The organism is Clostridium celatum, assembly GCF_021412605.1.
GTDB classification, from domain to species: Bacteria; Bacillota; Clostridia; order Clostridiales; family Clostridiaceae; genus Clostridium; species Clostridium celatum.
In genome coordinates, this window is record NZ_JAJKGM010000023.1 from 1 (window position 1) to 52,982 (window position 52,982).

General features: G+C 26.9%; 39 protein-coding genes. 15 read left to right on the forward strand and 24 right to left on the reverse strand.

Annotated features, from left to right (window positions below; all coding sequences use genetic code 11):
• Positions 1-127 precede the first annotated feature (127 nt).
• Positions 128-1,489, reverse strand: a complete 1,362-nt coding sequence (locus tag LPC13_RS10485) for a sulfatase-like hydrolase/transferase (RefSeq protein WP_005209879.1) — start codon at positions 1,487-1,489, stop codon at positions 128-130.
• Between the two features lie 275 nt (positions 1,490-1,764).
• Here LPC13_RS10485 and LPC13_RS10490 point away from each other — a divergent pair, with 275 nt between their 5' ends.
• From LPC13_RS10490 to LPC13_RS10500, 3 genes are all read left to right on the forward strand, one after another.
• Complete coding sequence (locus LPC13_RS10490) at positions 1,765-4,374, forward strand: calcium-translocating P-type ATPase, PMCA-type (protein WP_005209881.1); 2,610 nt, start codon at positions 1,765-1,767, stop codon at positions 4,372-4,374.
• Positions 4,375-4,578: 204 nt separating this feature from the next.
• On the forward strand, positions 4,579-4,917 hold the full coding sequence (locus LPC13_RS10495) for a hypothetical protein (protein ID WP_005209887.1): 339 nt from the start codon (positions 4,579-4,581) through the stop codon (positions 4,915-4,917).
• 30 nt (positions 4,918-4,947) lie between these two features.
• Positions 4,948-5,163: a hypothetical protein gene (locus tag LPC13_RS10500; protein ID WP_040418389.1), complete on the forward strand. Its 216-nt coding sequence runs from the start codon at positions 4,948-4,950 to the stop codon at positions 5,161-5,163.
• An 88-nt stretch (positions 5,164-5,251) separates the two neighbouring features.
• On the opposite strand, the gene LPC13_RS10505 is transcribed toward LPC13_RS10500, so the two are convergent.
• Entirely contained in the window at positions 5,252-7,513 is a 2,262-nt protein-coding gene (locus LPC13_RS10505) for a glycogen/starch/alpha-glucan phosphorylase (protein WP_005209889.1), read from the reverse strand.
• A 479-nt stretch (positions 7,514-7,992) separates the two neighbouring features.
• Here LPC13_RS10505 and asnB point away from each other — a divergent pair, with 479 nt between their 5' ends.
• Both asnB and LPC13_RS10515 read left to right on the forward strand, forming a co-directional pair.
• Positions 7,993-9,579, forward strand: a complete 1,587-nt coding sequence (gene asnB, locus LPC13_RS10510; RefSeq protein WP_005209890.1) for an asparagine synthase B — start codon at positions 7,993-7,995, stop codon at positions 9,577-9,579.
• Positions 9,580-9,772: 193 nt separating this feature from the next.
• Complete coding sequence (locus LPC13_RS10515; RefSeq protein ID WP_005209892.1) at positions 9,773-10,732, forward strand: alpha/beta hydrolase; 960 nt, start codon at positions 9,773-9,775, stop codon at positions 10,730-10,732.
• A gap of 178 nt (positions 10,733-10,910) precedes the next feature.
• On the opposite strand, the gene LPC13_RS10520 is transcribed toward LPC13_RS10515, so the two are convergent.
• The 7 genes from LPC13_RS10520 to LPC13_RS10550 form a co-directional block, all read right to left on the reverse strand.
• Positions 10,911-11,117, reverse strand: coding sequence for a hypothetical protein (locus tag LPC13_RS10520; protein ID WP_005209894.1), 207 nt, complete (start codon positions 11,115-11,117; stop codon positions 10,911-10,913).
• Between the two features lie 142 nt (positions 11,118-11,259).
• Entirely contained in the window at positions 11,260-13,395 is a 2,136-nt protein-coding gene (locus LPC13_RS10525; RefSeq protein WP_005209896.1) for an ATP-binding protein, read from the reverse strand.
• A gap of 290 nt (positions 13,396-13,685) precedes the next feature.
• The gene (locus LPC13_RS10530; protein WP_234088797.1) at positions 13,686-19,004 is read right to left on the reverse strand and encodes a beta-N-acetylglucosaminidase domain-containing protein; all 5,319 of its coding nucleotides are present in this window, start codon (positions 19,002-19,004) and stop codon (positions 13,686-13,688) included.
• Positions 19,005-19,342: 338 nt separating this feature from the next.
• Positions 19,343-21,163, reverse strand: coding sequence for an ABC transporter ATP-binding protein (locus tag LPC13_RS10535; protein WP_195244882.1), 1,821 nt, complete (start codon positions 21,161-21,163; stop codon positions 19,343-19,345).
• The gene (locus LPC13_RS10540; RefSeq protein ID WP_040418391.1) at positions 21,156-22,886 is read right to left on the reverse strand and encodes an ABC transporter ATP-binding protein; all 1,731 of its coding nucleotides are present in this window, start codon (positions 22,884-22,886) and stop codon (positions 21,156-21,158) included. The genes LPC13_RS10535 and LPC13_RS10540 overlap by 8 nt, the downstream gene beginning before the upstream one ends.
• Positions 22,870-23,319 (reverse strand): MarR family winged helix-turn-helix transcriptional regulator, encoded by a 450-nt coding sequence (locus LPC13_RS10545; protein WP_005209905.1) that lies wholly within the window; start codon positions 23,317-23,319, stop codon positions 22,870-22,872. The genes LPC13_RS10540 and LPC13_RS10545 overlap by 17 nt, the downstream gene beginning before the upstream one ends.
• A 219-nt stretch (positions 23,320-23,538) precedes the next feature.
• On the reverse strand, positions 23,539-28,452 hold the full coding sequence (locus LPC13_RS10550) for a cadherin-like beta sandwich domain-containing protein (RefSeq protein ID WP_234088798.1): 4,914 nt from the start codon (positions 28,450-28,452) through the stop codon (positions 23,539-23,541).
• A 250-nt stretch (positions 28,453-28,702) separates the two neighbouring features.
• Between LPC13_RS10550 and LPC13_RS10555 the strand changes: the two genes are divergently transcribed.
• Both LPC13_RS10555 and LPC13_RS10560 read left to right on the forward strand, forming a co-directional pair.
• On the forward strand, positions 28,703-28,861 hold the full coding sequence (locus tag LPC13_RS10555; RefSeq protein WP_005209910.1) for a DUF1540 domain-containing protein: 159 nt from the start codon (positions 28,703-28,705) through the stop codon (positions 28,859-28,861).
• Between the two features lie 140 nt (positions 28,862-29,001).
• Positions 29,002-29,667, forward strand: a complete 666-nt coding sequence (locus LPC13_RS10560) for a hypothetical protein (protein ID WP_195244885.1) — start codon at positions 29,002-29,004, stop codon at positions 29,665-29,667.
• 52 nt (positions 29,668-29,719) lie between these two features.
• Here LPC13_RS10560 and LPC13_RS10565 read toward each other — a convergent pair whose 3' ends face one another.
• The 3 genes from LPC13_RS10565 to LPC13_RS10575 all read right to left on the reverse strand — a co-directional run bounded on the left by LPC13_RS10565 (position 29,720) and on the right by LPC13_RS10575 (position 33,133).
• Positions 29,720-30,961 carry a Gfo/Idh/MocA family oxidoreductase gene (locus LPC13_RS10565; protein WP_040418396.1) on the reverse strand — a complete coding sequence of 414 codons (1,242 nt, stop codon included), beginning with the start codon at positions 30,959-30,961 and terminating at the stop codon, positions 29,720-29,722.
• A 131-nt stretch (positions 30,962-31,092) separates the two neighbouring features.
• Positions 31,093-31,923 (reverse strand): phosphatase PAP2 family protein, encoded by an 831-nt coding sequence (locus tag LPC13_RS10570; protein ID WP_005209916.1) that lies wholly within the window; start codon positions 31,921-31,923, stop codon positions 31,093-31,095.
• Positions 31,924-31,942: 19 nt separating this feature from the next.
• On the reverse strand, positions 31,943-33,133 hold the full coding sequence (locus tag LPC13_RS10575) for a M20 metallopeptidase family protein (protein ID WP_040418397.1): 1,191 nt from the start codon (positions 33,131-33,133) through the stop codon (positions 31,943-31,945).
• 175 nt (positions 33,134-33,308) lie between these two features.
• Here LPC13_RS10575 and LPC13_RS10580 point away from each other — a divergent pair, with 175 nt between their 5' ends.
• Positions 33,309-34,064, forward strand: a complete 756-nt coding sequence (locus tag LPC13_RS10580; protein WP_005209925.1) for a GerMN domain-containing protein — start codon at positions 33,309-33,311, stop codon at positions 34,062-34,064.
• A gap of 76 nt (positions 34,065-34,140) precedes the next feature.
• Here the strand turns inward: LPC13_RS10580 and LPC13_RS10585 are convergent, their stop codons facing one another.
• Entirely contained in the window at positions 34,141-35,091 is a 951-nt protein-coding gene (locus LPC13_RS10585) for an aromatic acid exporter family protein (RefSeq protein WP_005209926.1), read from the reverse strand.
• 168 nt (positions 35,092-35,259) lie between these two features.
• Positions 35,260-36,297, reverse strand: a complete 1,038-nt coding sequence (locus LPC13_RS17110) for a collagen-like triple helix repeat-containing protein (protein WP_005209927.1) — start codon at positions 36,295-36,297, stop codon at positions 35,260-35,262.
• A gap of 221 nt (positions 36,298-36,518) precedes the next feature.
• Here LPC13_RS17110 and LPC13_RS10595 point away from each other — a divergent pair, with 221 nt between their 5' ends.
• A complete protein-coding gene (locus LPC13_RS10595; protein ID WP_005209928.1) occupies positions 36,519-37,037 on the forward strand; it encodes an NUDIX domain-containing protein in 519 nt (172 codons plus the stop codon).
• 243 nt (positions 37,038-37,280) lie between these two features.
• On the opposite strand, the gene LPC13_RS10600 is transcribed toward LPC13_RS10595, so the two are convergent.
• Both LPC13_RS10600 and LPC13_RS10605 read right to left on the reverse strand, forming a co-directional pair.
• Positions 37,281-38,384, reverse strand: coding sequence for a DHHW family protein (locus LPC13_RS10600; protein ID WP_005209929.1), 1,104 nt, complete (start codon positions 38,382-38,384; stop codon positions 37,281-37,283).
• Between the two features lie 12 nt (positions 38,385-38,396).
• Positions 38,397-39,773 carry an MBOAT family O-acyltransferase gene (locus LPC13_RS10605; RefSeq protein WP_005209930.1) on the reverse strand — a complete coding sequence of 459 codons (1,377 nt, stop codon included), beginning with the start codon at positions 39,771-39,773 and terminating at the stop codon, positions 38,397-38,399.
• 254 nt (positions 39,774-40,027) lie between these two features.
• Between LPC13_RS10605 and nadA the strand changes: the two genes are divergently transcribed.
• Genes nadA through nadC form a run of 3 tightly spaced genes read left to right on the forward strand, consistent with a single transcriptional unit; the run spans position 40,028 to position 43,038 of the window.
• Positions 40,028-40,933 (forward strand): quinolinate synthase NadA, encoded by a 906-nt coding sequence (nadA, locus tag LPC13_RS10610; protein WP_005209931.1) that lies wholly within the window; start codon positions 40,028-40,030, stop codon positions 40,931-40,933.
• A 4-nt stretch (positions 40,934-40,937) separates the two neighbouring features.
• Positions 40,938-42,221: an L-aspartate oxidase gene (locus LPC13_RS10615; protein WP_195244887.1), complete on the forward strand. Its 1,284-nt coding sequence runs from the start codon at positions 40,938-40,940 to the stop codon at positions 42,219-42,221.
• Positions 42,199-43,038: a carboxylating nicotinate-nucleotide diphosphorylase gene (gene nadC, locus LPC13_RS10620; RefSeq protein WP_005209936.1), complete on the forward strand. Its 840-nt coding sequence runs from the start codon at positions 42,199-42,201 to the stop codon at positions 43,036-43,038. Before LPC13_RS10615 ends, nadC begins: the two co-directional genes overlap by 23 nt.
• Positions 43,039-43,126: 88 nt before the next feature.
• On the opposite strand, the gene nagZ is transcribed toward nadC, so the two are convergent.
• Positions 43,127-44,371 (reverse strand): beta-N-acetylhexosaminidase, encoded by a 1,245-nt coding sequence (gene nagZ, locus LPC13_RS10625; protein ID WP_195244888.1) that lies wholly within the window; start codon positions 44,369-44,371, stop codon positions 43,127-43,129.
• A 243-nt stretch (positions 44,372-44,614) separates the two neighbouring features.
• Here nagZ and LPC13_RS10630 point away from each other — a divergent pair, with 243 nt between their 5' ends.
• Entirely contained in the window at positions 44,615-45,403 is a 789-nt protein-coding gene (locus tag LPC13_RS10630; RefSeq protein WP_040418400.1) for an N-acetylmuramoyl-L-alanine amidase, read from the forward strand.
• Positions 45,404-45,452: 49 nt separating this feature from the next.
• Here the strand turns inward: LPC13_RS10630 and LPC13_RS10635 are convergent, their stop codons facing one another.
• From LPC13_RS10635 to LPC13_RS10645, 3 genes are all read right to left on the reverse strand, one after another.
• Positions 45,453-46,136 (reverse strand): TIGR01906 family membrane protein, encoded by a 684-nt coding sequence (locus LPC13_RS10635; protein ID WP_005209942.1) that lies wholly within the window; start codon positions 46,134-46,136, stop codon positions 45,453-45,455.
• 115 nt (positions 46,137-46,251) lie between these two features.
• Entirely contained in the window at positions 46,252-47,016 is a 765-nt protein-coding gene (locus LPC13_RS10640) for a hypothetical protein (RefSeq protein WP_005209943.1), read from the reverse strand.
• A gap of 163 nt (positions 47,017-47,179) precedes the next feature.
• The gene (locus tag LPC13_RS10645) at positions 47,180-47,329 is read right to left on the reverse strand and encodes a hypothetical protein (RefSeq protein ID WP_005209945.1); all 150 of its coding nucleotides are present in this window, start codon (positions 47,327-47,329) and stop codon (positions 47,180-47,182) included.
• A 414-nt stretch (positions 47,330-47,743) separates the two neighbouring features.
• Here LPC13_RS10645 and LPC13_RS10650 point away from each other — a divergent pair, with 414 nt between their 5' ends.
• Complete coding sequence (locus tag LPC13_RS10650; RefSeq protein WP_005209947.1) at positions 47,744-48,919, forward strand: AI-2E family transporter; 1,176 nt, start codon at positions 47,744-47,746, stop codon at positions 48,917-48,919.
• Between the two features lie 167 nt (positions 48,920-49,086).
• Here LPC13_RS10650 and LPC13_RS10655 read toward each other — a convergent pair whose 3' ends face one another.
• From LPC13_RS10655 to LPC13_RS10665, 3 genes are all read right to left on the reverse strand, one after another.
• Positions 49,087-49,455 carry a hypothetical protein gene (locus tag LPC13_RS10655; RefSeq protein WP_005209949.1) on the reverse strand — a complete coding sequence of 123 codons (369 nt, stop codon included), beginning with the start codon at positions 49,453-49,455 and terminating at the stop codon, positions 49,087-49,089.
• Between the two features lie 77 nt (positions 49,456-49,532).
• Entirely contained in the window at positions 49,533-49,700 is a 168-nt protein-coding gene (locus tag LPC13_RS10660; RefSeq protein WP_005209951.1) for a hypothetical protein, read from the reverse strand.
• Positions 49,701-49,977: 277 nt separating this feature from the next.
• On the reverse strand, positions 49,978-50,130 hold the full coding sequence (locus LPC13_RS10665; protein WP_157464278.1) for a hypothetical protein: 153 nt from the start codon (positions 50,128-50,130) through the stop codon (positions 49,978-49,980).
• A gap of 508 nt (positions 50,131-50,638) precedes the next feature.
• Between LPC13_RS10665 and LPC13_RS10670 the strand changes: the two genes are divergently transcribed.
• A complete protein-coding gene (locus tag LPC13_RS10670; protein WP_040418403.1) occupies positions 50,639-52,540 on the forward strand; it encodes a segregation/condensation protein A in 1,902 nt (633 codons plus the stop codon).
• A gap of 217 nt (positions 52,541-52,757) precedes the next feature.
• On the opposite strand, the gene LPC13_RS10675 is transcribed toward LPC13_RS10670, so the two are convergent.
• Positions 52,758-52,982 (reverse strand): transposase (locus tag LPC13_RS10675; RefSeq protein WP_234088799.1); only part of this gene is annotated, 225 nt, incomplete at its 5' end.

Sequence of the window (52,982 nt, forward strand, 5' to 3'; positions counted from 1 at the left end):
CTTATATAATTTTCAAAGAGCGAGCAATTCTATGAAAAATCAAGCTATTTTTTCATATCAGCTTAACAGATTCTATTTATTCTTTATATATTATACCTATAAATTAATATTTTAAAATAGCTTATCATTATCTTGCTTTTATTATCTCTGGAAGTTCTTCGCCAGCTTTAACTATATAATGTCTTAATTTGTTTGCAAGTTCTTCCCTTACTTCTTCATAATCTGGATCTTTAACTAAGTTATTTAATTCATAAGGATCTTTTTTTAGGTCATATAAAAAATCTTCTTCATAAATATCACTTTCTGCAAAATCATATCCATTTTTATCTGGTGCATATACACTATACAAATAATCAGCAGTACGAATACATCTACCAACTCTACTTTCACTTATTTGTGCAAATATTTCATTACTTCTATATTTAAATTTTCCATCTACTACATCTTTTAAATTTTCACCTATAATTTCATCTTCTGCCTTAATGTCTGCCATAGCTAAAAAAGTTTTTGGAAGACTTGCTATACTTACTAACTCCTTTATTCTTTTTCCACCTTTAAAGCCTGGTCCTGAAATTATTAAAGGAACATGAAGACATGCTGAATGGCAAGAGCGTTTATAATCATCTGCTCCATTTAAATTCCTATCTCTATTTCTAGTTTTAAAATGAGAACCGTAATCTGAAGAGTAAATTATAATTGTATTCTCATATAGTCCCTTATCTTTAAGTTTATCTATAACTCTACCTAAATTATCATCTAAACTTCTACAACATCCTAAATAATCTGCATATTCTTCTGTAGCATTTCCTCCACCTAAAGCAATTAAATCTATGGGTAATTTAAAATTCTTAAATCTTTCCTTTGAACCTTTTGGTCCTTCATAACATCTTCTATCATTTTGATGATGTGGTTCAATATGTGAAATTGTCATAAAAAATGGTTTTTCATAATTATAACTATTTAAATACTCTAAAGCAAAATCAGTAATACAATCTGCACGATACCCTTTAAATTCACATTTATTCATTTTTTCATCGAAAACGTATCCATCATATCCATGAGAGGTAAATTCCAAAATATCAGCAGCACGCCAAAATCCCTTATATCCACCCCTTCTTTCTAATGGTATTGCACTTATAGTATAATCTCTACAAATAGGCTTTGTCGCGACTTCACTTGCTAAACTCCATTTACCAATATATGCTGTATCATAATTATTTTCTGTAAAATAATCAGCAATAGTTTTAATGTTAAGAGGTAATGCTATATCATCTTTAAAACATCCTGTTTCCTTTTGATATTTACCAGTTTGAAGAATAGCTCTACAAGGTCCACATAATGGCTGTGGAGTGTATGCCTCTTCAAAAATAACCCCTTCTTTTGCTAAGCTATCTAAATTTGGTGTTACATCTAATTCCTGACCATAGCAACCAATTGTATCCCATCGTTGCTGGTCAGAAAAATAAAATAATATATTTGGTTTGCTCATTAAAACGTTCCCCTCTTTCCCATAAATAAACTATAAACTACCTCATAAATTTCTACTTTTTCTTGTGAGTTTATTCCAAAATATAGTGCTAAATTTTTGCTATATTTAATTTAATTATACTATATATCAATAATTCACTCTATGATATTGCCTTTTTAACGCAATATACTTATAAAAAAACGCTATTTTACATAAATAATATTTTTACAAAAAAACATAAACTTCTTTTAAAATTTATATACTAGATTGATTTATATAATTTATGAGGTGAAAAAATGTGGTTTAATAAAAGCATCGAAGAAACAATACAAGAATTAAATTCTAATACCCTAAATGGACTTACCTCTATTGAATCTAAAGCTAGATTAGAAAAGTATGGCGAAAATAAACTAATTTCAAAACCAAAACAAACTATATTTCAATTATTTGTATCTCAACTTAAAGATGTAATGATTTATATACTAATTGTAGCTGCTATTATTTCTATAATTATGGGTGAAACTAGTGACTCAATAATTATTCTTATTGTAGTTGTAATTAATGCTACAATTGGAGTTGTTCAAGAATCCAAAGCTGAGAAAGCTCTAGAATCATTAACTAAATTAAGTACTCCTAAAGCTTTAGTTAAAAGAGATGGTACTATAATAGAAATTCCATCAGAAGAGGTTGTTATTGGTGATATTGTAATTATTGATGCTGGTAGATATATTCCTGCTGATTTAAGACTTATAGAAAGTGTTAACTTAAAAATAGATGAATCTGCTTTTACAGGTGAATCAATACCAGCTGAAAAGAATGCTGATAAAATAATTTTAGATGAAAAATCACCAATTGGTGATAGAGTTAATATGGCATATATGTCTACTCTTTCTACCTATGGGCGTGGTTTAGGCATTGTAGTTTCTACTGGAATGGATACAGAAATAGGAAAAATAGCAAAACTTTTAGATACTGATGAAAAAAATATTACTCCTCTTCAAAAGAGACTTAATAAGCTTGGTAAATTTCTAGGGATTATTGCAATAACTACATGTTTGCTTATTTTTATAATTTCTATTTTTCAAGGAAGAGATTGGCTTCAAATGCTCCTAACTGCTATTTCTCTTGCTGTTGCTTCAATTCCGGAAGGACTTACTGCTATAGTTGCAATAGTTCTAGCACTTGGAGTTCAAAGAATGATAAGCCTTAATGCTATTGTAAAAAAATTACCTGCTGTTGAAACCTTAGGTTCTATAAATATAATATGCTCTGATAAAACCGGTACATTAACCCTAAATAAAATGACTGTTAAAAAATATTTTACAAATAATAAATTAAATAATATAGAAAATATTAATATTAACTGTAATGAAGAAAATTTATTGATAGAGGCTATGGTTCTTTGTAATGATGCAACTTCTACTAAAGCTTCAAAAACTGGTGATCCTACAGAAATCGCATTAATAGATGTAGGAAATAATAATAATATTTTCAAGGAACCATTAAACAAACTTCATCCTAGAGTATCAGAACTTCCATTTGATTCCGATAGAAAACTTATGACTACAATAAATTTTTATGATAATGCTTATAAAGTATTTACAAAAGGAGCACTAGACTCTATCTTTAAAATTTGCGATAAAATTTTAATAAATGGTGAAATTAAACCTCTATCTAGTGATAACAAAAACCTAATTTTAAATGCTGCAAATTCAATGAGTGATTCTGCCCTAAGAGTATTAGCTGCATCTTATAAAGATATTAATACTGATGATATTAATAAAAACACCTTAGAAAGTGGACAAATTTTTCTTGGTTTAATGGCAATGATTGATCCCCCTAGAGAAGAAGTAAAATATTCAATAGCAAAATGTAAATCTGCTGGAATTACACCAATAATGATAACTGGTGATTACAAAAACACAGCCTTTGCTATAGCTCATGAATTAAATATTTCAGAAAATATAAATGAATGTATTTCTGGTTTTGAAATTGATGATTATAATCAAGAAGATTTCAATAAAGTAGTTAATAATTATAAAGTTTTTGCAAGAGTATCACCTGAGCATAAAGTTAAAATAGTTAAGGCATTTAAATCCAATGGTAATATAGTTTCAATGACTGGTGATGGAGTAAATGACGCTCCTTCTTTAAAAGCTGCTGATATAGGTGTAGCAATGGGTATAACAGGTACAGATGTTGCTAAAGGTGCTGCCGATATAATATTAACTGATGATAATTTTTCTACCATAGTAAATGCCATTGAAGAAGGTAGAAATATTTATAATAATATACGAAAGGCTATAATATTTTTACTTTCTTGCAATTTTGGTGAAATTATAGCACTCTTTGTTGCTATTCTACTAAATTGGGATAGCCCTCTACTTCCAATTCATATACTTTGGGTAAATTTAATAACAGATAGTTTTCCTGCACTATCATTAGGGTTTGATCCTAAAGATCCTTCTGTTATGAATGATCCTCCTAAAGCTTCAAATGAAAGCTTATTTGCTGGTCATATGAAAATTTATCTTATAATAAATGGCCTTCTTATAGGAATTCTAACTTTATTTGCATTCAAACTTGGTGAAAAATTATATCCAAATTCACTAATTCATGCTCAAACTATGGCTTTTGTAGTTTTAAGTATATCTCAACTATTCTTTGCATTAAATATGAGAAATACTAAAAAATCTATATTTGAAATTGGTCTATTCACTAATAAATATTTAATACTATCTTTATTACTAGGAATAATTATTCAAGTTGTAATAATTACAGTTCCCTTCTTTTCAAATCTATTTAAGGTTTACTCATTAAGTTTCACTGATTGGATTTTAGTTTTTTTAATTTCGATAATTCCATTGGCTGTTAACGAATTATTAAAATTACATTTAAGAAGATAATATTTTAATATTTAAATAAAAAAGAGAATATATACTTGTATAAATTACAAGTATATATTCTCTTCTTTTTCTATAAAAATCTTTTAACTTCCTTTACTTATATTCCAATAAATGGTAATATATATAAATATGAGGATCTTTTAATCTTATTTATATTGCAAATAAAAATTATTATATTTTTTATATTAGAAAGGGGTTTTATTAATGAGGTATTACATTTTGAGAGCACAAGGAGAAAATGATGTCAAATCAGCAAAAGAAGCAACCCGTTACAGTTTTAATATTAACAATATTAATGCTGAAAGATTTTTAAGCGACTTAAAGGATGAGCCAATTGAATATTTATTATATTGCGTTACTAATAAGAAATTTATTGAACATGGTGTAATAAGTGATATTTCTGTAGATAGATCATCAAAAAATTTCCAAGCACATTTATCACCAAAAAAAAATTTAGACATATATTATACACCATATGCTTCTCCAAACTGCAGAATTATTCCTACAAATAAAAATAAAATGGACGAGCTTTTAAGCATATAATTATTAAATCTATTTATAAAGGAGATATTTATGAAAACATTTAACAATTATACTTATTTCGGATTACTACTAAATTTCATTTGGTTAATATCCTCTAGATTTAATTTATTGCCAGACTTTATAGAAGGTCTTTGTATTGGATTAGGACTTGTATTAATATTAGTTGGAATGTTATACAACACTCATAATATATCTCAATTAAAAGCTTTCAAAAAATCATTATATAACAAAATTTTATTAAAATAATAGTGAGGTAGTTGTTCCTCACTATTATTTATTTTACTATTTATAACTATACCAAAATTATAAATAATAACATATTAAAATTTATCTATTATTTTAACTTCCAAATTTCTTCATTATATTGAGCTATGGTTCTATCTGCTGAAAAGTATCCTGCTTTACTAATATTTATAAGTACCTTTCTATTCCAAGCTTCCCTATCTTCATAGTCCTCAAATACTTTATCTTTAATTTTTATATATTCTTCAATATCAAGCAAAGTCATAAACCAATCCTTACCTATTAAGTCATTGTGAAGTCTTTGTAAATTTATTTTATCTCCAACAGCTAACATAGTGTCGCTTACTAAAAAATCAACTAATGGTTTAATTGATTCTTTATCATAATATCTTCTTGCAATATAATCAGACCTTCTATAATGTTCAATAACTTCTTCACTTGACTTACCAAAGATATATATATTTTCATCTCCAACCAATTGATGAATTTCAACATTAGCGCCATCTTCAGTTCCTAAAGTTAATGCACCATTTAACATAAACTTCATATTACCTGTCCCTGATGCTTCCTTAGATGCTAAAGAAATTTGTTCTGAAACATCACAAGCTGGTATAAGTTTAGAAGCCTTAGTTACATTATAGTTTTCAACCATAACAACCTTCAAATATTTATTAACCTCAGGATCATTGTTTATTATTTCTTGTAAACATAAAATAGCATGAATTATATCCTGTGCTATTATATATGCTGGTGCTGCTTTGGCTCCAAATATCATAGTTATTGGTGTTTTAGGAATCTTACCCTCTTTAATTTCTAGATATTTATTAATAATGTATAAAACATTCATTTGTTGTCTCTTATATTCATGAAGTCTTTTTATTTGAATATCAAATATAGAATTTTCATCTATATCTACATTTTGAGTTTCTTTTAAATACTTCTTTAACTCAATCTTATTTTGCTTCTTTATTTCTTCAAGCTTAGCTAATACCTCTTTATTATTTACATATTTCCCCAAACGCTCTAATTCCATAGCATCAGTTTTAAAACCATCACCTATAAGTTCAGTAATATACTTAGCTAACTCATTATTACAATGAAGTAGCCATCTCCTAAAGGTTATACCATTAGTCTTATTATTAAACTTCTCTGGATATATATCATAAAATGCTTTTAATTCTTCCTTCTTTAAAATTTCAGTATGAAGTGCTGCTACACCATTTACACTAAAGCCATAATGAATATCCATATTAGCCATGTGTACTCTAGAATCTTTATCTATTATTTGAACCCTTTCATCTGAATATTTTAACTTAACTCTATTATCTAGCTCTCTAATTATTGGCATTAATTGTGGTGAAACCTTTTCTATATATGCTATTGGCCATTTTTCTAATGCTTCTGCTAATATTGTATGATTAGTATATGCACAAGTCTTAGTAACTATATCTATAGCTTCACTAGTTGCTATACCCTTTTCCCCTAATAATCTTATCAATTCAGGTATTATCATTGATGGATGTGTATCATTAATTTGAACTACCACATGCTCATTTAATTTACTTAAATCATATCCATTTTCCTCTGCTTCTAGAAGTATTAATTGAGCAGCATTACTTACCATAAAATATTGTTGGTATACTCTTAACAATTGTCCTGCTTCATCACTATCATCTGGATATAAGAATAATGTTAAATTTTTCTTTATATTTTCCTTATCAAATTCAATCCCTTTTTTAACTAAATTTTCATCAACCGTATCTATATCAAACAGTCTTAATTTATTACAAGGTTTATTATATCCTGTAACATCTATATCATATAATGTTGAAGTTACTTTAAATCCACCAAATAAAACATCAAATTTAATATTTGACTTAGTAAGCCAGCTTTCTTTTTCTATCCACGGATTCTTTTCTGCCGTTTGCTTGTTATTTTTAAATACTTGCTTAAATAATCCATAATGATAGTTTAAACCTATACCATCACCATTTAATCCCAAGGTTGCAATAGAATCTAAAAAACATGCAGCAAGTCTTCCAAGCCCACCATTTCCAAGAGAAGGTTCTAATTCAACTTCCTCGATTTCAGCTAACTCCTTACCAGCTTCATTCAAAACTTCTTTGACTTCAGAATAAAGTCCTAAGTTTATCAAATTATTAGATAATAGCTTTCCAATTAAAAATTCAGCAGAAATATAGTATAACTTTTTATCTCCCTTATTTGTCCCTTTATTTTTTATAACACTTTTAGTTAACTCTAATAATGCAAAATATACTTGTTCATTGCTTGCAGCTTCTATTGTTTTTGAAAATCTTCTGTCTAAAATTTCACTTAAAGCTTTCTTTATCATAGTAATTATCTCACCTCAAACTACGCCTTTATTTAAATCATTTGCTATATTTAATAAAGATTTTATTATTCTCTTAATTATATAATATCAATTTCAAAACTTTTCCATTGTATATTCTTTTTATTTTTTGTATATATTTTATGCTAATTTAAAAATATATATATTTTTTTAATTATGTCTCTACTAATTACAATATTAATATTTTTATATCATCACTTATATATCACAAGCTATATTTTCATATAACTTGTTGCATTTTTATTACTTTTATAATATAATTTAACAAATAGTTTTTTATATCATCAATGGCGATGATAAGATATTAACTTGAAAGTATGCTTGAAATTATAAGTATATCTTTAATTTAATGTCTTTGAGCCTTGTAGATTAAAAGCTTATTAATGGAATGCTATAAGGCTCGCTTTTAAAAAGCGAGCCTTTGTTGTTTTAATATAAAAAAATAAACAGGGGGTTATTATATGTGTAGTTTTGTTGTATTTTCATCTACAAAATTAGAAAGTGAAGAATTTGATAAAGCATTAAAAAAAGTATTTCATAGAGGACCTGATAATAAATATTCAGCTATTGAAAATGGTTTATATTGGGGCTTTAACCGTTTATCAATAATGGATTTATCATCAAATGGAAATCAACCATTTAAATATAACTCGTGTGAGCTTGTATGTAATGGAGAGATTTATAACTATCTATCATTAAAGGAATTATTATCTACTGAATATAAATTTCACTCCAATAGTGATTGTGAAGTGTTAATACCTTTATATTACAAATATGGTATTGAAATAATGTGCAAAATGCTTGATGCTGAATTTGCATTAGTTCTATATGATAGTGATACTAATTCTATAATGGCAGCTAGAGATCCTATGGGGATTAGACCTATGTTTTATGGTTATACAAAAGAGGATCATAAAATTTCCTTTGCTAGTGAAGCAAAGGCATTAATTGATTACTGTAAAGATATTATGCCATTTCCACCAGGACATTATTATAAAGATGGTGAATTTATTTGTTATAATGACTTATCAGAATCAAAATTCATAAACAATGATGATTTTAATACTATATTTACTAATATAAGAACTAAACTTATATCTGCCGTAGAAAAAAGGCTTCATGCAGATGCACCTATTGGTTATTTATTAAGTGGTGGCTTAGACTCTTCTCTTGTATGTTCTATCGCACAAAAAATTACAAACAAACCAATAAAAACCTTTTCTATAGGAATGGAAACTGATCCCATAGATTTAAAATATGCAAAACAAGCTGCTGAATTTTTAGGTACTGACCATACTGAAGTTATTATAACTAAGGACGATGTATTAAACTCCCTTGAAGAGGTTATTTATCATTTAGAAACCTTTGATATTACTACTATTAGAGCAAGCATTGGCATGTATTTATTATGTAAATACATTCATGAAAATACTGATTTAAAGGTTATTTTAACTGGCGAAGTAAGTGATGAATTATTTGGTTATAAATATACTGATTTTGCCCCTTCTGCAAATGACTTTCAAAAAGAATCTCAAAAAAGAATTAAAGAACTTTATATGTATGATGTTTTAAGAGCTGATAGATGCATTTCTGCTCATGCTTTAGAAGGACGAGTTCCCTTTGCTGATATTGATTTTGTAAATTATGTTATGAGCATTAATCCATCAAAAAAAATGAATAATTACAATAAAGGTAAATATCTTTTAAGAAAAGCATTTGATAGTGAAGATTATTTACCTAATGACTTATTATACCGTGAAAAAGCTGCTTTTAGTGATGCTGTTGGTCACTCTTTAGTTGATTACTTAAAAGAATATGCAGAAGAGAAATACACTTATACCGACCTTGAGTTAGCTAAAGAAAAATATAAATACTGTACTCCATTCACTAAGGAATCCCTTCTTTATAGAGATATTTTTGAAAGATATTATTCTGGAAATGCTAAGTGGATTAAAGGTTTCTGGATGCCAAATAAATCTTGGGAAGGTTGTAATGTTAACGACCCAAGTGCTAGGGTACTTTCAAATTATGGTGATAGTGGAAAATAAAAACTATACGGGGCTACAACTTAGCTCCGTATAGTTTTTTATATAATCCCACTGAAAGTAACTTTATTTTATTACTATTCGGCATAAAAAATAATCCTCTTTAATTACAATATAATAATGATTAATTACTCTTAATAACATTTTATTTAAGTGCTATAATTAAAATTGAATTTAGCCAAAGAGGTGAAAATTTATGAAAACAATAATACTAATTTTTTTAGTTATACTATTACTAGCTATAATTTTTATAGTGCTTTATGGTGGCAATTATCTATATAACCTTGGAATTAATCCAAACTTCCCAAAAGACTTAGTTTTTAGTAATAAGGATACTAATTCTAACTCTGTAAATCAAGATGAAACTAGTGGTGTTTCAACTATTGATAGTGAGACTTGGCTTTTTGAAAAGTCTAATTATGAAAATTTATTTATTACTTCAAAAGATAATTTAAAAATTCATAATTATCTTATAAAAAATAAAATTAAATCAAACAAATGGATAATTGCTGTACATGGTTATACTTCTGAAGCTAAGTATATGGCACCCTATGCTCAAAAATTTTATAGTATGGGGTATAATATTATCCTTCCTGATTTAAGAGGTCATGGTAAAAGTGAAGGAAACTATATTGGAATGGGTTGGCATGAACGTTTAGATATAATTGATTTAATAAATTATATTACTAAAAATTATTCTGATTCTGAAATAATTCTTTTAGGTGTATCAATGGGTGCTGCTACTGTTATGAATGTTTCCGGTGAAAATCTTCCTAGCAATGTTAAAGCTATAATTGAAGATTGTGGTTATACCTCTACTTGGGATCAATTTGCTTACCACTTAAAAAAATTATTTAAACTCCCAGCCTTTCCTATGATGCATACTGCAAGTATAATATGTAAAATTCGTGCTGGATACTTTATAAGCGAAGCTTCTTCAATAAAACAATTAAAAAAATCTACAACTCCTATGCTTTTTATACATGGAGATAAAGATAATTTTGTACCTTTTTATATGCTTAATGAAGTATATGAAGCTTGCCCTGCTCCAAAGGAAAAGCTTATAATCTCAGGTGCAGCCCATGCAAGAGCTGCTAAAGTTAATCCCAAGCTATATTGGGATACGATTCAAAGTTTTTTAAATAAATATATATAAAGTATAAATTATTTTTAATCATCTAAATAAAAAATCTAAAGCCATTAGTGTGTAAACATTTAAAAGCTTTAGATTTTTTTATAAAAATTATTATATAAATTCTCAGTAAAATTATACAGCTTCCTAAAGACAATATCATTAACCTTTTCACATAATAACTTTTAACAATACAGCTAAACTATCGTCTTAATATATTTTTTGCTTTGAATATAAATTCTTTTTCACTTTTTGCTTCAACAAAAGTTCCATCAACAAAGGCAACTATTGTATCATCCATTCTTCCCCCACACTCACCTATACATCCATATACTATCTTTTCATCTTTAAATTCTCTTTTAACTACCTCACAATCAATTCCTGAGCATCCTGGGCAAATTACTATCATATCTCTTCTCCTTAATTTTATATCTTTTGATTAATACTTTTTATAATTATACTCTAAAATAAAATTTTATAAAATAAAAACTCTTAGGTTAATAGTGTATAAATTACCTAAGAGTTTTCAATATAAAATTTTTATTTTACTTCTAATACAATTCATATATATCCGATAATTCACTAATTACTCTTTCGCTATCTATATCATATTTATATATACTTTCATTTTCATCAATATCTTTTGCTTTAATATTAGGAATAAATACTTTAAAGTCACTACCTTTTCCCTCAGTGCTTTCTAATTCAATATATCCATTATGAATATCAACAAAGGACTTAACCAAAGTTAAACCTATACCACTTCCCTCATTAGTCCTATTTAAAGATGCATCTATTTGTATAAATTTACTAAATATTTTTTCTTTCATTTCATCTGGAATTCCTATACCATTATCCTTTACTTGTATAACAACATATCTTCCTGTTTTATATATATTAACTAATATGTCTCCATTATTTTTACTAAATTTTATTGCATTAGATAATAAGTTTAATAATATTCTTTCTATCATATATGGATCACATTTAACATAAATTTCCTCTTTTTCTGTATCAAACAAAATATTATTTTTTTTAATTTCTACATATGACAAAACTGAAATGGTTATTTCTTCTATTAAACTTACTATATTGTAATTACCAAATTTAGGAGTTATACTTCCACAATCTATTTTATTTATATCTATCATATTTTGAACTATTTTCAACATACGTAGACAATTAATTCTTACACTCTTTTCATGTTTTAAATAATACTCTTTAAATTGTTTATCACTTTTATCTCTAAAAACATTCATAAGTTGTATTGATGAGTATATTATATTTATAGGAGTCTTTAATTCATGAGATAAATTGGCAAAAAAACTCTCTCTATCTTTATCTATAGCCTTTAATTTTTCATATTCTTTTTGTACATTTATATATTTTCTTACTAGGTCATTTTGTTCAACTTCAACAATCAATTTATTAAGCTTTTTCATATACTCATATGATACTTTATAATCTTCTAACATTTCATAATCTATAGCTAAACTCTTATACACTGTTGCAATATAATTATTATTAGTATTAGTAGCTATTTCTAAAGCTATATTATGATACTCTATAGCTTTTTTATAATTTTCTTTATTAAAATATACATCTCCATAAAGTTGATATATAAAATATTGTATATCAGTGAATATACAGTTTTCCTTATTTTGTTTGTAATATTCATGACTTTTATTTAATAATATTAAGCTTTCATCTAAATTGTCTTTTTTTATATTAACATAATATTCAACTATTAATAAATCTAACTGCATACTATATTGTTTAATTTTTATAAAATCTAAGTTCTCTATTTCTTTTTTACACTCTGTAAATAACTCTTCAATAATTTCTAATTTTATTTTATTTTCTAAAATTACTTTTATTAAATCAAATATTATTGATACCCTTACTGCAGTAAACTCTTTAAACTTTTTATCATTTAAAGTAGTAATAAATAGTTCTACAGCCTCTTCCTTCATATTTACTTTAACATATCCTACCCCTATATAATAAAGTATTAATATTTCTGAATGAATATCTCCATAGTATTTAGCTATATTTAAAGCTTTTCTAAGTAACTCTACTGAAGTATCAAAATCATTAAATGCTAACGCATAAGTTGAAGCAATTGCTATATACATTTGTGGTGATAATGGAGATTGGAATTTCCCAAGATTCTCTAAAGCTTTATCTAAATATACTTTAATTTCAGGTATTATTTTTCCTTTTCTAAAGATATATACTCCTACCCGTGAATTTAAATAAGCTAAATCTTCATATTCATTTAATTCCTTTAATATTTTTTCTGCTATTAAATAATTTTTTTTAAATTCTTCTCCTTGGTCTAATATTAAATATGTAGTTGCAAGTAAACTATAGGCTCTTGCTAAATAATATTCATTTTTTGTATTTTTAAAATATTCTATAGCTTTTTTACTTGCTTTTATGCTGTCCTCATATCTTTTTACTCTACTACTCGTCAAAGCTAATAAGTGATATGCTTTAGCTAAACGTCTATCATTTAAGTTTATATCACTATTTAATTTTTCAACCATTTCTTTTCTTATAATTTCAGCTTTATTTAAATCTAATTTTGATTCATTTGTGTATTCAAACATATTTATATATTTTTCAACTTCTCTTTTCATTTTAGAACACCTTCTCATATTACCACTATAATACTTTATCACCATACTTATCCCCAAATTCTATACTTTTATTTTTCTATTTTTCTTACTTTTAAAACAAAAATAAACCTACTGTAATTATAAATTTATATAAATTAAATATAACTATAAAATTTCAATATTAATAATGAGAATATGTATTAATTTTTACTATAGCCGATAAATTAAAAATGGCAAACAAAGAAACTATTATAAATAGTTTAATTTTCATTTGCCACTTTTAATTAATTTTTTTAACAATTTAGTTAAATTATTTATACACTTAATTTTTATACAGCTTATTCTTTTGCTTTATATTATTTTTTTCTTCTTGATATTAAAGCTCCTATACTAGCTATAATAGTTCCAAATAATCCAACGGCAGCTCCTGATGTTCCTCCTGTTTGTGGAAGTTTATTACTGTTGCTACTTTGGCTATTGCTTGAAGTGCTTCCTGCAATATTATTTGTATTACTATTTCCGCTACTAATATTGTTTCCAACATTATTACTGCTGTTATTTCCACTATTATTGTTGTTTCCACTATTATTATTACTTCCAGCAATTATAACTAATCCATTTATAGCATTATTTAAGTTTGCTGAAGCTTTTGCAATCTCTTCTTCAGTTGAATCTTCATTTTCAAAAACTTCATTAGCTTCATTTAACGCCTTTTCAACTGCTCTAAAGCTTGCTACAGTATATTTGCTAGAATCTAATGATTTTGCTTTATTAATTAAATCTTCTAGTCTATCTTTGCTTGGCTTTAATCTTAATTCTAAGAATGCTCTTAATAATTTATTATACGATTCTGAAACTTCTTCTTCCATAGCATTTACATCAGATATTACACCATTAGCCTCTGCTAAAACAACCATTAACTTATCCCAAGTTGAAGTAATATAATCATCTCCTGTTAATGCACTAATTCTTTCTACAAGAGAAATTAAATTTTCTTTATTGCCCTTTTCAAAAGATAACATTTGCATTGCTTTGCTTAATCTATCAAAAGATTGATCTACTGAAACTTGAGTTGCATTTTCATCAGCTAAAATTACTTCTGCTTCAGCAAGAGCCGCTTTAAATTCTTCTACTACTGCTGGAACAACTTTTGAAAGTTCTTCTTCAGTTACTTTCTTAGCTTCTTCTACAGCAACTTGTAAATGTGCATTAAATACTGGGTTGTTTTCTTCTTCCTTTTCTACTAAATTATCAATAGCATTTCTTACGCCTTCAGTTGCACTATTTACTTCTTCTACTGTTGCAGCATCATTAGCTAAAACTTCTTTTGCAGTTATTACAGCTTTCTTAAGATCATTTAGAGATTCATCTGTATAGTTAACATCTCCATTAATTTTTCCATCTGCCTCATTAATAATATTGCTTAATTCTCTTATATCAACTAAAGAAGTAATAGCATTTACTAAAGTTTCTCTAGCCTTATCAATATCTTCTTGAGTTGCACTTCCAATATTATTTAAAATTTTCTTAGCACTTTCTAAAGCTTCATTATATAAATTCCAGCTATTAACCGTATAATTTTCTTGTACATAATTACAAGAATCAATAAGTGTTTCTAAATCACTTACATTAGGAACTTCATAATCATTAATTGTAATTAATTCATAAATTGTTGGAGCTATTCCATTCCATTCAATCTTAATTTCAAAAATATTATCATACTTAGTATTTACTATTTCATTTAAGCTCCTATCTAAAGTTCCAAGCTGCTTCCATATATCATTTCCTGCTTCATCTTTTCCAACTCTAGCCATTACTTTAGCATTAGAAATTTCATTACCACTTTGAATAATATTAATTTTCTTAATATCAGTCTTATCTGATAAACGATATGTGAAGCTTCCACTTGTTATTTCCCCATTATTAGTATTTGGTTTATATGCTGTAGTTAAATTACCATCCACTATCTTACTTGGTTCAAATCCTTTAACTTCTATTGGGTCTGAAACAAATGTTGGGTCATTTACTGTTGGTATATATTCACCATTATTAATTAAAAATTCATTAATAACAGCCCAACGATATGAATATGGTGCTGTAAATACAACTCTTAAATATCTAGCTTCTTGATTTATTTCTCCACTATCCATATAAGCATGAGAAATTGGAATTATTCCACCTGATACACTACCATGAGTATATCCATTATCTGTTGGCTTTGAATCCATATCTTCTGATGTATTTGGTATATTATTTTCAATAGTTATAACATCAGTCCAAGTTTCACCATCTAAAGATAATTGAATTTTACCATCTCTAATATGATCTTTTTCTGTATCTAATACAACATATTTTAAATTATTAATATCAATTGTTTGTCCTAAATCATAAACTATTGTATTACCTGTTTGTGGTGCTGCTGTATATTTAACACTAGTATTAAAGTTTCCATCAAAAACAACTGCTGGATCAGCATCATAATCAGCATATGAGCTTATTAATGATGGCTCATAAACTTCATTGGAAGTAACTTCAAGTTTGTTTAAACTAAAAGTAACTTCTTTATTAGCAATTAATCTAATATAACGAGCATCCTCTAAGTTCTCATTATCTAAAACATCATTCCACTCAATTGTATTCATAGAAGTTTGTAATGTTATTCCATCCATATTTGAAACTTCTAAATCAATATTGCTTAAATCCTTAATACGATTTAATTTAATACCGATATACTCACCTTCATTTAAAGTAATATTTTCTTGTGGAACTAGTTTAGTCAATGATTCATCTATATACATAGATTTTATACCTAAATTAACATTTGAATAAACATTATTAGTTGATGGAAGGTTCATACTTTTCTCTACTCTAAATTCAGAGAATTTAACCCACTTATTTAACTCTTTTAAGTTTGTAATTCTTACATATCTTGCTTCAATTCCGCCAAAATCTTCATCAATAACATCTTTTCCAGCTGTGCTTGAATATGTCTTAAATGTTGTCCAAGTTTCATTGTCAGTAGAATATTCTAATTTATAATCTGTCCATTTATCTGTATCCCCTGCTCCAACTACAACATGTACATTTCCAACACTAGTAACTTCACCTAAATCTAACCCAACGTAATCTCCAACTTTTGTAATATCTCCAGTATGAGTTCTATACCAAACACTACTGCTATCATTACCATCTGTTAAGTTAGCTTCACTTCCACTATAAACACTCCATCCTTCACTTCTCATAAGAGTAGCATTTATTTCAGAATTATCTCCTTCACCTTGATTTAAATCATTTTTATTTATAGTTATATCCTTAATACCAAGCCAAGTATTAGTTTTATCTTGAGTGGCAATTACTCTAATACCCATCACATCTAAATCTAAGCCTTCAACTGTAATTTGATTTGGCATAGAATATAATTCGTCATTTAAATCAACCCAAGTACTACCATCCTCTGTATATTGAAGCTTAGCTTCTTGCATTGTATCTCTTGGATTAGATGCTGCTCCCATTTCTATATGAATATCTTTAACTTTTATTTTCTTATTATATTTTACCCCAATATAAGTCCCAGCAACTACAGTATTTGGAGTTTTATATACAACTTCAGTTGCTGAATTATTATCTAATAAATTTTCTAAACTTCCTGTAGGTGTATCTGTTCTATTAGTTATTACTGTTGTTATTACCTTACTTGGATCTACAATTGAAGTAACTACTTCTGCTAAGCTTTGAGCCATATTCTTTATAAATGGAACTATATGTTGTACTCCAACTTCTGCATATTCAGTGTGATCTACATAATGGAATCCATAAGTCTTTGATTTTTCAAAAGCAGTTTGTCCATTTGAATACTTAGTCCAAATAACATCATTTGATGCTCCATCTTCAACAGCAATAATTGCTTCTAAATAAGAAATTGCTGCCTCCATTGTATCTTCCCAACAATTCAACCAATAAGATATTTGACTAACTACTCTTTCATGCCCTTCATTTTTATAAAGAGTTGCCGCATCTTTTAATTTATTAAATTCAGCTATTAATTCAGTGGCTTCTTCTTTAACATTTTCCCCATTTGCATATTTTTCCTTAAAAGTATTAAGCTTTGGAGCTAATTCAACTGACTCTTCTAACTTCGTAACACGACTATCCATATTTTGATTAATCATATGCTTACTTAATTCTCTTAGAGCTGTTGAAGTATCTGTTTCTTCTGCTGTTCCATGATCCATATATTTAAATGAATCATACCAGTTTTGATCTGCTTCCTCTTCATTTTCCCAAATATTCCATGCATAACCTGCATTTGCAAATAAAGCTGATTTATTAGCTTCTGCTTGTTGCATTGGATTTAATACTATTCCTTTAATAGTTGAAGGATCTACTCCTGGATGTAAGAATGTGGAATTTCCTCCCATAATTAAATGTTGTTTAGAGTTATCTGAACAAGGCCAATTAATCCAATAGAATGGTGCTCTGCCCTCATAGCCTTCTGATGCAATATTATTTTTATAATTTGTTCCAAAAGATCCACTAACTTCTCCCCATATTCTTCCTCCAGTAGCAATAATACTAACATTATCTCCTGCTTTATTTACTTCTTTTAATTGAGCTGAAGAACCATTTCCCATATAATCGTTTGGACAGAAAACTATCTCATCTTTTAAATCTGGATATGTTTCTTGTTGTTCTCTTAACCACACTGTTAAATCATTTAATAATTTTACATATGAAGCAGCTCCTTGAGCTGGTACCCCTGCATCATCTGCTAATATAGCAAATTGTCTAACATCAGCTTCTAATAATTGACTAAACTTAGCTTTTATTATGTCTAAATCTGCTTGATAATTTTCTTCACTATTAAATCTAATTGCGTTACTCATAAATGGATGTAATGCATATACATATCTATTCTTAGTCTCATTTCCTACTTTAGCTAGTTGTTTTATTGATTCTAAATCTTCTTCAGGATATAATTCTCTCCACTTTGAATTATGGTATGGGTCATCCTTTGGTGCAAATATATATTGATTCATTTTATAATCTCCACCAAATTTCATAAGCTCTGCTCTATCTTCATTTGACCACGGATTTCCATAATACCCTTCAATAAATCCACGTTGAGCTACATCAGAATAATCATCAACTCTAAATTCACTTATACTTCCATCCTCTAATTGATTAAATACATGCTTTAATGTAGTAACTCCATAGAAAGCACTATCAGTATCTTTACCTAATACACCAATAATTCCATCATCAACTGAAACTAAATGTGAGTCTGTTTTATTAAAGAATGCTTCATCATGAGATACATTTGTATTGAAATACTGATCTACAAATTCCCCTGATTCATTTATACCAATTAAGATATCAGTTTTTCCTTCAACAACAGTATCTGAAATAGTATAATTAATATTTTGATTTTTTAAAATTTCTTCTACCCTATTTCTAGTGTAAATATCTACTCCACTTTCATATACTATATTTACTTCTGTACCAACTTCAAAAGCACTATTTTCATATTCTATACTTTGAGGTATAGGATAAATTTCATACTCTTTTGGTAAGTCTAATTCCGTTGCAGAAACCTTAAGTACTCCAGCAAAATTTGTAGTTAATACAGTGGTAGCAGCAACAATAGCAAAAAGACGCTGTAACTTTTTCTTTATCATAATTTCTTTCCCCCGTTTTAATAATAAAATATTCTGTAACATTCTTAGATAAAAATAAGAATGTTATATAATCATTAATTTTCATGTAATAAAACTAATTTATTCAAAATTATTACAAGTATATATATATTATTTTAATTTATTATCTAAAACGTTTTCTATACTTTAACTTTTTTAAGCAATATATTAACTTTTTTTAGCAATATTATTATATTTATATGTAAGCTAATTCAAAAAAGGTATGATATAACTTTTCAGAAATATCACACTTTTTTTCCTAGCATATCTTTAAATTGTTTTTAATATATTGTAGCCTTTCAGCATCAGTACTGTACCTTTTATATTTCTATTCCTTTTTTGAATTGGCTATTATATAAATTTGCATAAAATCCATTTTTACTAATAAGTTCATCATGAGTTCCACATTCTACTATTTCACCGTCTTTTAACGCTAAAATTTTATCAGCATTTTTTATAGTACTTAGTCTATGCGCAATTACAAATGTAGTCTTTCCTTTCATTAAATTAAGCATAGCTTCTTGAATATGCTCTTCAGTTCTTGTATCAATTGATGAAGTTGCTTCATCTAAAATCAATATTGATGCATTAGATAAAATTGCTCTTGCTATTGCTAATAGCTGTCTTTGTCCTTGAGATAAATTCCCGCCATTATCAGATAAAATAGTGTTATACCCATCAGGAAGCTGTTTTATAAATTGGTGAGCATTAGCCATTTTTGCAGCTTTAACAATTTCTTCATCACTTGCATTTAATCTTCCATACCTTATATTTTCACTAACAGTTTCAGAAAATAAATAAGTATCCTGTAATACCATTGCTACTGATTTTCTTAAACTTTCCCTAGTTATATAATTTATATTTTTCCCATCTATAAATATTTCTCCGCTATCAATATCATAAAATTTAGTAAGTAAATTAACTATTGTTGTTTTTCCAGCTCCTGTTGGGCCAACTATAGCTATAACTTCACCTTTATTAGCTTCAATAGAAATATTTTTTAATATTTCTTTTCCCTTAGTATAAGAGAAAGTTACATTTTTTAAGACTACATTACCTTCTATATTTTCAATATCCTTAGCTTCTATTTTATCCTTTTCTTTTACTTCATCTATTACTTCAAATACTCTTTCAGCACCTGCTAATGCACTTTGAATAGTATTAAAAAGATTCATTATTTCATTTATTGGTCTAGTAAAATTTCTCATATATAATAAAAATGTAAAAACTATACCTACGGTAATTGTATGACCTTTTAATATAAGATATCCACCTGTTACTGAAATAATTAAATATGAAATATTATTAATAAAATTATTTATAGGTCCCATAACAGATGATGCACCCTGTGCTATTATTGCACTTTTAGTTAGCTTCTCATTTATTTTAGCAAATTCTTCTTTAACTTCTTCTTCTTCTGAAAATAATGAAACAACTTTTTGTCCTGATACCATTTCCTCTATATAACCATTTAATATACCAAGTTCATTTTGTTGTTTTACAAAAAATCTTTGTGTTTTTTTAGCTAAAGTTTTTGTAGTTAAAAATGTAAGTGGTACTGTTATTAATCCTATTAAGGTAAGAATCGGGCTTAATATAAGCATTGCAATTAACATACCGCCTATATTTATTACCCCTGAAAATAATTGAGTTACACTTTGAGATAATGTTGTATTAATATTATCAACATCATTTGTAAGTCTACTCATTAAATCACCACTAGAATTAGTATCAAAATATTTCAATGGCAATCCCTGTAAATTACTAAATAAGTCTTTTCTTATATTTGCTGAAACTTTCTGTGATATTTTAACCATAACTAAATTTTGATAGTAGGTAGAAAATATATTTACTAAATACATTATTAAAAGCACTATACAAATAAAAGCTAGTCCCCTCATATCACCTGTTTCTATAAAATTATCTATTGTATATCCGTTTAATCTTGTACCAAAAACACTAATTAGTGTAGTTATAAAACATAAAATAAATACAATTATAATATTGATTTTCTTTTCTATTAAATATCCTATTAATCTTCTTACTGTACCCTTAAAATCCTTTATTTTTTCAGCTTTAGCCCTATGTAATTGATGTGGTCCTCCTCCTGGTCTCATTGGTATAGGTCCTTTATTAGACATTCATAACTTCCTCCTCTCCAAATTGTGATATTGCAATACTTCTATATATTTCTGAAGTTTTTAACAATTCTCTATGTGTTCCAATAGCAGATATTTCTCCATCATCTAAAACTATTATCTTATCACAATCCATAACAGCAGAAATTCTTTGAGCTATAAGAAATACTGTAGAGTTTTGCATTCTTCTCTTTATAGCCTTTTGAAGTTTAGCTTCTGTTGCCATATCTAATGCACTACTTGAATCATCTAATATTAATATTTTAGGCTCCTTAATTAGAGTTCTCGCAATTGATACTCTTTGCTTTTGTCCTCCCGATAAATTTTTTCCTCTTTGTTCAACTATTCTATCGTAGCCTTCTTTAGCTGAGTTTATAAATTCAAAGGCTTGAGCATCTTTTGTTGCACTATGCATCATTTCCTTAGTAGCATCTTTTTTACCAAATCTTAGATTATCGTCGATAGTTCCTGAAAAAAGAATTGTATCTTGAAGCACAACGCCTATAATTTCTCTTAATTCATCTATTTTTAAGTTCCTAACATCTTCATTTCCAATGGTTATACTCCCCATTGTAGTATCATATAATCTTGGAATAAGTGATACTAAAGAACTTTTTCCACTACCTGTAGCCCCTATTATTCCTATTTTTTCTCCTTCTTTGGCCTTAAATGATATTCCACTTAATACATAATCACTATCTTTATTATACTTAAAGTAAACATCCTTAAATTCAATATCAAAATTATTTATTTCTTTTGAATCATCTTTATTAACAATAGAAGGTTCAATATCTAACACTTCATTAATTCTTGTTGCTGAAACCTTAGCCCTAGAGAAATTAATTATAATCATTACCATCATATTTAAAGATCCCATTATCTGAACTAAATAATTAATAAAAGCCATTATTTTTCCTATTTCTAATGATCCAGTATTAACAAGATTTCCTCCAAACCATAATACTGCAACTACACTTAAATTCATTATTAAAGTTACAAGTGGCCAAAGAAGAACTGTTACACTTTGTGCTTCAATGCTTGTCTCCATTAATTCTTCATTGGAATTTTTAAATTTTTCTCTTATTTTACCTTCTATAGCAAAAGCTTTAACAACTCTAATTCCAAGTAAATTTTCTCTCATAACAAGATTTACATTATCAATCTTTTTTTGCATATCAGTAAAAAACGGAATTGATTTAGATGTAATAACTACTACTGATACTATTATTAATGGTATTATTACTAAAAAGATTATAGATAATTTACTACTTATAGAAAAAGCCATTATTACTCCACCTAAACAAATAAGTGGTGATCTTACCATCCCTCTAAGTGCCATCATAACCATATTTTGAACCTGAGTAACATCGTTTGTTAATCTAGTAATAAGAGATGATGTTTTAAATTTATCTATCTCTAAAAAAGATAAACTTTGTATTTTATTAAATAATCCTTGTCTTAAATTTTTTCCCATAGTCATTGCTGCTATACTTGTAAATATTCCACATAATATCCCACCTAAAATACCAATAAAGGCTACAATTATCATTTTAAATCCGATATTTAAAACATATTGAATATCACCATTTGCAACACCAATATCAATAATATCAGCCATTAATTTAGGTTGATTTAAATCCATAATAACTTCTATAAACATCATTAAAGGTGCAAGTATAGCATAAATAATTGAGCTACCCTTAATATATTTAAGTAGTTTTCCCATTTGTAGCTTCATCTCCTTCATTTAAATTATTATACATTCTCTCAAAAAAGCTTTTTATAAGCTTCTTCTCTTCTTCACTAAAATTTTTAAAACATTTTTTTTCAATATTGTACATAGCCTTTTGTAACTTAAGCTGAGTAATTTTTCCCTTTTCAGTTAAATATACATTAAGGATTCTTCTGTCATCAGCATTAGGCCTTCTTTCAACAAATCCAACACGTTCCATTGTTGCTAAAATACTTGTCACTGTAGCAGGCTCAATATTACAATTTTGTGCTATATCTTTTTGTATACTTCCATTATTTTCTGCTAAATAATTTAATATCTTTGGTTGGCCTTTAGAAATTTCAAGCTTTCTGAACTCATTAAGGCACATCCTACGGTGTATTCCTTTAAACTTCATAAAACTTTTAAGTAATTCTCCTTCATTCATAAATCTATCTCCTTTTATTTTAATTAGAATTCTAATAGTTATATATCTAACTATTATTATATATTTAATTATTTCATAAAAACAAGAGGTTATATCAAAATTTTAATATATTAAAATAAATTTATTTCAATTTATTTATTAATATTTCAATTTTAATACAACCTCATTACTTTATGCTCTTACTTAAAAGATATTAAACTTCAATAATTAATATAATAATTAATTATTAAATATTTTTTCAGTAATAGTATCTAATTCATACTTACCTACAATACCATCACCATTCATATCATACTCTGCTTTCTCTTGGTTATAATATTTAGATGCTATTGCTAAGTCAGCTATAGTTACTTTACCATCTTTATTTAAATCTCCAATTAGCTTTTCTTCTAATGAAATACTTAAATTTACTTTTTCAGAAAGCTTTCCTTGTCTATTTTTAGCTGCAACTTCTATATTATATTCACTAGTTTTATCTAAGTTGTTTAATTGGTATTCAAAAGTATCTGCACTAACCTCATCTACAACTTTTCCATTCTTAAATATAACATATCCAATAACACCATAATCCTCTTCTGGCTTTTCCCAAGTTATTGTTGCACTATTATCTGTTTTTTCTGTAGATTGTAAATTACTTGGTGAATTTGGAGTAGTATCTTTTTCAAATACATTTAACTCTGATGCTGATGCAAATCCCCCCACACCTTGTATTGCTACTAATCTAACATGTGTAGCTGTTACTGCATCAAATTCTACTACCTTTTTAGTTGAATCTGAACTCCATGTTCCTTCAGATACAGTTTCAAAATTATCACCATCAGTACTTACTTGCAGTTCATATTGTGTAATAATTCCATTAGTTCCACCAGATTGTCTTGGTAAATATTCATATTTATCTATTAAATATTCTCCACCTAACTCTAATGTTATACTTTGTGGTAATACATCATTTGGTGAATATTTAGTATGCCATATAGTATTTATATTATCATCAATTGCAAAACTAGCTAATCCTTCTGTTCCCACATTAGGATGTTCACTACTAGCTGTTACTTTCATTTGCTTTTTATCAATTTGTAAGCTTGAACTAACTCCTAAGTTTATTTTATATTCTTTTATAGTTCCATCTTCTGCTTGTATGCTTACATTTATTATAGTATTTTCACTTTCTATATAGAAAGATGCTTCTTCTTCATTAGATTTATATTCTTTTTCTTCTCCTTCTAATGAAATAGATACTTTAGCATTATTTTCAACAGCTTTTGCTTTTATTTTAGCTATATTCATTTCTGATGGTAAAACTGCTGAATAGCTATTTATATTAGGATCAAATTCTGGAGTTATTTCTATTCCCTCTACTTCAAGATTTTCTAATGCAGCATTACCTTCAAATTGTCTATTGACTAATATTCTATAGTAGTTTACTTTTGAGTAATCCTCTGATGTTACTTTAACTATTATAGTATTTGTTCCTAGATTTAGTGGAATATCTGTATTTTCTCCTTCAAACTTTACATTTCCATTGAAAATTTCTACTTTTGAGTTTTCACTATTCTTTATTGCTTCAACATTTATACTTTCTATATTTTTATCTACGTTATAAGAATAATTTAATTTATCTGAAACAAATCCATCTAATAAAGCACCATTAACTTTTAATCCAGAAAGTGAAACATCATTACTTTCTCTTCTTATAACCGATAATCTATACATAGATTTTGATATTCCATCTTCAGCTATAGAATATACTTGAACCGAATTAATTCCTGTTGCTAATTTTATATCTCCATTAAATGAGTTTCCTTCTTTATTACTAATAACCTCTCCATTAACTAAAACTATTAGCTTGCTATTTGGTGATTTACTTTCTAAAGTAAGATTCATAGTATCACTGGTTGTTGAACCATTTGCAGTATAGAAATATCTATTTTCACTAAATGCTGGCATTTCTTCAATTCCATTAACAATTATATTACTTAATTTAGATTCACTCTCTTTAAATCTATCTAATTTAATGCTATAAGTCTTAGTTTCTCCAGAATTAGAAATTAATTTAATAGAAATATTTTTACTTTCTCCACTAGCTATAGAAAGATCTGACTTTAAAGTTCCTACTCCTTCTGCTATCTTTTCATCATCTGAATATATCTCTATTTTTGTATCTGATTCTATTGCTTCTAAATCAAAGTTAATATCTGCAATATCTGAATGTACTACCGCATTATAGCTTTCAATATTGTTATTAAAGTCAGATAATAAAGCTGCCCCATTAATATCTAAGTTCCACAAACCAAATCCTTCACGAGCTACTTCTTGTCCAAAGCTTATTTCTTTATCATTTACTTTAAATTCACTAAAAATAAACTCATGTGAAGCATTTGGATTTGCTGTTAAAAGCCCTACTTTTGCATCACTAGAAATACCACTATTACTTAATTCATCTCCAACTTGGATCCACTCATCACCATCTATTGAATAATATCCCTTAAATGAATCACTACTTCTTTCAAGCTTAAAGTAAATATCATTTCCATCTATTTCTGCAACTTCTCTGCTTTCATTTGGTTGTCCTGCATTTTCTGTAACTATTTTAATACTTGGATTTCCATTATTATGCTTTCTTTGTATTGCTACATAATTATCATCATCACTATAAATTACAATTCCAGCTTCTTCATAACCTGATTGAGTTTTTCCACTCATCTTTGTAGTAACAGTATATTCATTTGAAGATTCTACTATTTCTGATAGGAATATATTATTTGCTGAGTTTCCTGTAGCCCATAGTGAACCCCCACTTGTCATAATCTTAAGAGATTTATCACTTAATAATTCCCATTTATTATTATCCTCTCTTACTATTGACCACTTGTTAGAAAGCTCAAGATTAGCCTCCTCATCACCTTCATTTATATTTCCATTACCTGAAACATTAAATACAATACTATTAGATTCATATACACGAGTATCAGATATTACAAATGCCTTAATTTCTGCTTGTCCATTTCCAACAGCAGTTAATTCACCATCTTCATTTATCTTTATTACGTTTTCATTACTACTATAATATTTAACATCACCTTGTCCACTTTTTTGGTTATTAGCATTAATTTTTAAATCATCACCAATTATATTAATACTTTCAGTTGTATTACTCATATTAGATGTGTTTACTCTTAAGTTTAGTCCATTATCATATTTATTATCTTCAATAGTTATATTATTTGCACCTGAGAAAACAAACATTGGAGATGATAAGTTTTCCCCTTGCTTATCAACGGTTAAATCTAAAGTTTGTCCAACTTCTAACTCATTTGAGCTTGAAGATATTTGTACTTGCGCATTACTATTATACCTATTTACAATATTATTTCTGAATATTAGATTTCCGACGCTCTTTCCATTTAATACAGTTGTATCTTTTATATTAAAGATATTATCTTCAATAACTATATTATTATGGATAGGATTATTTTCATCAAATACTTGATTAGTAGGTCCAAAATAAATAACCGGTCCTTCTGATCTATCAAAAACATTATTTCTTATGGTAACATCATTTGTTGGTCCTGATTCATACCATTGATGTGCATCACTTGATATAAATATACTAGACATCCCCATTCCATCAAAGTAGTTATTTTCTATTAAAACAGGCTTTCTAGTTGTAACTAATATTCCTCTAGTAGGTGTTTCAATAAACTTATTATTTGTTATTTCAACCTCTGGAGTATAAGTTATATTTTCAACAACATGAGTATTTCCTGCCACTATTTCATCTGGAATATCCTGATCTAAGGTTATAATTATATCTGTTAAACTTCCTTCAGAACTTGTTCCTGATGGTCCTTCTACATCAATAACCTTGGCATTCGAACCTTCTACAGCTAACATAGTCGTCTTTGTAAAGAATTCTACTTCATCACCAATATAAAATTGAGGGAATCCAGCAGTTTCATTATGCATATATCTTACTTTAACCTTATTAGTGGCTACCTTTTCTACAACTTCTAGATATGTTCCATGTATATTTATAGGGTCATCATGAGGGTTAGAAAAACTACTATTAGTTATTTTTATTTTTCCCTTAGTCCCAGACATTTGTATAAAATCAGCAAATCCAGCAGTTACTCTACCTGAACCTTCTCTTGCTTTGAAGTTCACTCCATCTATAGTTATATTTTCAGTGAATTGCCCTACAAATCCAAATCCATGTAAATATTGTACATCTACATTCTTTACTTCTACATCTTTACTTTCCCAGAAGAATGCACCTGGAGTATCTCTTGTAGTTTCTCTCATCTGATATACTCTACCTAAATCTGCATACTCTTGAGATGAATTATACGTTACCTTTACTCTATTATCTTCTAATTGTTCAATATTAGTTATATTAGAAAATAAACTACCATTTCTTCTTGTTTCACCAGTATTAGCATCATAATGTTGCGTATAGTTAAATGCATTTCTACCAGTCCAATAATATTGACCAGTAATAGGGCTCTTTTCTCCATACCAGTTTATTCCATTATTGCTTATTTCATAATCATATGTTTCTGGGATATATAAAACTCTATAAGCACTTCCATTTTCTACTCCTGTCTCTTCTACAGTAACATCTACTACCTTAGGATTAACATAATCAAATGAGAAGTTCTCAAATCTTACATTTTCAGATCTTATAGCTGCAAATGCTGTTTGAAATCCATGATATGAAAAATGTGATCCTCCCCCATCAATAACCACATCATTCATATCTTCAACTAAAATACCAATATTTTTAATCTTGTAACTTTGATTTGTTCCTACTGTATTAGAAACATATAATTCTCTTTTTGGTGCATTTTCTGGATAAAATGTATATTCTCCTTGTGGAAAATATATTTTTTTAGGTCCTTCAATATCCTTAGCATACTCTAATGCCTTAGTAACAGCCTCTACTGAATCTACTTTTCCTGTTGGATCTGCACCAAATTCGGTTACATCAATAATAGTATAATTTTGTTCATCTGAATAGCTTGAAGCTTCCTTTTCTAAAGGATAAGCATTAGCTATTAAAGTATTAGCTACATTAGTCGTTGTTAAAGTTACAGCAACTAATGTAGCTAATAACTTTATTTTTTTACTACACATAAATTCTCCCCCTATTTAACCATAATATAATACGCTATGTATATTTTAACGTTTACATGGCTTATCTTATCATATTTGTTTATATATTATAATTCAGTCTTGTAAATATTATTTTTTACATAATTTATTTAAGAATTCATGAATATTCTACTTTTAAAAGGATAAAATAACAGAGTAACTTGATTGTAACTATAATTTAAAAATATATTTATTTTCAAAGTTAATAGTAATTTAAAGGAGGTATTTTATTATGCGACATAATGGAAGTATTGAATGTACAGTTACTGAATGCAAATTTCATTGTTCTGATGATAATTATTGCACTTTAAATCATATAAAAGTAGTAAGCCATACAAGTTGTGCAAGTAGTATTGAATGTACTGATTGCTCTAGCTTTGTTAAAAAATAACATTTTTGATAATGCGATATTATTTAATATATCTCATAAATTTTATTCAAGTACTAAGTATCAAATGGCAAGTAAAAAGTTATTTTAAAACTTATTACTTGCCATTTATAATTATTATTTAAATTTAAGGAGTGAAACAAATGAAAAAATTTACACAAAAACTTTGTTTACTATTAGCACTACTAACAATATCATCACTACTTCTCTCTAATTTATTTGCATCAGCTAAATCTATTGAAAACCCTTATTCTCAATTTGTTGCTGATCCATATTATGAAGTTACATCTGATTATCTTAATGGAATAAGAGATAAGCTTGTAAAACTTCCTGGTTCTGGTAGTGTTTGTATTGATTATTTATCAGAAGAAATATTATTACATAGAGCATTACTATTTACTGCTCATAATATTCAAAGTTATTCAAATAATCCTGAACTAATAGATATTACAGATGAGATTATCGATAATTATACTGGTGAATTAAGAGAAATGAGAGAAGAACTTGCCAAACTAATAGATACTCTAAAAGATAAGGAACCATTAAAGGAAGATAGTGAGTATATTAAAGAATATAAACTAGTTATTGATAAACTAGTAAAAGATTTAGCTCAAGTAAAATCTGCCGATAGTAATGAATTAACTTATATAAAGCAAGCAATTGCGCTTTTACAAGCATCACATGACATTGCTTTAATAGATAATAAATGTACTAAAAGTAAATTAGTTAAAGAAATATCTCAAAATACAGCTTCTAATACAGAAGCATATATTTCTAGATTAAAAACATTAGAAACAGCTTTTAAATAAAAGTAAAGACACTATATACAAATAGTTCAGTATATAGTGTCTTTATTTTCATTTAAAATACATCTAATTTAACAACCTTATTATTAATTCTAGACTCTTCTGCTGCAAATGCCATTAAGTGACTTTGAAGAGACCTTCTACCACTTGAAAGAGAATCATTTCCACCTTCTTCTAAAAGCTTAAATAATTCATTCATTAATCCTCCATCTCCACCATTATGTCCGCTATCAGCTTGTTCAATCTTATATACTTTTACATTCTTCTCTTGTTTTAAGTTTGATCTAAATGTAACAACTTCTATTTCATTCTTACCTTCATGACCTCTTATTTCCCCTTTAGTTCCCATAATTTTTATAGTTCTTGAAATTTCATCTGTAAACCCTGATAAATTAAATGTTGCTGTAATACCATTTTGAAACTTAATAATTGTACTTTGATGATCACAAACATTATTATCGCATTCAAAAACACATTTTCCATATCTATTTTCTGATAAGGCTTCTAAAACCCCTTCTCTTGTTTGAACATCACTAATTACTGTAGTAGGCCATTTTCCAATAACATCTAAATAAATTTTTCTTCCATCAAAAGCACAATCACTAATGTTGCAATCTAAACATCTAGATGCAGCACCATTTGGTCTATTTTTACTATTGAAAAATATTAACTCCCCAAAAGAAGCTATACTTTCACAATTTGAATTAACAATCCAAGATAAAATATCTAAGTCATGACAGCTTTTTTGAAGAATTATAGGTGATGTTTCATCTGAATTTCTCCAGTTTCCTCTAACAAAGCTATGAGCCATATGAAATGCCCCTACATTTTCATTATGTTGAATAGTCACTATGTCTCCTATTTCTCCACTTTCTACTATTTCTTTAAGCTTCTTAAAGAAATTCGTATATCTAAGTACATGACAAACCATAAGTAATAATCCTTTTTCTTCAGCTTTATTAACCATATCTATACATTCATCCTTATTTACTGACATTGGCTTTTCAAGTAAGATATTATAACCTTTATCTAAAGCTTTCATAACTGGTTCATAATGTTGTCTGTCTAATGTTGCTATTATAACTACATCAGCTAATTTTTCTCTTGAAAAAAAATCATCTAAATTATCAAAAACATTTTCTTTTAATATATTATGTTCAATAGCCATTTTTTCTCTTTTAAAGTCATTCGGCTCAACTACAGCTACAACTTTTCCTAAATGACCGTTATTTTTTATAAATTCACCATATATATCTTGACCTCTTTGGCCAGCCCCTATTATTGCTACAGTTTTCATAACATCCATCCCCTTTATACCTTTTATAGAATATTTTACCATATATTTTCTTTTTTTACATCTTTCTCTTCATTTTTTCAACAAAAAATCCTCTTAAAAAATTTTTAAGAGGATTTCTTATATTAAAATTTTTATAAATTTATCTTTTTAAATATTGCTGGATATACTCCAATTCCAACAAAACTTATTATGCCATATGAAATAAATTTAAACATTAAAGTATCCGGTAATATAAATTTAAGTGTTAATTTTAAAATAACTAATATTAAAACACCTATTAAAACTCTTAATATTTTATTTTTTACTTTACCTTCAACTGAAAAATCAACATATTTTTTCTCAATTATTATACCTAATATAAACCCTAAATATGTTCCAAGGCCCTTTATAAAATCTGCTGAATTAGCAAATGTTAATGCAGGTATAAACAATATGAATGTAATTATATATAATAATATTTTGTTATTTACCTTATTAAATAAATAATAAGACATTAACGATACTGCAACTCCTAAAATTGCTCCTACTATAACATCTTTGGGATAATGTACCCCTAAATATAATCTTGAAAAACCTATTAATAATATTATTATTGTACTAATAATATAGTAAATTCTTTTCTTCAAATATATTGCTATAGCTCCATAGAAAGAAGCTGCTCCTTGTGTATGCCCACTAGGGAATGAATATCCTGTAGCTGTTTCTGCTCTCAATGTTCGTATTCCTTCTTCTCCTATAGGTCTTTTCATTTTAAATATATCTTTTATTGAATTATTTAAAAGAACACTTGTTAAAACTGAATAAGCTAAATATTCTCCAAATTTTTTATCAATTGCCCAATAAATAATACACATAATTGATATTAACACTAACTGTTCTCCACATATTGTTATAAGTTCAAATAGCTTATCTAAAAAAGGATTTGCTATACTTTGAATATTTCTTAAAATTTCTAACTCCATAGAACCCTCCTACTTATCTTTAATGTCTAAAGACATGTCTTCTTACTTCTTTTTTTAGTGCCTCTAATGCATATGCTACATAAAGTTCTGTACTTATTAAAATTGCTTTTTCATCTATATTAAACTTATCATTATGATTTGGATAGTCTATTCCAATATCTTCATTGCTCGCCCCTACAAATGCAAACACTCCTGGAATACTTTTTTGATAAATAGAAAAATCTTCTCCTAGCATCATTCTCGGAACACTTATAATATCTTCTTCTTTAAATATTTTTTTAGCACCTTCTAGTGCTGTTTTTACAGCTTCTGAATCATTTATTACAGCTGGATGATTTGATATATCATATTCAACAGTAGCAGTGGCTCCATATGCTATAGCTGTGCTATAAGCCACTCTTTTTATTGACTGTTGTATGTGCTTAGCTGTAGAAACTTTAAATGATCTTACTGTTCCTTCAATTATAGCTTCACCAGATATTATATTGTGTGTATCTCCTGATTTTATATGTCCTACTGTTACAACAGCAGAATCAACTGGATCAATCTCCCTACTTACTATAGATTGTAAATTCATTACTATAGCTGCACTCACTAAGGTTGCATCTACACATTGATGTGGCTTACCAGCATGTCCTGCCTTTCCAGTAACTTTTATTCTAAATTTATTTGATGCTGCCATTCTTGGCCCTTCTTCTATTGAAATTTTACCACATTCTATATCTCCAAAAACATGTAATCCAAAGATTTCATCCACATCATCTAAATATCCTTGTTCTGATATTAATTTAGCTCCCAATGAATTTTCTTCTGATGGTTGGAATATTAATATTATTTTACCTAATAAGTTTTCTTCATACTTTTTTAAAATCATAGCTGCCCCGATTAACGATGCCATATGTGCATCATGGCCACAGGCATGCATTACCCCTTTATTTTCTGACGAATATCTAACTCCAGTATTTTCCTCTATACTTAAAGCATCCATATCTGCTCTTAATGCAATCGTTCTTCCTTCACCTTTTCCTATACTTGCTACAACTTCTGTTTTAACCCCCTCTTCATAACGTATTCCTATTCTATCTAATTCTTCTTTTATTTTTTTTGATGTATTGTATTCTTGCATACTTAATTCTGGATATCTGTGAAAATACTTTCTTAACCCAATTATATAATTACTAATTAATTTAGTTTCCTTTGCTATATCCATATTAATTCCCCCTTTTTCCCTAATAAAACACATATAGATTATACATTTATGAAATCCATTTGTATATTATTACCTATTTTTTTTGTGAAATTTTACATTTTATATTTTATTTTATGTAAATTTATGGTAATATTTTCTTGTGATTATTTATATACTATAGGTTGAGGTGAATTTTATGAAAAAGAAATTTTTATTATTAAGTTCTTCTATACTATTATGTTGCACTTTTATATCTTGTAATTTAAAAGATGCAATAACAGGTGCAAATACTAATGATACTTCTACAACAACAAATGAAAACACTACAAATGAAAATGATAATAAATCTGTTATCATCAATGATGCTAATGCTGAAAATACTGATTCTAATATGGATACAGCTACTAGCACAGATCTTACTAATGCTACTTCTAGTATAGATGATAAAAATGGTTCAACTTTAACAACTACTGACTATACTTCTACAACAAATACAACTACTAATGATACAACTACTTCTAATACCGTTAATAGAAATTGTAGAGTTTTTTATTTTAATACATCTGATTTAAAAACTTATTATATCGATACAACTGTTCCTGTAACTGATAATGCCTTTACAACAGCTTTAACTAACAAACTATATACTAGCCCAGATTCTAGTGATAATTTTATAGTTATTCCAGAAGAATTTGGTGTTAATTCTGCAACTATAGATGAAGAAACTGGAGTTTTAAAAGTTGTGTTTAATGAGGATTTTACTTCTGCACTTCCACTAGGAACTTCTTCTGAAAGTGGACTAATATCAGCAATAGTAAATACTTATGGATATAATTATGGACTTGATAAAGTTGCAATTTATTTTGGTGATACTCTTTATACAGGTCTTAAAGGTGAATTACTTGAAGGATATTATACTGTAAATACTGAGGATGCAATAAAATTAAATTAATTATAACTAAATAATGATATAACTATTAAATTACATAGTAGTTATATCATTATTTTTTATTTCACGTAATAATAATTTATTTGTTTAATGTTTCTGAGAAATTTCTTTTTATCATTAAAAATTCTTCCATATCATTTAAAAATTGTAGCAATTCTGCTCTATTCTCAAACTCCTCTCTAGTTTTAGGTAAACTCATCTTTTTAAACTCACATCTTAAATCTTCTAGCTCACCTAATAATTCTTTGCAATCATTCATTTCCCTTATATTTTCTGATACACAGTATGTAAATTTTGCCATAACTTTCATTTGCTCAACTGGTATGCTAAATTTATGAAAATGTAATCTCATTCTATTTATAGTATCAAACTGATTTATTCTCATATTTATATAATCTGTATAATATGATGAACTTCTAAAAAAATTATTATTAACTATTTTATAAGCTGTTTCTTTACTCTCATACAACTTACTTCTTATATCATCAATTAATTTTTGTTCATCAATATCTACAGTATATGTCATTAAAGACTTTGCCATCTTATATATTAAAATTCTATAATTTTCTTCTATCCACTCTTTGTCTTCTTTAAATTTATCTTCAAGTGATGGCATAAATACATTAGCTATAGCTGCTACACCTATTCCTATAATCATAATCATAATTTCATTTACTATTAAATTTATAGTAATTTTATCTGCAACTAAAAAATGTGTTGATAAAACAACTGCTGGAACCATGCCTTCCTGCATATTAAATTTATAAGTTATTGGTATTAGAACTAATAAAAATATCCCAAATATTATTGGTTCTTGTCCTAATATTCCATAAAATATAATAGAGATTAATATACCTATTAGACATGCCACTACTCTTTTTTTTCCAACTATCAACGCTTGCCTTCTTGTGTCTTGAATGCTTAATATTGCAATTACAGCACCTACTGTTGCATAATCTAAACCTAATACATTCCCAATAATTAATGTAATAGATGCCGATATAGCCATTTTTAAAGCTAAGTTATACATTTGCTTACTTTTACATCCTTTCTATTAGTTAATCAATTTATCTTTATCTTTATCTATATTATCATAATTTATAAATAACTAATATATTAATTGATCATAAAAAATCCTAGCACATATAAATATGAGCTAGGACTTTGTTTATATTAACACATAAAAATCAAATTAATATTATTTAATTTGAAATGCTGTAACTGTTGCAGCTCTAACTGTAATCTTTTCTTTAGATCTAGTTAAATTAGTTAACCTTAATGTCATATCTGAATTAGCTGTAACTAGCATACCAAGAGTAATGTGATTATTTCTAACATCATCTGATATACTTGCTGTATGCTTGCTTCCTCTTAATACATTTCCATTAGGATCAGTAAAAGCAAAAATTACATCTTTTCTAGTAGCAGATCCACATTTTTCAGTTGCATGAGTAAATGATACTGCATACTTAATAAAATAAGTGTGTCCACCTTCTAAGATTAGATCTGTTCCATTAGCAAAACGAACTCCAGTTCCTCCAACAACATTAGTGTCTGGAAGTGATACAGGTTCAGCATATGCTACTGCTAAGTCATCACCATAAGCTCTACTTTCAACTCTATATTCCTCTATAGAAGTAACTCCATCTTGTCCTGCAGGCCCTGCAGGTCCTGCTGGTCCTACTGGTCCTGTTGCTCCTGTTGCTCCTGTATCTCCCTTATCACCTTTTATTCCTCTTAATCCCATTGGTCCTCTTGGTCCTGTTGGTCCTGTTTCACCTTGTGGTCCTGCTGGTCCTACTGCTCCTGTTGCTCCTGTTGCTCCTGTTGCTCCTGTTGCCCCTGTTGCTCCTGTTGGTCCTGCTGGTCCTATTGGTCCTCTTTCTCCTGTATCTCCTTTTTCTCCTTTTTCTCCTCTTGGTCCTCTTGGTCCTCTTTCACCATCGCAACCTTTTGGTCCCATTGGTCCTCTTGGTCCTCTTGGTCCTCTTGGTCCTTTACATACGCAACAAACTGATTCTTCTTTTTTACATTCATATTCATCATATTTATCATATTCACATTTGTCATTCTTTTCACATTTCTCATGTTTTTCACATTTCTCATGCTTTTCATACTTATCATTTTTCTTACATTCATCATGTTTGTCAAAGCTTGATTCTTGGTAATCTTCCCAATTATCTTCGTAGCTTTCTTCATAGTTTTCTTCATCATAAAAATTGTTGTATTCTTTCACTTTTTTATCCTCCTGTTATTACACTTTAACTAATCATTTGTTTTATTTATAATTCATCTTATGTAAAAACTCACTATTTTGTTACATTATTCAACTTTACTTTTTTAATTGTTTTATATTTTTTATACAAAAGATATAATACCTATTAAATAAAAATAATACTTTTGAAAATATTTTATTTTAGTATTAGTATATTTATTAGAAAGTTTAGGAGTGATGTTATGAAATTTTATGAAAAAACTCTAAGTGAAAATATAATCTATGAAGGTAACTATTTAACCTTTACTAATATTTCTGTAGAATTACCTAATGGTGATATTAGTGATAGAGATATCATTAAACATCCAGGTGCATGTGCAATAATACCTTTTATAGATAACAATAAAATAATTTTAGTTGAGCAATTTAGAAAAGCAATTGAAAAAACTATTCTAGAAATTCCAGCTGGAAAGCTTGATAAAAATGAAGATTCTCTTACTTGCGCACATAGAGAACTTGAAGAGGAAACAGGATATAAAGCTAAAAATATGACCTATCTTGGTGCTATTGCAACTGCTCCTGGATTTTGTAATGAACTTATTCACTTATATAAAGCTACAGACCTTTATATAGGAGAAAAATCTTGCGATGAAGATGAATTTACAGAAGTAAAGACATTTACTTTAGAAGAAGTTAAATCAATGGTTAAAAGTGGGGAAATAATTGACACCAAAACTATAAGTATTCTTGCCTATCTTTAAAATTATATTACGAACTAAGGATAATATTTTGCTACATTTATATAATATCTTATAGCAAGAAATATTTGCTTTTTTACTTTGTTATTTCACTAAATCATGAAGTAAATTATAAAGAAAAGGTTGTGATCTTAACGCAAGAAATATTCATAATGAATCTTAGAATTTAATCTTCATTGGAATAAAAATTACGTTAAAAAGCAACCTTTTCGATATCAAGTTATCTAATAATTTAACCGTATTATACTAATACTTTAATTTTATTATGCTATTGTCCGTTGATAAATTTATAAAATTGTATAGGATTAGTATATTATCAAATGCGTTTTCTTTAATATATTCACTAATTTTACTTGAAAAACTTCTTAAATCAATAACATGTATTTCTTCATAATTTTGTGTTAAAAATGGCACAAGTGAATTTGCAAAAGAATCTTTGATAACTAAAAGTTTTTTTCCATTCTTAAGTTCTGAATTTTTTATTATTGTAATTGGATTATTTCCATTTAAAAACATTGAGTATTTGTCTCTTATTTCTAACTTGGAATAATCATATATAGATTCATATACAGCATCTCCTACAATATTCATTGTTAAATTATCAAATTCATAATATATTAAATTGTCACCATTAATATTAAAGGGTTTCGCCTTTGAAAAATATGTTCCATAAAAGTTACTTACATTTACTTCTATAAGACTATTTATATCTATTGGTTGTAATCCAAGTGATTTTATAAATTCTAAGTATGCTAAATATGCTCCATATGTTGTCCAGTGATGATCTGTCTTATAATAAATATATTTACCCTTATTTTTCATTAATACATTAAAAACATCAATATTATTAGTATATTTTAATGATGAATATATTTCTTTTATTATTACATCTTGTCTTATTTGTCTTGATCCTAAAGGAAGATCTTCTCTATATATTTCATAAGAATTTGGTGCAATTATTAATGATACTTTATCTAAATTTTTTTTGCTAAATAAGTTTATAGCATTAATATTATTTTTCAATTTTTCTTCATCTATAGTATCAAATTTTTCAAATAACTCATCATTATTTCCATATATTATTCCGTTGTTTTCTACTTTTCCTAATACATATTCACTTCTTGATTTTAAACTAATCCATTTATCTCTTAAGGGAAATTGATCATTAATATATGTCTCATAATTTTTTTGAAAACTTCCATTAAAAAAATCCTTTAAATTGAAAGTTACCTTAGTTTTTAAATTTCTATTTTCTAATTCAGAAAATGTTTTATTATCAATAATGAAGCTTACTATTGTCAACCCTAAAACTATAACAATAAAACTATGTAATAAATATTTTTTTTTCAATATTTACACCTCCTAAAATCTAAAGTATAAAAATGGATTATAACTTGCATCAACTAAATATGCTATGCATAATAAAAGTATAATTATTAAAACTATAGTATTTATAACTTCACTTTTAACTATCTTTTTGTATAAATTAGATATTAATGGTGTTGAAAAAATCCCTGCAATTATAAATGTAATTCCATAATTTCTTATGTAATATAACCATTCTAAGCTATTATTTAAGGTAAACATTCTTTGAATTAATATTTTAAGCTGATTTAAATCAACAACTGCAAATAATGCCCATCCCATAATTATAAAAAATAATGCATATATATGGGAAAATATTTTATGCCTATTTAAAAATTTTAAAATTCCTGCTTTTTCTATACTTATTAATACGAAGAAATATAGTCCCCACAATATAAAATTATAACTGGCCCCATGCCAAAAACCAGTTAAAAACCATACTACAAAAAGATTAAAATATAATCTGTACTTTCCCACTCTATTTCCTCCAAGTGGTATATATACATACTCTCTAAACCATGATCCTAAAGTAATATGCCATCTTCTCCAAAACTCAGTTATACTTCTTGATATATAAGGATAATTAAAATTTCTTGGGAAATTAAACCCCAACATTTTTCCAAGACCTATTGCCATAAGTGAATATCCACTAAAATCAAAATATATCTGAAAAGCAAATGCTAGCACTCCCATCCATGCTAAAATTGTACTTATATTACTAAATCCTATAGTTTCTATTTCTGTCCAAAGTGCACCTATATTATTAGCAATAAGAACTTTGCTTCCAACTCCCAATATAAAAAGTTCTACGCCATCTTGAATTTGATTTAAGTTTACTTCTCTATTTTTTAATTCTTTATTTATATCCGTATATTTAACTATTGGTCCTGCAATAAGTTGTGGGAAAAGACATACAAACGCACCAAAGTTTATAATATTTTTTTCTGCTTTAACCTTTCCTAAAAATACATCTATTGTATATGACATAGTTTGAAAAGTGTAAAAACTTATTCCTAAAGGTAAAGTAATTTTTACATAATTTAATGAAAGGTTAAAAATATTATTTATATTTTCTAAAAAGAAATTAAAATATTTAAAGAAAAATAACATTCCTAAATTAAAAGTTATAGATGTACATAAAAGTGCAATACTAATCTTCTTATTTGTTCTATATTTTTCAATTCCTCTACTTACAAAATAATCTATAAATATAGATATTATCATTATAAAAAAATATTTAGGTTCTCCCCATGAGTAAAATACTAAACTTAGTACTAATAAACTTAGATTTTTAAATTTTTTAGGAGTTAAAAAATAAATCCCCATAGCAATTGGTAAAAATCTAAATATAAATAGAATACTACTAAAAACCATATTTATCCCTCTTTTCCTTTGTACTATTCAATAACTAATCTTTATATTATTTATTAGACTATATTTCCCTGGAAATTGTTCCATTCGATTTTATTCTACTCTATTTTAATATTTAATAATTAAAATTATACTAATATAAAATTAATTCCTAATATGAATTTATCTCTAGCACATATAATCCATTTGATGTTTGAATACTTTTATGATAATCTAGTGTATATACACAAGTAAATATATATTAAAGAGGTGTAAACATGAGCTTAAAAGAAGAAATACTTAAATTGAAAGAAGAAAAAAATGCATTAATAGTTGCTCATCTTTATCAATGTGATGAAATTCAAGAAATTGCTGATATAGTTGGTGATTCTTATTTTTTAAGTAAAAAGGCAATGGAAAGTGATAAAGAATTAATAATATTTTGCGGAGTAAAATTTATGGCTGAAAGTGCTAAAATTCTTTCTCCTAATAAAAAAATTCTTATTCCTTCTAACAAAACCACATGTCCAATGGCTGATATGGCATTAGTTGATAGATTAGAAGAAATTATAGACAAGCATCCTAACGCTAAAGTTGTAAGCTATATTAATTCAAACTTAGATATAAAAGCATTATCAGATGTATGTGTTACTTCATCATCAGCAATAGACATATTAAATAATATAGATGCTGAAGAAATAATTTTCTTACCAGATAGAAATTTAGGAAGTTACTTAGCAGAACAACTTCCTAACAAGAACTTCATTTTATATCAAGGCTTCTGCCCTACACATGAAAGAATTGAAAAAGATGAAATACTAAACCTAAAAGAAAAATATCCAAATTATCCTGTATTAGTTCATCCAGAATGTAATAAAGAAGTTCGTGATTTAGCTAATTTTATCGGAAGTACATCAGAGCTTATAAGCTTTACTACTTCCTCTAATGCAGACGGATTTATTGTTGTAACTGAAGAAGGTGTATTTTATGAAATGAAACTAAAAAGCCCTAATAAAATTTTTATCCCTACAAAAACAGGTATGATTTGTCCTAATATGAAAAAAATCTCTCTTAATGATTTATATAATTGTTTAAAAAATGAAGAATATGAAATTCATATTGATGAAGCTCTTAGGGTAAAAGCTCATAAAGCTTTAGAAAATATGCATCTTCTATCTGTATAGTATTATGAATTATGATGTTTTAATAATTGGTACAGGAATTGCAGGCCTTTATACTGCTCTTAACTTAAGAGAAGATATTAGGATATTAATAATAACAAAAAATAAATTTAGGGATTGTAATAGCTATTTAGCACAAGGGGGAATCTCTACGTCCCTTGGTACCTTTGATGAAGAAAATTATATTAAAGATACTCTTAAAGCTGGTAACTATCGTAATAATAAAAGTGCTGTTAAACTTCTTGTAAAAAAATCTATTGAAAATATTGATAACTTAGTCAAAATTGGAGTTCCTTTTGATAGAAATGAAGATAAATTACGATATACCCGTGAAGGGGGGCACAGTGAATTTAGAATTGTCCATGTTAAAGATGAAACTGGTAAAGCTGTAATGGAATCATTGTTAAATGTGGTATCTCAAAAGTCAAATGTAACTATGCTTGAAGATACAAAGTTATTAGATTTAATTACTAAAGATAATATTTGCTATGGTGGTGTTCTTAAGAATAAAGAAAAAACTTTTACTGTTAATAGTAAATTTACCATTCTTGCAACTGGTGGTATTGGTGGAATATTTAACTCAACTACCAACGTAGAATATCTAACAGGTGATGCTATTAATATTAGTCTTAAAAATAACATTGAAATTAAAGATATGGAATATCTTCAACTTCACCCTACAGTTTTATATGAACCTAACGCTAAAGGCAAAAAGCTTTTGCTTTCTGAATCATTACGTGGCGAAGGTGGCGTAATTATAAATCAACATAGAAAAGAGTTCATTGATTCTTTACTTCCTAGGGATGTAGTTTCTTCTGCGATACTAAAGGAAATTTCAAAAACTCCAAATAAACCTTATGTTTATCTTGATATGACTAAAAGACCTAAAAATTTTTTAACTGATAGATTTCCTTATCTTTATAATGAATGCTTAAAAAGAGGATATGAAATGGATAAAGATTTATTACCTATAGCCCCTGCTCATCATTACTGCATGGGTGGAATTAAAGTTGATTTATATTCAAAAACATCTATGGAAAATCTTTATGCTGTTGGTGAAGCTAGTTGTACCGGAGTCCATGGTAGTAATAGGCTTGCTAGTAATTCTCTTTTAGAAGCTTTAGTTTTTGGAAATCAAGCTGCTGAAAATATTAATTCTAAAATAAATGAAATTCAATTTAAAGAAATTATACAAACTCCTACAGAATTTGCATTAGATTCGTATGATAATTTTATAAACTTTTTAAAAGAAAAGGTGGATAGTAGATATGCTAAACTATTTAATTGTTGATAATATAATAAAAGAAGCATTAAAAGAAGATATTCCTTACGGTGATATTACAGCTTCATCAGTTGTAACACCTGATTCTAAAGCTAAAGCTTCTCTTATAGCTAAAGAAGATGGAATAATTTGCGGATTATCCGTATTTGAAAGAGTTTTTAGTATATTAGGTGGTGTTAAATTTACTTCCTTTATTTCCGAAGGATCTTTTATAAAAAAAGGGGATATAATTGGTGAAGTTACCGGTAATGCTCTCAATATTTTAATGGGTGAAAGAGTTGCATTAAACTTACTCCAAAGGATGAGTGGTATTGCTACTTTAACTAATAAATATGTAAAAAAACTCGAAGGCCTTAACACTAAAATTTTAGATACCAGAAAAACTACTGCTAATCTTAGAATCTTAGAAAAATATGCTGTTAAAATTGGTGGTGGAAAAAATCATCGCTTTTCTTTATCTGATGGAATTTTAATTAAAGACAATCATATAGGATATGCAGGTAGTATAAGTGCAGCTGTTAAATTAGTTAAAGAAAATAGCTCTTTTGTTAGAAAAATAGAAGTTGAAACAGAATCTAAAAACGATGTTTTGGAAGCACTTGAAGCTGGTGTTGATATTATAATGCTTGATAATATGTCACCATCCCAAGTGAAAGAAATGGTTAAGTTAATCAATGGACGAGCCATCATTGAATGTTCTGGAAACATAACCTTAGATACTGTTAGAGATTATGCCTTACCAGGAGTTGATTTTATTTCATCTGGTGAATTGACTCACTCCATTAGAGCTTTTGATATATCATTAAAAAACTTCACAAGACTTTAAAATAACAAATGGCAAATTTAATAAATGAATTTGCCATTTGCTATTAAAATTATATATTTGAAATTTAAAGCAGCAATTTATAACTTATCTAATCAAAAATATTTTCTATTCTTTTATTAATATTAGAAACATCTGTATTTATTTCAATGTTTTCATTAGTAATCTTATATTTTTCCTTAAGTTTTAATATTCTATAAACACTTTCATTTATTCTTTCTTCACTAATAATATTATTTTTTACAGCATTCTTTATTGAATTAATAACATTTAACTCATTTTCATATCCATGACAAACAAGTATTATATCAGCACCTGCATTAATTGATTTAACTGAAGCTTCACCAATATCATAATTTTCAATAATAGCTCCCATTGTCATATCATCAGTTATTACCACTCCATCAAACTCCATATTTTCTCTTAAAACATTAGTTATAACTTCCTTAGACATAGTTGCAGGATTTTCACTATCAATCTTAGTTAATAATATATGTGAAATCATAATTGCATCAGCACCAGCTTTAATAGCATTTTCAAAAGGTATTAGCTCCAATTCTTTTAATTCAGCTAAAGATTTTTCTACTAAGGGTAATCCATAATGTGAATCTACATCAGTATCCCCATGCCCTGGAAAATGTTTTATTACCGATACAATTGAACTATCTCTTATTCCTTCCATAGTTTTTATTCCAAGCCTGCTTACTATATCCGAAGTTTCTCCATATGACCTATCTCCAATTACAGTATTATATGGATTACTTAATATATCTAATGATGGTGCAAAATCCATATTATATCCTTGTTGCTTTAATTCATCTGCAATTATTTTTCCTATATTATAATTTATATTTTCATCATCAAACGCTCCTATATACTGGGCGCTTGGTATTGCTAAAAATTCATTTGGTGTTCTAGATACACTTCCCCCTTCTTCATCAACTGCTATAAATAATGGGAATTTATTACTTGTATTTATTTTTTTAAATTCATTAGTTAAATTTATAACACCCTCTAAACTTTCTACATTGTTGCTAAAAAATATTACTCCGCCAACATGGTTATCTAATATTAATGACTTAATATTTTCATTAATATTTTGACCATCAAATCCCACAATAAGCATCTGACCTATTTTTTCATTTAAAGACATTTCCTCAATATTTTTTTGAAGTTTATCTTCATTTTCCTCTTTGGTACTTTTATCTACTATGTTCTCTTCCTTTGAATCAAGTTTTTTGTTATCAATATTATTATCATTTATATTATTGTCTTTACAACTCCAAAAGAACGTTATTCCTATTATTAAAATTATAAATATTATTGCTCTCTTCATAATACCCCCTAGATTTCACTTAGATATCTATACTTTTTAATTAATATCCAAAGACATATTCCAAAACTTATAATCACTTAATTTTTTCATTATTAATTTTAGCAAATAAATTTTCAGGTTAATTTTCAACTATACTCATATAAAATTCATATGACATAATTAAAATTTATATTATCTATTTTAACAAATGATAATTTCTTTTATATACACTAAGGAGTGATTTATATAAAAAATAATACAAATTTGACTAATTACTTAACTTTAAAAAGACAAAAATTAAAAAGACGTAAAAATTTAAGAAAATTATTTATATACTTATTAATATGTTGTGTTCCAATTTTAACATTTATATTTAAAATTTCATCTATATTCCTTGATTCTACTTCAACTTCTACTAATAATTCAAATTACGTTTTGTCCTCTAATTCATTATTACGAAGTATAGAAGATAGTATTACAATATGTATTGATGCAGGACATGGTGATTGGGATGTTGGAGCCGAAGGTATTACTGGCTCATATGAAAAAGATATAAATTTAGCTGTAGCATTAAAATTAGGTGAAAAATTAGAAAACTCAGGAGTTAATGTTGTATATACTCGAGACTCTGATACACTAAACTGGTCTGATAATGCTATAGAAAATTTGTACGAAAGAGTTAATATTTCTAAAAATAATAATTCTGATTTATTTATCTCTATACATTGCAATAATTCTGATGAATCTTCTTATTATAATGGTGTAGAAACTTGGTATAATCCTAATGATTATAATAGTGAATTATTTGCTACCATAATTCAAGATGAACTTGCTAGTTTAGAATATACAGAAGATAGAGGAATAAAAAGTTATTCTGCTGATTATACTTTAGCTGTTTTAGACCATAATATTATTCCTTCAGTACTTGTAGAGTTAGGTTTTTTAAGCAATTATTATGATGAAGCCTTTTTACTGTCGGAAAGTGGACAAGAACTTTGTGCAACTGCACTATATAATGCTATTCAAACAGCAATTGAAGATATCTTAAATTAAGATATCTTCAATTATTTTATATAAATTAATTTTATAGTATATATTTTAATTATTTAATTCTATATAATTTTTTTGAATTATATCCTATATGAACTATTTTTATTATAATTGAAAATACTGCAAGTATAGCCAGTATAGTTATTGCATATATCATAAATACTTCTTGCGGTAATGCATTAATTATAGGATCCGTAGCAGAGTCAAAAATCCAATAATCATTTCTAAAAAATATTTTATGAAATATAATAAATACTTTAGAAAAATCAATACTAAATAAAATGCCAAGCACTATAAAAAAATTTATTAAAATATTTGCACTTAAATTAAAATTATTAATTAAACTTTTTATTGTCTCCTTATTTTTAGTCAACTTCTGCAAAAAAAAGTAAATTATCATACCCAAGATAAAAATTATTGATATATATATTAAATTTATAAATATATGTTTTACTTCCATAAAATGAATTTCTCCAGCATAACTCATAGTAAAATCATCAAATCTAAGCTTTTCTATAAAAGGATTTTGAAGATACTTAACTAATCCATTATAATTTTTCATTAAATTTTCTGCTGAAACACCTGTTTCTTCAACTAAATTATATTTGTTTATCATAATCTTGTACATAAATGTAGAATTTAAAACTATAACTGTTGCAATTGAAACTATAGAAATTGATGTAATTATTCCAACTAACAATTTAAATAACATTTTTCCTATTACTTTAATACTCATATATTATCCTTTTCTTATTTACTATTTTTTAATCATTTTACTTTATATGTATATTTTATCACAAAAAAATATAAGACAAATTTATTTTATGCTTTTGTCTTATATTTAATTTATTTTACTTATTATTTTCTAAAAAACACTTATCTTTTTCTTTTTTATCCCTATTATCAAATGGATTGTTTATAAGTGCCTTACAATATAAACTTGGATAATTTTTACTTAGATACTTCATATATTCAGCCCATTCTATAGTTAAATACTTATATACAACCATTAAGTCTTTTTCTATATGTTGTATTTCATATTCTTCTATATCAGGTGAATATCTAGTATCTAATTCTTCCTTTAAATGCATTATAGTCATTAGCATTTCTGTAAAAGTTTCATGCTCTAATAAATTTCCATTTGAAATTAAATTAATAAGTAAATCCCTATTTTCATCTAATTTATTTCTTATATCTTTTAAATTAATTTTATTAATATCTATTTCATAATCATATTCTAAAATATCATTATGTAACTTAGAAAAAGATTTACCACACCAAGTATCTGCAGTTATAGTTCTATGATTAGCCATAACTCCATGTGTATCACCTTTCACTATATCTGAAAGTAGTTTTGTTCCAAGTTCTGTATAGAATAGTCCTATAAGCATATTTAATTTTTCTAATAAATGCTCCTTTTCCCTCTTTTCAAGCATTCTATCAATTACTATAGTAGTAAAGAATACTTCCATTGGTATAAATGCAATATCTGCTACTAAAAATATTAGTGTGTGATGTACATCTTTAAAAAGTAAAATATGAATATAATGTAATACTAATGATAATATTACCAATCCTGCACCTATTAATATAGTTTCTTTAGTTTTTTTCTTCAACTATTTTCTCTCCTTATGTATATAATTGAGGGATACTCTTTTCTTATGGCGCTTATAGTATATCAATTAAATTTATTCAAGTAAATATAAATAAATAAAGTTATAATTGTAATTATTTTCTTACAATTATAACTTTATTATTAAAAATAAATTCTATCTTTATTTAAGATAATTCTTCATTTTTTTCATTTGTAAATACTGTTGATGGATCTATACCTAATTCTTCACATGCCTCATCTAAATTGCATCCATTCTCATCCATATACTTTGCTACATAAGCATTTACATCAATCTTTGAATATACATTTTCCATACCATAATCCTCCTAAAAATAATATAAAACTTAATATCTCCAATATTATAATTTATATTCTACCTTGTATTTTATATGTGTTACTCTATAGAATATTCATATTTCATTAATTTTTTGGTAACCTTTACTTAAAATTTATTTGTATTTTTTTCTATATATTCCAATATTTTATTAATTCTACACTTCTTTATTTTCTCCTTCTTAATATTTTAAATTTAATAAAATTAATAATATTAAAAAATTAACCACCTGATATATAGTGTAATAATTATATCTGTTTATCTAATTATGTAAATATGAATGCTATATTAATTATATTAAAAATATGTTTTAGAACTAATTTTCCAAACTTTATGTTATACTATATTTTATATTATAAAATTAGGAAATTTTTTAATAGGAGGTACTTAAAATATGAAAATACATTATGATAAAAAGCTACTTAAATACTGCCTATATGTTAGTCTTACTTCCATAGCTATCTACTTAGCTCTTACTATAATGTCTAATATAGGTACGATTTTTACTACTACTATAAATATTCTGCACCATGGTCTTAATTTAATAAAGCCTCTAATTATTGCTCTAATTATTGCATACTTATTATTTCCTTTAACTAAGGCTGTAGAAAACTTTTTAAGAACAAATTCATTTTATAAAGTAAAAAAGCATGATAATAGAAGATTATTATCTATTATTTCATCTTACGTCCTTGTTTTAGGAGTAATTTTAATAATTCTTTGGGGAATTTACTTTATGATTGGTGGACAATTATCAAATAATCCAACAATAAGTAATATTATTGATGATATATCTAACTATCTTAACACTAATTCATTTTCTACTTCATCAATAGAAACTACTTTACGTAATTTAAATATTCCTTTTATTGATTCACTTGAACCTTATATTATTCAAATTGTAAATGCACTACAAACTTATATTATGAGTAATTTAGGTGCTATGACATCAAATATAATGTCTATTGGTAGCAGTATTGCTTCATTTTTCATAGCTTTAATTATAAGTATATATATTTTAAAAGATTACGAGTATTTTATAGGTTTGTGGAAGAAACTATATAACCTAATTTTTAGAAGAAGTTCTCTTGGAAATAAAATAATTAAAATATTTAAAGTTATAAATGATGTATTTTCAAAATTTATTCGTGGTCAATTATTAGAAGCCTTTTTTGTTGGTGCATTATCTTCTATTGCACTTGCAATTGTAAGAATAGACTATGCTGTGGTAATAGGAATTATTGCCGGTATATGCAACCTTATTCCTTATGTAGGTCCTATTGTTGGAACTGTTCTTGCCGCTATTATGGGGTTACTGAGCGGAAGACCTATAAAAGTACTTTATGCTATTATTGCTATGCTTATTGTTCAACAAGTTGATAATAACTTCTTAGCTCCTAAGATAGTAGGAAATAGTGTAGGACTTCATCCAGTATTTACAATGATGGCAATTTTAATTGGTGGAAATATAGGTGGATTATTTGGAATGCTACTTGCTGTGCCAATTGTAGCATCAATTAGAGTATTATTTAACATGTGGTACGAAAAATACATAACTATCGAACAATAAAGTAATATTACTATCCAACATTATATGGAAAAAGTTTCGATATCACCTTTAGAAATAACGCTTAAGAGTCTATTTTCTATCAAATTATATTAAATGCTAGATTAGAAAAAGTGCTGATATAATAGTCAAATTATATCAGCACTTTTTCGGTTAACTTTAACTTTTAGTTATATTAAACAACCTATTAGCATTGTTATTAGTCCCCCAATAATTAGCGTGATGTAACTAACCCCTATGCTTAAATTTTTCTTAAGTTTATTTACAGGTTTTTCTTGCTCCCTCCTTGCAGCTTCAAGGTTCGTATAATTATTATAAGATGATCCAGTATCTTGTCCTATTAAATTTATTGAACTTATAGATATTCCTCTCATAGAACTAAAAAAGCCTACTATAATTAATAATATTCCTTCTATAAATATTGCATCTTTATAATTTAATGTAGAATTATTAGATATTATTAGTGCAATAACTCCAGCTATTATAGTCCAAATCAATATATATAACCCATACCTTAATAAAGCCATCACTTTTTTCATCTTTATTTTACCCCCATCTTATAAATTTCTTGATTATTGCCTAAATATTTTTACTAATCATTTAGAATTTTAAATAATTATTTTTTTCTATTTTGATTAACTACATAATCAGCTATAACTCCAATTAAAATTCCAAAACATAATCCAATAGATATCTCATTAAAGAAAACACCTGTTGAGATTCCTAATGCTATTCCTAAAGGTAAAAATACCACTTTATCTTCTTGGTTATTTTTGTTTCTCATTTTAATCCCCCAATTAATTAACGAAAAATTTAACCTGTTTACTATCTATTATATTCTTTCAAAATCATTTTTACCATATAATAGAAATCAATTGCAATATTAATATTTTACTGCCATATATTTTATAATATACACCATCAAAAAGAGTTTATTTTCTGTTATATAATTTGAATTTATAAAATTATTTATAAGTATTTCTCCTTTTATACTAAAAAAGAAAAATACCATATATATAACTCAAATAAATTCAAATTATATATACGGTATATTTATTTTATTAATAAGTATATATCTTGGCTATAGTTTCCTTACCATCACACTTCCAAATTACTTTTTCCTTACATTCATCACAAGTTATAATCCCAGTAGAAACACACTCCGGATTTTCTGTAATAATTTCTCCACATTTTGGGCATCTGATTTTATCCATTTTATACTCCTCCATTTTGCATTGTCAATTTATTTTTACCTATGGATATTATTTACTGTATAGATATTTTCGGCTTTCCATATTTTAATAATTTAATTACATAGATTATTATTACCAATTATTTCATTTTTAAACTAAATATTATTCTTAATTTAATGCTTAATACAAAAATAAATATTTCCATTTATCTTTAACACATTAAAATTTTACTTTTTTATACATTTTTAAACATTATTCTATCTATATTATAAATATTTATGTTATAATTTGTAAATACATTTAATTAGTATAATTTTTTTTAAATCCTTATCATATTATTAATATTATACCTATAGATTGTTAGAAAAATAATTTATTGACAGTATCTGTTTAATATAATAAAATTTCCTTAAGGAAATTACGAACATTTTCTTACTTTTTACCCATTTTATTCGAATTTTATACAAGAAAGGATGTGACCAAATTTCATATATTCATTATCTGATGTAATATTATGAGATTAAAGCTTATGATTAATAACTTACTTTATACTATCCCAAAGGAAAATCACACAAAAGAGCAAGTAAAAGAAATACTACTAAATCATCCCGAAATAAAATTTGTTTCATTTGTAGGAATAGATCTTTCTGGAAATGATACTGATGAAAAGATTCCTGTTAACTTATTCCTAAGTGATTTAGATTCTTTTATGCATGGAGTTGCAGTTCAAACTGATGGTTCTTCAGTTGTATTGCCTGGAATTGCAACATTAAATAATGCAAAAGTTGATATGGTTGCAGACTTAAACTGTAAATGGTTTGTTGACTATAATTATGATTTTATAGACACTGTAACAAATAAACCTGTAGGAACATTAAGAATTCCTTGTTTTTTATATCATGATAATAAACCTGTAGATTCAAGAAATATTCTTAACAACGCAGTTAAAACTTTTAAAGAGACGTTATGGCAAATATTCGACACTCATCCTGAAGTTTTAAAAGCATATGACCTAACTAAAGATGAGGTTGAAGAAATAATTATAACTTCTGCAACGGAATTAGAATTTTGGGTTAAAACTCCAAATAGCGATGCTGAACTTGAAGAATTATCTACTTCTCAAGTGCTTCATGAACAATATTGGACAAGAACAAAAGGAAAGGTTCGTACTGCATTAGAAGAAAGTTTATTATTAATGGAAGCTTATGGATTTGAACCTGAAATGGGTCATAAAGAAGTTGGTGGAGTTAGAGCTAAACTTGATGCTTCTGGTAACTTCAATCACGTAATGGAACAAATTGAAGTTGACTGGAAATATTCAGATGCTGTTCAAGCAGCTGATAATGAATTATTTATTAAAATATTAGTTCAAGAAACTTATAGAAGGCATGGATTAGACGTTACATTTATGGCTAAACCACTTGATGGAGTTGCTGGTTCTGGTATGCATGTTCATTTAGGTATTAGCTTAAAACTTAAAAACGGTAAGAGAATTAATTTATTCCATACAACTAAAGACCATTTCCTAAGTGTTATTGGCTACTCTTCTCTAATGGGATTACTTAAAAATTATGAAGTTATGAATCCATTTATATCTTCAACTAATAACTCTCTTAAAAGATTAAAACCTGGATTTGAAGCTCCAGTTTGCATAGTTACTTCTCTTGGATTATCTCCAAGTAATCCATCTAGAAATAGATCAATATTAGTTGGGCTTATAAGAGATTTAGCTAATCCTTTAGCTACAAGATTTGAACTTCGTTCACCAAATCCACACTCAAATGCATATATAACTATAGCTGTGTGCTATATGGCAATGCTTGATGGTATCCTTTATGCAATTAAAAACAATAAATCAGAAGATGATCTTTTAGCTGAACTTTCTAAAGAATATGGTGAAGAAGCTGACTATTTAGAAAAATATAGAAAATATAGAGCTGAAGAAGATGTGTTTGAAGACTTTACAGAAGAAGAAAGAAATAAGTACTTTAGCAAAGCTCCAGCAACTATATATGAAAATATAAAGGCTTTAGATAAATATCCCGAAAAAGTTGAAGTTTTAAAAAGAAACGGTGTATTAACTGATCAACTTATAAATAGTTTTAGAATGGCAGTTATGAAAAGATGGACTATGGAAATTGCTCATAGAATAGTTAATAAATTTACTACAGAAATAAGAAACTGTAAATGCCTTCATAATAGTGAAAAAGCATTAGATTTAGATTTAACTAATTGGATGCAAATTCACGACTTAAGACTTTATATAATGAAAGATACTAATTCAACTGAGAGCCTATTCACACGACTTAAAAATGCAATTTCAGAAAACAATTTAGAACTTGCTTCTGATCTTTATTTAGAACTTGAAGATAAAATGAGTTTATTAAGAAGCATGTATTCATCATATAAAAAGAATCTTTTAGATATTTAGAAAAATAATAAAAATCCAGTAGAACTTATTGTTTATCTAGAGACTGTAGATAATTTTGTGTAATATAGTTTCTTATAAATCAAATATTACTGGAAATTTTGATTTCCAGTAATATTTTTTTATTATCTAGAAATACTAATAATGTGTTTTTCTGTTCTTTTATATTATTTAACAAAAGTTAGATAATATGCATAAAATTTATAAAAAGTACAAGCTATTATGCTAATTCATCTTTTAATTCTTCAGTAAAGAATAATGTTAGCTCCGCTAACGTAGCACCCCAGTTTGGAACTGGTTGAGTCCATTTTTCCATGATTTCCATAGTCGCTAGATATACGCACTTGTTTAGAGATTCATCTGTAGGAAATATAGTTCTAGATTTAGTATACTTACGTACCTGTCTATTGAATCCTTCAAGTGCATTAGTTGTATAGATCATTTT

Excerpts from the sequence above, each read along its gene's own strand:
- LPC13_RS10485 (WP_005209879.1), bottom strand. The coding sequence starts at position 1,489 with ATGAGCAAACCAAATATATTATTTTATTTTTCTGACCAGCAACGATGG.
- LPC13_RS10490 (WP_005209881.1), top strand. The coding sequence starts at position 1,765 with ATGTGGTTTAATAAAAGCATCGAAGAAACAATACAAGAATTAAATTCT.
- LPC13_RS10495 (WP_005209887.1), top strand. The coding sequence starts at position 4,579 with ATGAGGTATTACATTTTGAGAGCACAAGGAGAAAATGATGTCAAATCA.
- LPC13_RS10500 (WP_040418389.1), top strand. The coding sequence starts at position 4,948 with ATGAAAACATTTAACAATTATACTTATTTCGGATTACTACTAAATTTC.
- LPC13_RS10505 (WP_005209889.1), bottom strand. The coding sequence starts at position 7,513 with ATGATAAAGAAAGCTTTAAGTGAAATTTTAGACAGAAGATTTTCAAAA.
- asnB (WP_005209890.1), top strand. The coding sequence starts at position 7,993 with ATGTGTAGTTTTGTTGTATTTTCATCTACAAAATTAGAAAGTGAAGAA.
- LPC13_RS10515 (WP_005209892.1), top strand. The coding sequence starts at position 9,773 with ATGAAAACAATAATACTAATTTTTTTAGTTATACTATTACTAGCTATA.
- LPC13_RS10520 (WP_005209894.1), bottom strand. The coding sequence starts at position 11,117 with ATGATAGTAATTTGCCCAGGATGCTCAGGAATTGATTGTGAGGTAGTT.
- LPC13_RS10525 (WP_005209896.1), bottom strand. The coding sequence starts at position 13,395 with ATGGTGATAAAGTATTATAGTGGTAATATGAGAAGGTGTTCTAAAATG.
- LPC13_RS10530 (WP_234088797.1), bottom strand. The coding sequence starts at position 19,004 with ATGATAAAGAAAAAGTTACAGCGTCTTTTTGCTATTGTTGCTGCTACC.
- LPC13_RS10535 (WP_195244882.1), bottom strand. The coding sequence starts at position 21,163 with ATGTCTAATAAAGGACCTATACCAATGAGACCAGGAGGAGGACCACAT.
- LPC13_RS10540 (WP_040418391.1), bottom strand. The coding sequence starts at position 22,886 with ATGGGAAAACTACTTAAATATATTAAGGGTAGCTCAATTATTTATGCT.
- LPC13_RS10545 (WP_005209905.1), bottom strand. The coding sequence starts at position 23,319 with ATGAATGAAGGAGAATTACTTAAAAGTTTTATGAAGTTTAAAGGAATA.
- LPC13_RS10550 (WP_234088798.1), bottom strand. The coding sequence starts at position 28,452 with ATGTGTAGTAAAAAAATAAAGTTATTAGCTACATTAGTTGCTGTAACT.
- LPC13_RS10555 (WP_005209910.1), top strand. The coding sequence starts at position 28,703 with ATGCGACATAATGGAAGTATTGAATGTACAGTTACTGAATGCAAATTT.
- LPC13_RS10560 (WP_195244885.1), top strand. The coding sequence starts at position 29,002 with ATGAAAAAATTTACACAAAAACTTTGTTTACTATTAGCACTACTAACA.
- LPC13_RS10565 (WP_040418396.1), bottom strand. The coding sequence starts at position 30,961 with ATGAAAACTGTAGCAATAATAGGGGCTGGCCAAAGAGGTCAAGATATA.
- LPC13_RS10570 (WP_005209916.1), bottom strand. The coding sequence starts at position 31,923 with ATGGAGTTAGAAATTTTAAGAAATATTCAAAGTATAGCAAATCCTTTT.
- LPC13_RS10575 (WP_040418397.1), bottom strand. The coding sequence starts at position 33,133 with ATGGATATAGCAAAGGAAACTAAATTAATTAGTAATTATATAATTGGG.
- LPC13_RS10580 (WP_005209925.1), top strand. The coding sequence starts at position 33,309 with ATGAAAAAGAAATTTTTATTATTAAGTTCTTCTATACTATTATGTTGC.
- LPC13_RS10585 (WP_005209926.1), bottom strand. The coding sequence starts at position 35,091 with ATGTATAACTTAGCTTTAAAAATGGCTATATCGGCATCTATTACATTA.
- LPC13_RS10595 (WP_005209928.1), top strand. The coding sequence starts at position 36,519 with ATGAAATTTTATGAAAAAACTCTAAGTGAAAATATAATCTATGAAGGT.
- LPC13_RS10605 (WP_005209930.1), bottom strand. The coding sequence starts at position 39,773 with ATGGTTTTTAGTAGTATTCTATTTATATTTAGATTTTTACCAATTGCT.
- nadA (WP_005209931.1), top strand. The coding sequence starts at position 40,028 with ATGAGCTTAAAAGAAGAAATACTTAAATTGAAAGAAGAAAAAAATGCA.
- LPC13_RS10615 (WP_195244887.1), top strand. The coding sequence starts at position 40,938 with ATGAATTATGATGTTTTAATAATTGGTACAGGAATTGCAGGCCTTTAT.
- nadC (WP_005209936.1), top strand. The coding sequence starts at position 42,199 with ATGCTAAACTATTTAATTGTTGATAATATAATAAAAGAAGCATTAAAA.
- nagZ (WP_195244888.1), bottom strand. The coding sequence starts at position 44,371 with ATGAAGAGAGCAATAATATTTATAATTTTAATAATAGGAATAACGTTC.
- LPC13_RS10635 (WP_005209942.1), bottom strand. The coding sequence starts at position 46,136 with ATGAGTATTAAAGTAATAGGAAAAATGTTATTTAAATTGTTAGTTGGA.
- LPC13_RS10645 (WP_005209945.1), bottom strand. The coding sequence starts at position 47,329 with ATGGAAAATGTATATTCAAAGATTGATGTAAATGCTTATGTAGCAAAG.
- LPC13_RS10650 (WP_005209947.1), top strand. The coding sequence starts at position 47,744 with ATGAAAATACATTATGATAAAAAGCTACTTAAATACTGCCTATATGTT.
- LPC13_RS10655 (WP_005209949.1), bottom strand. The coding sequence starts at position 49,455 with ATGAAAAAAGTGATGGCTTTATTAAGGTATGGGTTATATATATTGATT.
- LPC13_RS10660 (WP_005209951.1), bottom strand. The coding sequence starts at position 49,700 with ATGAGAAACAAAAATAACCAAGAAGATAAAGTGGTATTTTTACCTTTA.
- LPC13_RS10665 (WP_157464278.1), bottom strand. The coding sequence starts at position 50,130 with ATGGATAAAATCAGATGCCCAAAATGTGGAGAAATTATTACAGAAAAT.
- LPC13_RS10670 (WP_040418403.1), top strand. The coding sequence starts at position 50,639 with ATGATTAATAACTTACTTTATACTATCCCAAAGGAAAATCACACAAAA.